Below are 57,671 nucleotides of genomic sequence, written 5' to 3' on the forward strand. Positions count from 1 at the left end.
ACTCCGAGCCGCTCAGCGAACTGCATTTAAGCGCAATTGGTGAGGCAATGAATCAGATGATGGGTTCTGCCGCAACATCAATGTCTTCAATGTTTAACAGAAAGATTGATATCAGTCCGCCAACAGCCAATGTGATTGAAACTTATTCTGACACAAGTATGGATACCATTCCGGACTTTTTGAAAAATAAGTTTGTATTAGTTGCATTCAGAATGCAGATTGGTGATTTGATCGATAGTGAAATTATGCAGCTCTATCCGATTGATTTTGCAAAGGAACTTTTAAAGATGTTTACAGCACCGGACGATGGTACGGTAGCACCACAGGTCGGCGGAGGAACAGCAAGTTCAGCTGCATCAGCAGAAGTACCGTCAGCAGCACAGCAGATGTCAGCACCACAGCCGGCACCTGTACCACAGCCGGCACCTGTACCACAGCAGGCACAGCCGATGGGATATGGACAGCCAATGCAGCAGATGCCGCCGATGGGATACGGACAGCCAATGGGCTATGCCCAGCCTGCCGGATACGCACCACAGCCGAATGTCAATGTACAGCCGGCAACATTCCAACCGTTCTCTGGCGATTTGAATGCAATTACACAGCAGGAAAACATTGATTTGATTAAGGATGTACCATTAGAGGTAACTGTTGAGTTGGGAAGAACGTCAAAATCAATCAAGGATATTCTTGAATTTGCACCGGGTACGATTGTAGAACTGAATAAGATTGCAGGCGAGCCGATAGACATTCTTGTGAATGGTAAAAATGTCGCAAAGGGTGAGGTTGTTGTTATCGAGGAAAGCTTCGGTGTACGTATTACGGAGATTATTAAAGACAGATAAAAACAGATGTTTATAAAATCGACATAAAATTTAAAAAAATAGTATGCAATTTTATGGTGATGATGTATAATAAACATGTTAAAAAGTAAATATCATTATAGTTAGATAGGAGATTATTTATGGCAAAGAATATTTTAATTTGCGATGATGCCGCATTTATGAGAATGATGATCAAAGATATTCTTACAAAGAATGGATATAATATTGTAGGGGAAGCAGAGAATGGTGCTAAAGCAGTGGAAAAGTATGCTGAATTGAAGCCGGATCTTGTTTTAATGGATATTACTATGCCGGAAATGGATGGTATTGAAGCTTTAAAGAAAATTAAAGCGGCAGATGCAAACGCTTCCATTATCATGTGTTCAGCAATGGGTCAGCAGGCAATGGTTATCGAATCCATTCAGTCAGGTGCTAAAGACTTTATTGTAAAGCCTTTCCAGGCAGACCGTGTTCTTGAAGCTGTTCAGAAAGTTGTAGGATAATGCAACAGTTATTGATTGGTAGCACGCTGGAATCATTGGCACAGCTGGTTACATTAATTGTAATTTTTGCTTTGGTGCTTGCTATTACATATTTTGCTACCAGATGGGTTGGGGGTATTCAGAAAGAAAAGATGATTGGCAGCAATGTCAAAGTTTTGGAAACAATGCGTATCTCTAACTCAAAGTATATTCAGATTCTGAAGATAGGTAATAAGTGTTTTGCAATTGCAGTTTGTAAAGACACTGTTACCTATTTATGTGAAGTAAATGAAGAAGAGCTGATATACAGGGAAAATTCAACGGGAGGAATTCACGTTGATAATTTCAAGGCAATATTAGATAAGTATAAAAAGGACAAGCCAGAGGATTAGGCAGGATAAGGCATTATGTTACGATTTTTAAAGAAACACGGGAAAAAATTTGTCAGAGCAGGACTGCTGATAGCAATTGTAGTTGCTGCCAGCACTATGATGACGAGTTCAGTTCCGGCGGCAGAGGACAACACTAATAAGCTGATTAGTGTGGGAATCTCGGCAGGTGATGGTTCAGATATGGCGAGTGTATTACAGATGTTACTGGTGTTGACAGTAATAGCACTGGCACCGTCAATTCTAATTATGCTGACATCATTTACAAGAATAGTTATCGTATTACATTTTACCAGAACTGCGTTAGGAACGCAGACAATCCCGCCAAATCAGATTATTGTGGGCTTGTCTTTATTTTTAACTCTTTTTGTAATGTCGCCGACATTTAACGAAGTTTATCAAAGTGCAGTTGTACCGCTTTCCAACAATGAAATTTCCATGCAGGAAGCCTATGAAACCGGAATTAAACCGCTTCGTACATTTATGCTAAAGCAGACCTCAAACAAGGATTTAGATACATTTTTGAAAATCAAAGGATTTGAGGCCGGTTCTATTGCTTCAGAGGATGATATTCCTACGGAAATACTGATTCCTGCGTTTATTATCAGTGAGTTGAGAATAGCATTTATCATAGGATTTTTGATATATCTTCCGTTCATTGTGATTGATATGGTTGTGTCTTCAACCCTGATGTCCATGGGTATGATGATGCTGCCACCAACGACAATATCAATGCCGTTTAAGATTTTATTATTTGTAATGGCAGATGGATGGAGTTTAATTATCGGCAATCTTATGACAACATTTAAGTAGCAATTCAGTTGGTTTTATGTAAGATTCCCCGCTTTTATAGTCTGGGGAATATCTTACTTTATAGGCAGATATTCTGCTTTGAAATCTAAAAATGGGAGGAAGACTTGTATGGATGCAGGCGATATTATTTCGATTGGAAGACAGACGGTCTGGATTATTATAAAGACATCGGTTCCAATTCTTCTGGTGTCAATGATTGTAGGTCTGATCATCAGTCTTTTGCAGACATTGACGTCAATACAGGAACAGACACTTACATTCGTCCCGAAACTGCTGGCAATTATGCTTGCACTGATGATTATGGGACCGTGGCTGCTGAATGAAATCGTTTCTTATATGAATATTTTATGGGGCAGTTTTGCCCAGTATATTAGCTGATTAAGGAGTTACAGATGATGGATTTCGAGGTTGCGTTAGATCAATTTGAAATTTTTATATTGATATTAATGCGGATGGCTTCTTTTGTCTATACGGCTCCTTTTTTTAATACATCGGGGACACCGCAGAAAACAAAAGTCGGCTTCTCGGTATTTTTATCTATTTTGGTTTACAGCTTACAGGGCAGTGATGTTTCTGTGTCATACAACGGGGTAATCGGATATGCGGCATTGGTGCTTGAAGAAGTGGCAGTAGGGCTTCTGCTGGGAGCGGTTACATCATTTTGCACACAGATTATTCTGTTTTCCGGTAAGATTATTGATATGGATACAGGTATTTCCATGGCACAGATTTATGATCCGACGACACGTATGCAGGTCGGTATCATGGGGAATTTTTATTACTACCTTGTCATGCTTCTGTTGATTGTAAGTGGACTGCATCGGTATCTGGTAGCGGCAATTGTGGAAACTTATAATGCAATTCCGGTAGGTGGCGTAAAGTTTTCCTCTACGATTTATACGGATATTTTGAAATTCGTCAGTGAATATTTCGTGATTGGATTTCGTATTGCGCTTCCGGTATTTGCGGTCATGCTGCTGGTAAACTGTATTCTTGCCATTATGGCGAAGGTTTCACCGCAAATGAATATGTTTGTAGTCGGTATCCAGTTAAAATTATTTGTAGGACTTTTGGTGATTTATTTTACAATTTCCATGCTGCCTGCGGTATCCGGCTACATATTGGAAGAAATAGAAACCATATTTGCAGCACTGGTAAGAGGAATGAGTTAGTGACATGATGGAATTGGAGAATTTGGTATTGGCATACAATCTCCAGTTTTTTGCAAAAGACGGTCCGGGTGGTGAAAAAACAGAACCGGCGACCAGCAAGAAACTGGATGATGTCAGAAAAGAAGGACAGGTAGCGAAAAGCAAGGAACTGATTTCAGCAGTATCTCTGCTTGCACTATTTGTATTGATTAAAGTTTACATTGGGATAGTAGGTGAAAAATTACTGAAAGTATTTCAGGATTTTTACAATACATTTGATAAAATTATATCAAGCAGTGCCACAGGGCTTCCGATGAATCTTTCACTGGAGGCAGTCAAACAGATGCTGATATCAATAGTGCTGATTGCGGCCCCGTTTTTGATTGTGGCAGTTATCATTGCATTTTTATTAAATGTTTTACAGCAGAAATGGATGGTAACGGCAAAGCCGTTACAGCCGAAAGCCAGTAAAATCAGTCCGTTAAGCGGATTTAAGCGGATTTTTTCGGTAAAACAGCTGGTGGAACTGCTAAAGGCTATTGCGATGATGGCGGTTATCGGCATAGTAGCTTATCAGACGATTAAAGATAAACTGCCGTTGATACTGACATTTTACAACATTCCGTTATATACGGCGATTGCGGCAGTCGGGAATATTCTGGTTGACATGGGAATTAGAGTAAGTGCCGTCTTTTTGATCATCGGCTTTGCTGATTTAATTTTCCAGCGGCATAAGTTTAAAACAGACAATATGATGACCAAACAGGAAGTTAAAGATGAATTTAAGAATTCCGAAGGTGATCCGCAGGTAAAAGGTCAGGTCAAGCGGCGTATGATGGAAATTTCAAGACGAAGAATGATGGAAGCACTGCCGGAGGCAGATGTTGTCATTACCAACCCGACACATTTTGCGGTTGCGCTAAAATATGAACCGAACTCGGGCAAAGCACCGGTGGTTATTGCAAAAGGTGCGGATTATCTGGCCTTCCAGATTAAGGATAAGGCAAAAGAATACCATATTGAAATTGTGGAAAATAAACCGCTTGCGAGAATCCTTTATCACAATGTCGATATTGGCATGGAGATTCCACCGGAATTATATCAGGTTGTAGCGGAAATTCTTGCGAGAGTCCTGCAGCCGGGTAAACAAAAAACGATGCTGTTATAAAATGGTATGGGGATCAGATAGAAAAAAAGACAAAATGTTACAAATATTTGAAATGTAAAAAGAAAAATGATAGAATAAATACATATGTGACATTTGAAAAAATATTAAAATAGACGAAAGGAGAATGGAATAATGAGCGTAAAGAAGAATGACTTATTCATGGGTTTGTATCTGCTTGCAGCAGTTATATTCTTCATTATTTCTATTCCTTCATGGTTGTTGGATATTATGCTTGCTATCAATATCGGAATAGCACTGATTATTTTATTTAATACATTATATGCAAAAGAGGTTCTGGATATGGCGGCATATCCGACCATGCTGCTCTTTACGACATTGTTTCGTATTTCGTTAAATGTATCTTCAACAAAACTGATTTTAAAAAATGGTGATGCCGGACATGTTGTTGAAACATTCGGAGAATTTGTGGGCGGCGGTAATTTGATTATTGGTGTTATTATCTTTGTCATCATCATTATTATCCAGTTTATTGTTATCAATAAAGGTACAGAACGAGTTTCAGAAGTAACGGCGCGATTCACACTGGATGCGATGGCAGGTAAACAGATGGCAATCGACTCCGATCTGAATACAGGTGCCATTACGGATAAGGAAGCGGCACTCAGAAGAAAGAAGTTACAGCAGGAAAACAGCTTCTTTGGTTCTATGGATGGTGCGACAAAGTTCGTAAAAGGTGATGCAACGGCAGGTTTAATTATTACCGGTATCAACATTATCGGTGGTATTGCCATGGGTATGCTCTATGGCGGAATGACAATTAATGAGGCATTGTCAAAGTATACCATTCTTACTATCGGTGATGGCCTGTCCAGCCAGATTCCGTCACTGCTCATTTCTCTTGCAACCGGTATTCTTGTAACGAAGGCTTCCAGCGAGGGTGAGCTTGGTGATGAGATGGTAGGACAGCTGTTCTCCATGGACAGGGTTTTGCTGATGGTTGGTGCGGCAATGGCATTTTTAGGAGCATTTACACCACTGCCGTGGTATGTCTTCATTCCGATTGGCGTGGCACTGATTATATACAGCCGTAAAGTGGGGGCAGATGCAGGTGCTGCCAAGATAGAAGAAGAGGTTGAACAGGAAGAAACAGAAGCACAGGAAATCCGTAAACCGGAAAATGTAGTATCACTGCTTAATGTAGACCCAATCGAACTGGAATTTGGTTATGGTATTATTCCGCTTGCAGATGTGAATCAGGGTGGTGACCTGCTTGACCGTGTCGTTATGATTCGTCGTCAGGTAGCCTTGGAGCTGGGTGCGGTTGTGCCGATTATCAGACTGCGTGATAATATCCAGTTAAATCCGAACCAGTATGTTATTAAGATTAAGGGAATCCAGGTCAGCGAAGGAGAAATTTTATTTGACCATTATATGGCGATGAATCCGGGATATGTCGAAGAAGAAATTACCGGTATTCCGACCTTTGAACCGTCTTTCCATCTTCCGGCAATCTGGATTACGGAAAGTCAGAGAGAACGTGCGGAATCCTTAGGCTATACGGTTGTTGATCCGCCGTCTATTATTGCAACGCATCTGACGGAAGTGATTAAGCAGCATCTTTCAGAACTGCTTACAAGACAGGATGTTCAGAATCTTATTAATAATATTAAAGACAATAATACAGCATTAATGGATGAACTTGTACCGAAGCTGATGAGTATCGGTGAAATCCAGAAAGTATTACAGAATCTTCTCTCAGAGGGAATTTCAATCCGCGACCTTGTTACAATTTTTGAAACCCTTGCTGATCATGCAGCAGTTACAAGAGATACGGATATTCTGACAGAATATGTCAGACAGAGTCTGAAACGTGCAATTTCAGGCAAATATTTCCCTGTTGATGAGGTAACAAGTGTTGTTACATTAGACCCGGCAGTGGAACAGGAGATTATGGGTGCTGTAAAGAATACAGAACAGGGGTCTTACCTGACGCTTGATCCGGAACGGACGAAAAAAATCATGCAGTCTTTGGGCGAACAGTTAAAGAAGCTTGAAGATATGGGAAAAAATCCAATTGTGATTACTTCGCCGATTGTCAGAATGTATTTTAAGAAGCTGGCAATGGATTATTATAAGGATATTATTGTAATTTCTTACAATGAAGTAGAATCAAATATTGAATTACAATCAGTTGGGATGGTGACAGCATAAATGATAGTAAAGAAATTTCAGGCACCGACGGAAACAGAAGCAGTATTAAAGGCTAGAGATGAACTGGGCAGTTCAGCCGTCGTATTAAATGTAAAAACATTGAAACAGCGTGGAATTTTCAGGCTGTTTCGGAAAGATATGGTAGAAATTACGGCTGCACAGGAAGAAAACGAAGGTGCAGGTGAAAAAAGCAGGACTTCTTTTGATGAAATTGCAGGGGATGTCCTTGCAGATACAGACATGCCGGCACAGGAAGGTCCGGCAGCGGCATATACACCGTCAGGTTACGCACCGCGCGTGTCAATGCCGGTAAGAAGCCCGCGCCCGGCAGGGGCCTATCAGCCGTCCTCACAGGTGTCGGCAGCAGATACTGCGGCAATTGAGCAGAAGTTAGATTCTCTCCAGCAGCTTTTAAAGAACCGCATGGATTATGACTATACGGTATCGAAAGAAAGAACGGCAGACCGGGCAGCGCAGGATGTTCAGAACAGCTATGAATTGAATGGTGCAGATGAAGGCAGACGTGTGGTGCAGGAACGTGAAAATACCAATTACAGATTTTTGCAGCTTATATATAAGAAGATGCTTGAAAATGATGTGAATGAAAAATGTGCAGACAGCATTATCGGTGATATTGAAAATTCTTTAAAAAAGGAATCCAATATTGACAGCATTCTGGCAGCAGTATATCAGAAAGTGATTTTAAAACTGGGTGAACCCCATATTATTACATTACAGGAAGATAAGCCAAAGGTTGCCTTTTTTATCGGTCCGACAGGTGTCGGAAAGACAACGACGATTGCAAAGATTGCTTCCAAATTTAAACTGGAAGAACATGCAAGGGTTGCATTTATTACATCAGATACTTATAGAATTGCAGCGGTTGAACAGCTCAATACCTATGCTTCTATTATATCCTGTCCGGTAAGTGTCGTTTATTCGGCAGACGAACTGGAACATTGTCTGGAAGAGTATAAGGATTATGACCTGATTCTGGTAGATACAGCAGGAAGATCCCATAAGGCTGAAGGGCAGATGGATGAGCTGATGGAACTGATTGAAAGAACCAGACAAAAAAGCGATGAATTTGATGTGGATATTTATCTGACATTAAGTGTTACAACCAAAAGTAAGGACCTTGTCAGCATTGTAGAGCGCTATCAGGATATTAAAGACTGGTCGGTTATTTTTACAAAACTGGATGAGACCTGTTCGCTTGGCAATATTCTCAATATCAGAATGATAACAGATGCACCGTTGTCATATACGACACTGGGACAAAATGTGCCGAATGATATTGAAGTGATTGATAAGCAGGCGTTGGCAAAACAACTTCTGGGAGGAGCTGAATAATGGATCAGGCAGAAAATTTAAGGAAAATCATGCAGCAAAAGGAAGAACAGGCAAAAGAAGCAGCACGTGTGATTGCAGTTACCAGTGGAAAGGGAGGCGTTGGAAAATCCAGTGTGTCCGTTAATCTGGCGATTCAGTTTGCACGAATGGGAAAAAGTGTTGTAATTTTAGATGCCGATTTTGGTCTTGCCAATGTAGAAGTTATGTTTGGTGTGATTCCGAAATATAATCTGAGTGATTTGCTGTATAACGGGCGGGAATTGAAAGAGATCATCTGTGAGGGACCGGAGGGAATCCAGTTTATTTCCGGCGGTTCGGGAATTGCCAATCTTGCAAATTTTGACAAAGAGCAGGTGAAACGGCTGATTAATAAAATGACGGAACTTGAAAAAATAGCAGATATTGTTATTATTGATACAGGCGCCGGTATTAACCCAAGCGTTATGGAATTCCTGATTTCCAGTCCTGAAACGATTCTGGTAACAACACCGGAACCGACTTCTGTAACAGACTCTTATGCGCTGCTAAAGGCTCTGAGCATGACAGAAGGGTTCCAGGGGAAAAATACAACCGTTAAAATGATTGCAAACAGGGTGTCTGATGCAGGTGAAGGAAAGAATCTGTATGAAAAGCTGAGTATGGTTGTTTCTAAATTTTTGAATATTAATATTGAATTTCTCGGTGTTATTCCGCAGGACAGTTACATTACAAAGGCAATTATGAAACAGAAGCCGGTTTCCATTATGTATCCGAATGCGGCGGCTTCAAAGCAGTTTGAAGCGATTGCAAAGAAATTGTCCGGCACACAGCAGGATGTTCCGGATTCAAGAAGAGGGATCAGGGGATATTTTAAGAACTTTTTTGCAAAAAAGAATGTGTAAAAGGAGTTGATAAATATGTCGAAAAAAATATTAATTATTGATGACTCTGCACTCATGAGAAGAGTAATATCTGATATAATTAAGTCAGGCAATGAGTACGAGGTTGCGGCAATTGCAAAAGACGGCCTGGAGGGATACGAATATATCCGCCAGAATCCGACACTTTACAGTGCAGTTATTCTTGATATTAATATGCCAAAGATGAATGGATTACAACTCCTGCAGAAGCTTCAGCGTGAGCATATTGAGCAGACCGTTATTGTTGTCAGTACGGTGGCGAAAGAGGGCGCACGGGAAACAATTCAGGCATTGGAATACGGGGCATTCGATTTCGTTACAAAACCGGAAAATTATCTGGAAACGAAAAGCGAAAGCTTTAGAAAACGTATTCATGAGATGCTTAATGTTGCGACCAGCACTAAAAAGACACTTGAAAGAGTCAGTGCTTCTTCCGTATCCAGAGCCGTACCGTCAGGAAGCAGCCGGTTTACACCGGGGAAAACGCAGGATGAAGCTGCAAGAGAACAGCGCCGCATGGCGGGCGCAGAAGCTTTAAAGGCAATCCGTGCCAGAACCGGGACAGCACAAAGTGCGGCACCGGCTAAAAAAGTAGATGGGAAGTTATATAAGGATGTGAAAACGAATTGTAAAAAGGTCGTGGCACTTGCCTGTTCAACAGGCGGACCAAAGTCCTTGCAACAGGTCATCCCGATGCTCCCTAGAAATCTGGATGCAGGTGTTGTGCTGGTACAGCATATGCCGGCAGGTTTTACAGCCTCGCTTGCACAACGGCTGGATGAGATGAGTGACATACAGGTAAAGGAGGCAGAAGACGGAGATATTATCCGCAGAGGGCATGTCTATATTGCGCCGGGCGGAAAACATTTAAGAATTGTAAAAAATGGTTCAGGACATAAGATACAGTTAAGTGATGAACCGGCAATTGAAGGATTAAGACCTTGTGCCAACATTATGTATGAATCATTAGAACGGTGTGATTACGATGAAATCACCTGTGTAGTGCTTACCGGTATGGGAGCAGATGGAACCAAAGGAATCAAGGGCCTTTCAGACAGACATAAAAAGATTTATGTCATCGCGCAGGATGAAGACACCAGTGTGGTGTATGGAATGCCAAAGGCCATCGCTCAGACGGGACTGGTTAATGAGGTAGTACCGCTTAACCGTGTCGCTGAAGTAATTACGAAGAACGTGGGGGTATCATAAGATGGATGTTAGCCAGTATTTAGAGATTTTTCTTGATGAATCAAATGAACATTTACAGACACTGAGTGACCAGTTAATTATTCTGGAAAAAGAACCGGATAATAGTGATACGATTAATGAAATATTCCGTGCAGCCCATTCTTTAAAAGGTATGGCCGGCACAATGGGATATAAGAGAATGCAGAATCTGACACATGATATGGAAAATGTATTTTCCGAAGTCAGAAACGGCAATATGGAAGTGAATTCAAATCTTGTGGATGTATTATTCCAGTGTCTGGATGCACTGGAAACCTATGTGGACAACATCAGGGAAACACAGGACGAAGGAACAGATGATAATGAACCGATTATCAAAGCCCTGAATGCGTTTATCGCATCAGAAGGTAAAGGAAATGCAGCACCGGCGGCAAAGAAGGAAGAAGCACCGGCAGCAACAGCCTCAGCTGCACCGGCAGATGATAAGGATATGCCGCTTGCAGATTTTGAAAAGAATGCAGTTAACGAAGCGTTAAAAAAGAATCTTCATGTATACAAGATTAAGGTCAGCGTAGATGAGAATTGTATTTTAAAGGCTGCCAGAGCGTTTCTTGTATTTAAAAATCTTGAAGGACATGGTGATATCATTAAATCAGAACCGTCTGTACAGGATATTGAAGATGAGAAGTTTGACTTTGATTTCAGCATTATTGTTGTAACAGAAGAAAAATATGATAATATCATTGCATTAATTAAGAATGTATCTGAAATCAAGGATGCGGCAGGTCAGGAAATTACGCAGCCTTTCCCTGAGGAACAGACAGAAGAAGCAAAAGAGGAAAAGAAGGAAACATCAGCAGTATCACAGACTGCAAAACCGGCAGCTGCAAAACCGGCTGCAAAGAAGCCTGCTTCTACAGGCAAGACATCCGGTTCAGTCAGCCATACAGTACGAGTAGATATTGAAAAGCTTGATGTTTTAATGAACCTTGTCAGTGAATTAATTATTGCAAAGAACGGTCTTGTATCTGCAAGTCATGTTGAAGGTGATGAAGCAGCTGCACTGAACCAGAGTTTCACAGAACAGATTGAATATCTTGAAAGAGTAACAACGAACCTTCATGAATCCGTTATGAAGGTGCGTATGATGCCAATTGAAAGTGTATTCAGCAGATTCCCACGAATGATTCGTGATCTGAACAAGAAGCTTGGCAAGAAGATGGAGTTATATATGTCAGGTGAAGATACAGAGCTTGACAGAACGGTTATCGATGAAATCGGTGACCCGATTATGCACTTATTAAGAAATTCTGCTGACCACGGTCTTGAAAGCGCTGAAATCAGAAAAGAACGCGGTAAGAGCGAGGTGGGCTCTATTTTCCTTGATGCGTTCCAGGAAGGTAACAATGTTGTTATCGAAGTCCGTGATGACGGTAATGGTATTGATACAGAAAAGGTAAAAGCAAAGGCAGTTGAAAAAGGTACAATTACACAGGAACAGGCTGATGTCATGACAGATAAAGAAGCAATCGATTTATTATTCAGACCAAGCTTTTCAACTGCTGAAAAGGTAACAGATGTATCCGGCCGTGGTGTTGGACTTGACGTTGTAAAATCAAAGATTGAAGCCCTGGGTGGTGATGTTGAAGTTAAGACAAAGTACGGTGAAGGAAGTACATTCAGTATCCGTCTTCCATTAACACTTGCCATTATTCAGGCATTGATGGTTAAGCTCGGAGATGAAAAGTATGCGATTTCACTTGGTTCTATTGAAACCATCGAAGATATTCCTGTAAGTGATATCAAGTATGTACATGCCAAAGAAGTGATTCATTTAAGAGGTAACGTTATTCCGTTAATCCGTTTAAGAGATTTACTGGATGTTCCGGGAGAACCGGAAGAATCAGAAAATATTACAGTCGTTGTCGTAAGAAAAGGCGATAAGCAGGCGGGACTTGTAGTAGACAGTCTGATTGGCCAGATGGAAATCGTTATTAAATCACTTGGTAAGTATATCCGTATCAATAAGATGATTAGTGGCGCAACAATCTTAGGAGATGGTTCTGTAGCCCTGATTATTGATGCAAATACGCTTGTATAGGGGAAGATGCTACAGAAAGGATGGGTATAAATATGGAACAGGTAAAAGCAATTACAACAGAGCAGGAAACAGAAACTGCCGTTCAGTATATCGTGGTAAGAATTGGCAACGAACAGTATGGTATCAATATTAAATATATTGATAATATTGTCAGAAACCAAAAGATTACCCGCGTGCCAAAGACACAGACATATTATAAAGGTGTCATCAATCTGCGCGGTGAAATTATTCCGGTTATGAGCATCCGCTTAAAACTGGGACTTGAAGACGATGAATTTACAGATAAGACCAGAATCATCATTGTAAAAATCGAAGGTGCTACCATTGGTGTTATTGTAGATCAGGTAAGAGAGGTTGTAACACTGGATGATGACAATACAGAAAAAATCACAAGAACCTCAAGAGATGATGCAGCATCAGGTTATATCAGCAGCATCGGAAAGAGCAAGGGTGAACTGATTTCTTTATTAGATATTGTCGGTCTGATCGTAGAGAACTAAAGAAAGCGGTGGGAATATGGCAAAAATAAGTCTTGACGGATTGGACGCCATGCAATATGACGTTTTAAAGGAAATAGGAAATATTGGTGCAGGAAATGCAACAACAGCATTATCAAAGATGTTAAGCATCAAGATGGATATGTCTGTTCCGAATGTTGCATTACTGCCTTTTCAGGATATTTCTTCCGTGATTGGATCAGAAGATCAGACAGTAGTTGGAATCTTACTGGGTATTGAGGGTGACATTGATGGGATGATGATGTTCTTATTTGATATGAAATCAGCACACCATCTTGTAAATTCATTAATGATGAGAGATGTTACAACCGATGAAGATTTAGGCGCGGAAAGCTTTACGGAAATAGAAATGTCAGCATTAAATGAAATTGGAAATATTGTTTCCGGTTCTTATTTAAATGCACTTTCCTCCCTGACAAATTTAAAGATGATATGTACAGTACCGTCACTGACCGTAGATATGGTAGGCGCACTGCTGAGTGTGCCGGCAGCCGAGTTTGGTAAATATGGCGATAAGCTGCTTATGATTCAGTCAGAATTTGGCGAGATGGATTTTGTTACAGGATACTTCCTGTTAATCCCTGAACTTGATTCTTATGACAAAATTTTGGCATCACTTGGTATGTAAGACTTAAAATTTTTTTCAGCTTGCGGGAGAAATTTGTCCCGCAGGCTGTGTTTCTTGAAACTGTAAAGATTAGAAAAAAGAATGGACAGTTGTATATGGGGAATATGATAAAAGTTGGCATGGCGGATCTGAAAGTCTGTAAATGTCCAGATGCGCTTACAACATTAGGTCTTGGTTCCTGTGTGGGCGTTGCATTATACGATCCGGTGACAAAGGTAAGTGGATTGCTGCATTGTATGCTTCCAGACAGTACACAGATTAGAAATAATTCAAATGTTGCAAAATTTGCAGATACAGGAATTGATGAATTAATTCGACAGATGGAAAACCTCGGGGCTTCAAAAAGCCGCCTGGTCGCAAAAATGGCGGGTGGTGCACAGATGTTTGCCATGGCATCGCAGAATGAATCACTGCGGGTAGGTGAACGGAATGCAGCAGCAGCCAGAGCTAAATTAAAAGAATATAGAATCCGTCTTCTCGCAGAAGACTGTGGTTTAAATTATGGACGAACTGTAGAGTTTTACTCAGAGACAGGGGATTATGTTATAAAGTCGGTAGGTAAGCCTCAAAAGACAATTTAATAACAAACAGCAAAAAAGAAAAATAGATTGGGAGGGAATATGCGTAAGTTTAGAAATATTCCTGCGTTGGTTACATTGCTTGCAGGTTTTGTCAGTAGTGTGGTTATGATTATACAAAAGTATTCGCTGGTACATTTTCTGTGGGTATTGGTCGCAGTTATGGCAGGGTTTTATATGGCAGGGCTTCTTTTGAGAGTAATATTAAATAAGGCATTTAAGGATTTAGAAACAGAAGAAGAAAAACCGTCAGAGGATGAAGGTACAGCAGGAGAAGGCGAAGGCACGCCGGAACAGACAGAAGAAGAACAGCAGGAAGAAAAGTAATTTTCCGAAGTAGTTTAATCAAATGATGGGCTGGGGGCGGCAGTAATGGACGAAGTAGGTAGAAATAAACTGTGGCAGGAATATATGCAGACAGGAAAGAGTGAAATCCGGGAACAGCTTATTGCAGAATATGCGCAATTGGTCAAGCTTGTCGCCGGACGACTCAGTATGTATCTGGGCTATAATGTAGAATATGATGATTTGGTAGGCTATGGCATTTTTGGATTAATCGATGCCATAGATAAATTTGATTACAGCAAAAATGTAAAGTTTGAAAGTTATGCTAGTCTTAGAATCCGTGGCGCAATACTGGACCAGATTCGTAAAATGGACTGGCTTCCGCGGTCAATCCGTCAGAAGCAGAAAAAAATAGATGCGGCGATGTCTAAAATTGAAACAGAAAAAGGGCATGTGGCAACCGATGAGGAAATCGCCGAAGAATTAGAAATAACAGTAGACGAATTAAACAGCTGGCAGGGGCAGACCAAAGCCTCTAACCTGATTTCATTGGATGAATATACGGAAACGGGCAGTGAGGCAAAGATAGAGTCAGTAACAAATACGCACTTTGACCAGCCGGAAGAAGTGCTGGAAAAAGAAGAATTGAAAATAAAATTAACAGAAGCAATCAATTCCTTAACAGAAAAAGAAAGAAATGTTATTACATTGTATTATTATGAGGAAATGACATTAAAAGAAATTAGTCTTGTATTAAATGTTTCAGAATCAAGGGTTTCCCAGCTGCATACCAAAGCACTTGGCAGAATGCGTAAAACACTGGGTGAGTATCTGGACATTATATTATAAAGGAACTGCATCAGCCCGGATTTATAATTTAGAAGTGTTGTGCAGGTGTAAATACATCAGATGGGAGAAAGCATATGGTAGAGTGTATTGGCGGGTATTTTCAATTTTCAGTAAAAGCGGACGGGTTGTATTTTACAGTATATCCTCCGAAAAGCGGCGAACAGCCGGCAACAGTGGCAGATGCATTATATTATCTGGATAAAAAGAAAATTATGGATTGTGACACCGTAAAGATGAAAGAAGCTTTTTCAAAAGCGAAAGAAGCACCGTTTACGGTAAAGGTTTCAGATGCAGGAGCGTTGGAGAGCCGGGAGTTCGGCATATATACCATGAGTTCGGATTTAATGGAGATGGAAGCTGTATTTTATCCGCCGTTTGAAGGTGCGGGAATGCTGGATGAAGATGAAATTATCAAAGATATCCAGCATCTGGGCGTGAAAAACGGAATTAAAACAGACGTTGTCAAAGATTTTCTGGCACACCGCCGTTACGGACACCGTTATGTGATTGCGGTGGGAACGGCAGCGACAGAGGGCAGTGACGGTTATATTGAATATAAATTCAATACAGAATTAAAACCGACACCAAAGATGAACGATGATGGTACAGTTGATTTCCATACACTTGAAAATGTGAATCACATCAGAAAGGGTGAGGTTGTTGCCGTGCTTCATCCGGAAGACCGCGGTACACCGGGAGAAGATCTGCTTGGAAGAAAGGTCATGCCGAAAAAGGTAAAACACGTGATTTTCCGCCATGGACGGGATCTGACGGTTTCGGAAGACGGATTACAGCTGATTAGCAGTGTCAGCGGTCATGTAACCCTGGAAAATGACAAAGTATTTGTATCCAATGTACTGGAAATCGTTGATGTAGATAATTCTACCGGTGATATTGATTACCAGGGGAATGTTAATATTAAAGGCAATGTCCTTGCGGGATTCAGTGTAAAAGCGACCGGCGATATTGCAGTAAGTGGTATCGTGGAAGGTGCAACAATTGTCGCAGGCGGCAATATCACCTTCAACCGTGGTGTGCAGGGGATGAACCGTGCAGTCATTAAAGCAGGCGGCAATATCGTTACGAAATTCCTTGAATCTGTAGAACAGGTAGAAGCAGGCGGCAGTATTGAAACAGATTCTATTTTACATAGTAAGGTCAATGCAAAAGGCAGCATTAAGGCGGCAGGCAAAAAAGGACTGATTATCGGTGGGGAAGTCCGTTCCATGACACTGGTTGAAGCAAAAGTGATTGGCAATGAACTTGGTACGGCAACGGTTATCGGTGTCGGTGTTGACCCGGCAGCCAAAAGACGTCTGGACGAATTGCAAAAGAGTCTTCAGACAATGGGTGCAAATAAAATACAGTTGAATCAGATTATAACAGCATTGCGTAAAAAGCAGGATTTAGAAGGTGAACTTTCACAGGATAAAAAAGAAATGCTGCAAAAAACTATGAAAAATATGCTGATAATTGATAAGGAACTGGCAGAACAGAAGAAAGAATTTGAAGATTTACAGTCGGTTGTTTCAGAAGACAGCAATGCCAGAATTAAAGTATACGGAACAGCGTATGCAGGAACGAAGCTTGTATTTGGTGATCAGTTTATGTTTATCAAAGAAAAGTATGACCATTGTCAGTTTATCAAAGAGCGGGCAGACATTAAGAGCGCTTTATTATAAAAGCAGAATGGGAGCGGAAAATGATTGTAAGGCCGGTAGATTTTGCAGTAGTACAGCAGATGAATGAAGTTTCACATATTAAACAGGAAGAAAACCAGAGGCCTGTTGTGGAACAGCAGACGATAACGACACAGGTTCAAAAAGAAACAGATACAAAAGCAGAACAGGTTCAGCATAAAGAGAATGCCGATAACCACCAGAAAAAGTATGATGCCAAGGATAAGAGCCAGAATGAATATCCGGATGGACACCATCAGGGTAAAAAGGGTTCTAAAGACGGAAAGTTCTTTATAAAGGGACAGGAAATCGTAGACATCGATATCAAAATTTGAAAAGACACGGAAAAGAGGAACATATGGTAATACTGGAAGTCATTTTGGCTGTCTGCGGAATTTTGTGTATTGCTGCAAGCTTTCTGCTTACAGAAGATGAACAAAAAACTTCAGAGCAGGCAAAACAACCGGAAAAGACAGTGTTGTCCGACGGACAGAAAGAGGAAATCCGCCGTCAGGTCAATGAACTGGTGACAGAAGAACTCAATGCAATTAATGAACGCACGGAAGCATCTCTTGATAAAATTTCCAATACAAAAATTTTGGAAATGAACGATTATGCAGATACGGTGATGGGTGAGATTAATAAAAGCCACAATGAGGCCGTATTTTTATATGATATGCTCAATGAAAAGGCAAAGGAAGTAAAGAATACAGTTAAAGACGTCAACATTGCAAAGCATGAAGTAAAAAAAATGCAGAACGATATAGCAGCTGAACCGGTATCGTCAGTGCAACAGGCAGCGCCGTCACAGCAGGAACAGACGGACAACGCGGCATATACCGCTACCGTGCGGGATGTTGCAAAAGAACGGTTGTCTGAACTGGTGAAGCAGAGCAACGAAAAGGCAAGAATTTCAGAAGAACAGGGCAAATCCAAAAATCAGGCAGGAAAGTTAAAGTCGATTGTCAGTGGTGAGCCGGAAATTGATGAAATACCGGAAAATCCACAGGACGGCAGTCCGGAAAGCATTGTATACCTTTACAGAAAGGGAATGACGGTGCGGGATATTGCAAAACAGCTTGGTATCGGCGTTGGCGAGGTCAGTCTGATTATCGGGCTGCATGAGAAAGAAAAGCAGAGTGCAGAATGAGGATGGCAATGAAATTAAAATATTATTTAAGAGGAGCCGGTATTGGAATAGTGGCAACAACACTTGTTTTTTCTATTGCCAATGCAGTTTCATCAGCAAATAAGAGGCTGGTAACAGGGACAGAGCAGACATCAACAGAAAGCTCAATACTTGCATATACCCAGAAAGATACACAGGCAGAAACCATAAAACAGGAAGAAGAGACTACAAAAGAACAGACAACTGCTGTACAGGAAGAAACCACTACACAGGAAGAAACGACAATCGGTCAGGAAACAACGGCAGCCACAGAAGCATCAGAACCGGAAACACAAGGCCAGCCGCAGACCCGGGCAGCACTTTATCTGCCGGGAGATGAGGTGCAGATTGAAATCGGAAGCGGATATACGGCGACACAGGTGGCAGATATGTTTCTGTCAGCAGGGATTATCAGTGACAGAGATGGTTTTATCGGTTATATGGCAGCGTCCGGCAACTCAACCAAAATGATTGCAGGAACGCATATTGTAAAGAAAAATGATTCTTTTGAAAATCTGGCGAATGTCATTACAAGCCGTTAGCAGAAGCATTAGCAAAAAAATGTAAAAAAACGCTTGCATTATTTTAAAAGAATTGTTATAATTCAATTCGTGTGAAAAAACATATAGGTGGATTTTATAGCTGGTGCCGGTATACGCGCCGGTGGTTATAAGAGCAGAAGCCTATAAAAGAATCAAAACCATGGAGGTATTAAAATGAGCGTAATTTCAATGAAGCAGTTACTTGAAGCAGGTGTTCACTTCGGACATCAGACAAGAAGATGGAATCCTAAGATGTCTGAGTACATCTACACAGAAAGAAACGGTATCCATATCATCGACTTACAGAAGTCTGTAGGTAAGGTTGATGAAGCTTATAAGGCGATTTCTGATATCGTAGCAGATGGCGGCACAATTCTTTTCGTAGGTACAAAGAAGCAGGCTCAGGATGCAATCGCAACAGAAGCAGAACGTTGTGGAATGTTCTATGTTAACGAAAGATGGTTAGGCGGTATGCTTACAAACTTCAAGACAATCCAGAGCAGAATCAACAGATTAAAAGAAATCGAAGCAATGCAGGAAGACGGCACATTTGATGTTCTTCCTAAGAAGGAAGTTATCAACTTAAAGAAGGAAATGGAAAAGCTTACAAAGAACCTTGGCGGTATCAAGGAAATGAAGAAGCTTCCGGATGCAATCTTTATCGTTGACCCTAAGAAGGAAAGAATCTGTGTACAGGAAGCACAGGCACTTGGCATCAAGTTAATCGGTATTGTAGATACAAACTGTGATCCGGATGAATTAGATTATGTAATTCCGGGTAATGATGATGCTATCAGAGCTGTTAAGTTAATCGTTTCTAAGATGGCTGATGCAGTAATCGAAGCAAATCAGGGTGTAGAAGAAGCTCCGGCTGAAGAAGCAGAAGCTGTAGAAGAAGCTTAATTTACACAAAACACAGATAGAAATGCTGATAAGTAGTTGAGAGATTATTTATGGCTCTAAAATGCTTCAGCCTGAAAGAAACAGGTTGAGGCATTTTTTAAAGTTTTTTAATAAATGAAAGTGGAGGAATTACAAATGGCAGCAGTTACAGCAGCAATGGTAAAAGAATTAAGAGAAATGACAGGCGCAGGTATGATGGATTGTAAGAAGGCTCTTGCAAACACAGACGGCGATATGGACAAGGCTGTAGAATATTTAAGAGAAAACGGTATGGCAAAGGCAGCAAAGAAAGCTGGCAGAATTGCAGCAGAAGGTATCGTTAAGACTGTAGTTGAAGGTACTAAGGCAGCAATCGTAGAGGTAAATTCAGAAACAGACTTCGTTGCAAAGAATGCAGATTTCAACGCATATGTTGAAGATGTTGCAGCACAGGCTTTAACAACAAAGGCAGCTGATATTGATGCATTTTTAGCAGAAAGCTGGAACAAGGATTCATCTAAGACTGTAGCAGATGCTTTAGCAGGACAGATTGCCGTAATCGGTGAAAACTTAAAGATTAGAAGATTCGCCCAGTTAGAAGAAGCAAATGGTTTCATTGCTTCTTACATTCACATGGGTGGTAAGATTGGTGTATTAGTAGATGTTGAGACAGATGTTGTAAATCCTGCAATTGAAGAAATGGCTAGAAACGTAGCTATGCAGGCAGCAGCTTTAAAGCCAATGTACACAAACAGAGATGAAGTTGATGCAGACTACATCGCTAAGGAAACAGAAATCATTACAGCAGCAGCTAAGAATGAAAAGCCGGATGCAAACGATAAGATTATCGAAGGTATGGTTAAGGGACGTATCAATAAGGAATTAAAGGAAATCTGCCTTCTTGACCAGGTATACGTTAAGGCTGAAGACGGAAAGCAGAGCGTATCTGCATACGTTGCTTCTGTAGCAAAAGAAAACAATGCTAACATCAAGATTAAGGGATTTGTTCGTTTTGAAACAGGCGAAGGTATCGAAAAGAAGAACGAAGACTTCGCAGCAGAAGTTGCAGCACAGTTAAAGTAATCTTTGATTCAAATCATGCACTGATAATACAGATAAATCATAATAGTCCTCAGATTGCCGGGAAGACTGGCAGTTTGGGGATTTTTGTATTATGCCGGATTCATATAAAGAATGTATTATCTGAATCAAAGGATAAAATAACATCTTCATTTATCAGACGTTTTATGATATACTTATATAAGTAGTGCAAAGTGGTTGGAGGTATACAATAATGGGATTATTTAAAGACAATAAAAATGAATCCAGACAATTTTTTGAACCGGACATTCAACCGGATATTTTGGAGGAGAAAAAGGAAATGTTATCTGAAGGTGAACAGATGGGTTCTGATATTGACAGAGTGATTAATGAAAGAAGTAATGATATAGAGCATATGGACATATTAGATGATGATTCAGTAGAAGAAACAGCGGTCATTACCGCGGGACTGACTGTTACAGGGAATCTTGACTCTACGGGTTCTATTGATATCTATGGTACGGTGGAAGGCGATGTCAGCTGTATGGGCAAATTAACCGTCAGTGGTGTAGTACGCGGTGCAATCGGCGCCAATGAAGTGTTTGCAAATGATGCACAGATAGAAGGTGACATTCACGCTACCGGTTCTGTAAAGATTGGCAAAGGCACTGTAATTATCGGTGATTTATACGGAACTTCTGCGGTAATTGCAGGTGCGGTCAAGGGAAATATTGACATCGAAGGTCCTGTTATTGTAGATTCTACAGCAATCGTCGTTGGCGATATGAAATTTAAGACGGTACAGATTAACAACGGTGCAACCATTGAGGGCAGATGCTCCCAGTGCTACGGTGATGTCAATACAGAGGCAGTGTTCCAGAAGAATCCTTTTGCAAAGGCAGAACAAAAAGCAGAACCGGCAGAGGTGGCAGAAGAAACGGATATGCAGTAAAAGCCAGAAGACATTTAACGGCAGAAGCTGACTTGCCGGAGCAGATATACATAAAGAACAGCATACCGGCAGTAACGAAGAAATAAAAAGCGCGAGAGCAGCAGAGAGGAAATCAAAACACATGAAAAGAGTTATTTTAAAATTAAGCGGAGAAGCATTAGCAGGTGAGCAGAAGTCAGGATATGATGATGCACTGATTGCAGATATTGCAAGACAGGTCAAGGCAATTATTGATAAAGGAATTGATGTCGGCGTAGTAATCGGTGGCGGCAACTACTGGAGAGGACGTTCAAACGATAACATCGATAGAACAAAAGCAGACCAGATTGGTATGCTTGCAACCATTATGAACTGCATTTATGTATCAGAAATTTTCCGTTCAGAAGGGGTAAAGACAAACATTTTAACACCATTTGAATGTGGCAGCATGACAAAGCTGTTCTCAAAGGACAGAGCCAACAAGTATTTTGAAAAAGGCATGGTAGTCTTTTTCGCAGGTGGTACAGGTCATCCGTACTTCTCTACAGATACAGGAATTGTGCTTCGTGCGATTGAACTGGATGCAGATGCCATTTTACTGGCAAAGGCGATTGACGGCATTTACGACAGTGACCCGAAGATTAATTCACAGGCAAAGAAGTATGACAAGATTTCCATTCAGGAAGTTGTTGACAAGCAGCTTGGTGTTATTGATATGACCGCATCCGTTATGTGCATGGAAAATAAGATGCCGTTAATGGTATTTGGCTTAAATGAGGACAACAGCATTTTAAATGCCATGACAGGAAAATTCAACGGAACAGTTGTAACAGTTGACTAATTGTCAAAGATATGATAAACAGATAGTAGAAAGAAAAATACAAAACACAGTGAGGTAATTATGAGCGAAATGAAAGAATTCGAAGAAAAAATGGGCAAATCCGTAGATGCGTTACAGGAAGATTACGCAACGATCCGTGCAGGAAGAGCCAATCCGCATATTTTAGATAAGATTAAGGTGGATTATTACGGAACACCGACATCCTTACAGCAGGTTGCCAACATTTCCGTACCGGAAGCCAGAATGATTCAGATCCAGCCTTGGGAAGCCAGCCTGATTAAAGACATTGAAAAGGCAATTCTCGTATCTGAATTAGGCATTACACCGAATAATGACGGTAAGGTTATCCGTCTGGTATTCCCGGAACTGACGGAAGACAGACGTAAGGAACTGGCAAAGGATATCAAGAAAAAGGGTGATAATGCCAAGGTTGCAATCCGTAACATCAGACGTGATGCCAATGATGCATTTAAGAAGATGAACAAGGGTGGAGAATTATCAGATGATGAACTCAAAGGCAAGGAAGATGAAGTTCAGAAGCTGACAGATAAATATGTAGATATGATTGACAAAGCAATTGACGAAAAGACAAAAGAAATTCTTACAGTATAATACAGGGAAAGCTGTCGCACTAAGGTAAATACATGAATTGTTCCGGTCATAGAAGAATGTATCGGATTCCTTAGTGCGGCAATTTCCATTTTTATTGAAGATGACGGAGTAAAAAAAGAATCTGTGGAATGCAGTTTCAGACTTTTGTTATCGGCAGATATGAATATTGCAGCAGGAAAATGCAGGAATGAGGCAGATATGGATACATTAAATGAAGCATTGGGATTAAAAATTCCGCAGCACGTTGCCGTTATTTTGGACGGAAACGGCAGGTGGGCAAAGCAAAGACACATGCCCCGCACATACGGACATAAGGTTGGCAGTAAGGTTGTTGAAGATATGCTGACGGTTGTAGACGATTTAGGCGTAAAATATTTTACAGTGTATGCATTTTCAACAGAAAACTGGAAGCGTTCTACGGAGGAGGTTTCAACACTGATGACCATTCTGCGTACATATTTAAAGGACTGTGTCAAAAAATCCATGAAAAATAATGTACGGTGCCGTGTGATTGGCAGACGTGAGGAATTAAGTGCAGATATTATCGAAAGCATTGAAAATCTGGAACAAAAGACGAAGAACAACACCGGCTTGCAGTTTACGATTGCGATTAATTACGGCGGCAGGGATGAGATTACAAGAGCGGTGAGAAAGCTTGCCACAAAGGTTTCAAACCACGAACTTGCCCCGGAGGATATTACAGAAGAAATGATTTCTAAGAATCTGGATACATGGGAACTTCCGGATCCGGATTTACTTATCCGCACCAGCGGTGAACAGCGTCTCTCCAATTATCTGCCGTGGCAGCTTGCCTATACGGAATTTTACTTTACAGATGTACACTGGCCGGATTTTAATAAAGAGGAATTGATTCGTGCGTTTGAGAAATATAATAAAAGAGAACGCAGATTTGGCGGTGTAACGGAGGAATAGGACAATGAAAACAAGAATTTTAAGCGGAATTGTTCTGGTAATTATTATGGCTTCGGCATTGGTATGCGGAAGCTGGTATTTATTCGGATTAAATCTGATGATTGCACTGATTGGAATGTTTGAACTGTACCGTGTCATTCATATGGAAAAGACAGTCATGGCATATGCAGGATACATAGCGTGTATACTGTATTATATCTGTATCGGGGCAGGACGGGATGAGTATCTTTTACTGGTACTGGCAGCAGCCGTTATGGCGGTTATGGCAGTCTATGTCTTTGCCTTTCCGAAGTACCGCACGGAAAATGTGTGCATTACCCTTTTAGGACTTGTCTATGTGGCAATGCTGCTTTCTTACATTTATAAGGTGCGTACCTATCATGACGGCATTTACACCGTATGGCTGATATTTGCGGCTTCATGGGTAAATGACACCTTTGCATATTTTACAGGGGTATTTTTCGGCAGACATAAAATGGCGCCGAAGCTTTCACCAAAAAAATCGGTTGAAGGCGGTATCGGCGGTGTTGTGGCATCGGCGGTGATTGGTGGTATTTACGGCTTTCTTGTAAGTCCGCATATGTCCGGCGTAATTGCTTACCCGGTTGTAACATTTGCGGCAGCAAGCTTTATCGGCGCATTTTTTGCGATTGTAGGCGATTTGGCGGCATCAGCGATTAAAAGAAACCACGATGTCAAGGATTACGGAACACTGATTCCGGGACACGGCGGTATTTTAGACCGTTTTGACAGTGTTATTTTTACGGCACCGGCGGTTTACTGGGCGGTGTATTTAATCAATCAGTTTTTATAGATTTTAACTGTCAGAAGATTTTATCGGACAGATAAGACAGAAGCGCTGTTTTGGGCGCAGAAAAGAGGAAAAAATGAAGACAATCTCGTTACTGGGTTCTACAGGTTCTATCGGGACACAGACACTGGATGTAATCAGAAGAAATAAAGATATTAAAGTTGCGGCGCTGGCAGCAGGAACAAGGGTCAAAGAACTGGCAGCACAGGCACGTGAATTTAAGCCGGAACTGGTCTGCATCGGCAGTGAAAAACTGGCAGGCGATTTAAAGACAGAGCTGGCGGATATGGACGTACGTATTGTTTCCGGCAGTGAAGGATTAATCGAAGCAGCGACAATCGCTTCAGCAGATATTGTGCTGACGGCAGTTGTCGGCATGATGGGCATTGTACCGACTATCCGCGCAATTGAAGCGGGAAAAGACATTGCACTGGCAAACAAGGAAACACTGGTAACGGCGGGACACATCATTATGCCGCTTGCCAAAGAAAAAAACGTGCATATCTATCCGGTAGACAGCGAACATTCCGCAATATTCCAGTCATTAAACGGTGAAAATAAAAAGCAGGCAGAAAAGATTCTGCTGACGGCTTCCGGCGGACCGTTCCGCGGAAAGACAATTGCGGATTTAAAAAATGTAACGGTAGAAGATGCACTCAATCACCCGAACTGGTCTATGGGTAAAAAAATCACGATAGATTCTTCCACTATGGTAAATAAAGGATTGGAAGTTATGGAGGCACAGTGGCTGTTTGACGTACCGGCAGAAAAGGTGCAGGTTGTTATCCAGCCGCAGAGCATTATTCATTCCATGGTGCAGTTTGTGGATGGCGGCATTATGGCACAGCTTGGCAGTCCCGATATGCGTCTGCCGATTCAGTATGCGCTGTATTATCCGGAGAGAAGACCGCTCAATACCGGGCGCGTAGATTTCTTTGAACTGGGTAAAATAACATTTGAAAAACCGGATTTTGAAAATTTCAGGGGCTTAAAGCTTGCTTACGGAGCGGCATCACAGGGCGGCAATATTCCGACGGCGTTCAATGCAGCAAATGAAGTGGCAGTCCGCAAGTTTTTAAATCGTGAAATTGCATATCTGGATATACCGGAAATGATTGCATATGCAATGGAGCAGACCGCGTTTAAAGAAAATCCGGACGTAGCACAGATTCTGGAAACGGAACGTGCCGTGACGGAACTGCTTGAGAGCCGTTGGTAAATAAAGGAGGCAGAGGTTGATAGTAAATGTAATACTTGCCATACTCGTTTTAAGTGTCATTATTATCGTACATGAGTTCGGGCATTTTATTGTGGCAAAAGCAAATGGCGTAACAGTTTTGGAATTTGCACTGGGATTTGGTCCGAAGCTGATTCATTTTAAAAAGGGAGAAACCGTATACAGTATCAAACTGCTTCCGTTTGGCGGTTCGTGTATGATGTTAGGCGATGAGTTTATGGAAGCCCAGACCGATGAAGATGAGGACGAACAGGCAGACGAAAAGGACGGCAAGGCAAAGACACTTGAAGAAGAATACGATGCGGACCGTGCATTTTCCAATAAATCTGTGTGGTCGAGAATTGCCATTATCGCGGCAGGTCCGCTGTTTAATTTCCTGCTGGCACTGATTTTATCTATTATTATGATCGGTGTGGACGGTTATGATTTATGTACCGTTGATAAGGTTTATGACAATTCACCGGCGCAGGAAGCAGGACTTGCAGAGGGCGATACCATTTTAAAAATTAACGGCGATAAGATGAGCTGTTCGAGAGAATATTCATTTTACCGTTATTATAATGCGGCAAAGACCATGAATATTACGTATGAGCGGGACGGACAGAAGTATACAACGCAGCTGACACCGCAGTATACGAAACTCAGCTCTTATAAAATGGGTGTTGTCATCGAACCGGACTGTACAATTCAGAGCGTGACAAAGGATTCCCCGGCAGAAGCGGGCGGCATGCAGGCAAAGGATATTATTCTTTCCGTAGACGGCATTGCCATGGAAAACAGTACACAGTTTACCGAATATTTAAATCAGTCTACAGGGGAAACGTTATCGGTTGTGGTAAGCCGCAACGGGAATCAGGTGACACTTGCGGTTACACCGCAGCTTGTCGAACAGGAAAGCTATTATACAGGACTGGCATCATACGGAGAGTATGTCAAATTATCTCCGGCACAGACGATTGTCTGCGCATTTAAGGAAGTCGGTTACTGGATTGAAATTGTTATTGAAAGTCTTGGCATGATGTTTACGGGACAGGTCGGCATTAACGATTTGACAGGACCGGTAGGAACGGTCAGTGTTATGAGCTCTGTTGTGGAAAGCAGTAAACCGGCAGGCACGGTAGCAGTTTTAATGACATTATTCAGTCTTGCCATTATGATTAGCGCCAACTTAGGTGTCATGAACCTTCTGCCGCTCCCGGCTTTGGACGGCGGACGGCTGGTATTTTTCATTTTAGAGGTGCTGCGCGGCAAACCGGTTAAAAAAGAGCATGAAGGCATGGTGCATTTTGTGGGCATGATACTTTTAATGCTGTTAATGGTCTATGTCATGTTTAAAGATATCAGAGGGTTGTTTTAGATTCGGCAGTAAAATGTCTGCAAAATAGGAGAGTAAGATGTTTAGAGAACATACGAAAACAGTAACAATCGGCAATAAAAAAATCGGCGGCGGAAATCCGGTGCTGATTCAGTCTATGACCAATACCCATACGGAAGATGTAGAAGCAACGGTCAGACAGATACTGGAACTGGAGGCGGCGGGCTGTGAAATTATCCGCTGTACCGTGCCGACCATTGAAGCGGCAAAGGCAGTTTCGGAAATCAAAAAATACATTCATATTCCACTGGTTGCGGATATTCATTTTGATTACCGCATGGCGATTGCGGCAATGGAAAACGGTGCGGATAAAATCCGTATCAATCCGGGCAATATCGGCGGTGCCGATAAGATTAAAGCTGTAGTGGACGTGGCAAAAGAACGCAATATTCCAATCCGTGTCGGTGTCAACAGCGGTTCGCTGGAAAAAGAACTGGTGGAAAAATACCATGGTGTGACGGCAGAAGGTATTGTGGAGAGTGCGATTGACAAGGTACATATGATTGAGGAGCAGGGATATGACAATCTGGTTGTCAGTATCAAATCTTCCGACGTCATGATGTGTGTCAAAGCCCATGAATTGATTGCACAAAAAATAGCATATCCATTGCATGTCGGCATTACAGAATCCGGTACGGCATTTTCAGGAAGCATTAAATCTGCACTCGGACTGGGACTGATTTTGAATCAGGGAATCGGCGATACCATCCGTGTTTCACTGACGGATAATCCGGTCAAAGAAGTGGAAGCGGCAAAGATTATTTTAAAGACACTGGGGCTTCGCAAAGGCGGTATTGAAGTCGTTTCCTGTCCGACCTGTGGCAGAACGCGCATTGACTTAATCGGACTGGCAAAGCAGGTAGAAGAAATGGTGTCTTCGTATGATTACGATTTAAAACTGGCAGTCATGGGCTGTGTTGTCAACGGACCGGGTGAAGCAAAGGAAGCGGATCTGGGCATTGCAGGCGGTGACGGCTGTGGTGTGTTAATCAAACACGGCGAAGTGGTGTGCAAAGTACCGGAAGACGAACTGCTTTCAACCTTAAAGTACGAATTAGACCATTGGGGTGGTACAGGTGTATAAATTTTTTGAAGTATTTAAAACACTCCGCCTGCCGGAGGAACTGGGCAGTTATCTGGCAGATACGGAAGTGACAAGAGTATCCAAAACATCGACCAATACGCTTGCGCGTGTATATTTAAAAAGTGACAGGCTGATAGGAAAGCCTGTCATTTATAAAACAGAGGATGCCTTAAAAAAGCAGGTTTTCCGTATGAAAAATATGGACGTGCGGATTATCGACCGGTATCATCTGTCCAAGCAGTACACGCCGGTAACGATTATGGAAGTATACTATGACAGTATTTTGTTTGAACTTGAAAAATACTGGACACTGGAATATAATCTGCTGAAAAACTCGTCCTGGGAATTTGAGGAAGAAGACCGTCTGGTTTTAGAACTGGAGGATGGCTTCCTTGCAAGAACCTATGCGGATTCTTTGGCAGATTATTTTCATAAGGTTTTCTTAAACCGCTTCGGTTTTGAGATTGATGTGGTATACCGCTATAAGACGAAAAACGGCAGCCATTACCAAAAAGAAAACGAGCATAAGTTAAACCTGCGTGTAAAGCAGATTCAGCAGAAAATGGAAGCGGCAACGGGCAGTCCTGCCGCGGCGGCAGCTGCGGTTCTGGAAAAAAAGTCCGGTGCGGAAAATAAGAAAAAAGCCGCAGGCAAAGAAGCGGCCATACAGACAGCTGCAAAGGTGGCAGGCCCTATACAGGGCAAAAGCTTTGGCGGACAGGAAAACAGAAGCTTTTCAAGAAATGATAAATTTTATAAAAAACCGTCCAACGATGACGTTTTATACGGCAGGGATTTTGATGAAGAACCGATGCCGATAGAACAGATTGATACGGCGCTTGGAGAAGTTGTTATTTCCGGCATGATCCGGAAGGTCGAGGAGCGGGAAATCCGCAATGAGCGGACAATTATGATGTTTGACATTACGGATTTTACGGATACCATTACGGTAAAAATCTTTGTCCGCAACGAACAGCTTCCGGAAATGCGGGAATTTATCAAAAAGAAAAATTTTATCAAAGTCAAAGGTATTGCGGCGCTTGACCGCTACGACCAGGAAATTTCCATTGCAAACGTGTCCGGTATCCGCAAGTCTTACGACAACCGTGAAGTGCGCAACGACCTTGCCCTCAACAAAAGAGTCGAGCTGCATTGCCATACCAAGATGAGTGATATGGATGGGGTATCAAGTGTCAGTGACATCATGCGGCAGGCAATCCGCTGGGGACACAAAGCCCTTGCGATTACAGACCACGGCGTTGTACAGGCATTTACAGAAGCCTATCATACATTAAAAGATATTCAGGGCGATTATAAGAAAAAAGGCGAGAAGCTGGATTTTAAATTGATTTACGGTGTGGAAGCCTATCTTGTAGACGATACCAAGCAGATTGTTACAAATCCAAAGGGGCAGCAGTTTACGGATACATATGTCGTATTTGACCTGGAAACCACCGGATTTTCGGCGGAAGCCGACCGCATTATTGAAATCGGTGCGGTAAAAATCACGGACGGAAAAATCGTGGACAAGTTCAGTACATTTGTTAATCCGCAGATACCGATTTCGTTCAGAATTGAGAAGCTGACCGGTATCACTGATGCCATGGTGCTTTCGGCACCAACCATAGAAACGGTCTTAAAAGAGTTTCTGGACTTCTGCGGCGATGCCGTACTGGTAGCACACAACGCGGAATTTGATACCAGCTTTATTGCCAACAAGGCGCAGAAACAGGGGATTACCGTAAACAATACAATTCTGGATACGGTACTTCTGGCACAGTTTGTCATACCGAACCTGCACAATTATAAGCTGGATACGCTCTGCAAGCATCTGGGTGTATCCCTGGAAAACCACCACAGGGCGGTCGATGATGCGGGCGCAACGGCAGATGCCTTTATCAAACTGATTGAAATGTTAAAGGAGCGGGACATTTTCGATTTGGAAATGCTCAATGAAAAGGGTAAGCTCGATGTGGATTCCATCCGTAAGCTGCATCAGTACCACTGTATTATTTTGGCGGCAAATGAAACGGGCAGAATCAATCTGTACCGTTTGATTTCAGCGTCCCACCTGACCTATTTCAGCCGTTTTCCGAAAATTCCGAAAAGTCTTGTCAACCAGTACCGTGACGGGCTGATTGTTGGAAGTGCGTGTGAAGCCGGAGAGTTATTCCGTGCGATGTTAAGTGGCCGTTCCGATGCGGAAATTGCAAGAATCGTAAACTTCTATGACTATCTGGAGGTTCAGCCGATTGGCAACAACCACTTTATGATAGAAAAAGAAGACTGCTATGTGCAGAATGAAGAAGATCTGCGTGATTTAAACCGCAGGGTCGTGGCACTCGGATCGAAATTTCACAAGCCGGTTGTGGCAACGTGTGACGTGCATTTTCTAAATCCCGAAGATGAAATCTACCGCCGTATCATTATGGCGGGAAAGGGCTTTGATGACGCGGACAATCAGGCACCGCTGTATCTGCATACCACGGAGGAAATGCTGCACGAGTTTGACTACTTAGGCAGCGAAAAAGCCTATGAGATTGTCGTGGAAAATACGAATAAAATCATGAACCTGTGCGAGGAAATTTCTCCGGTACGCCCGGATAAGTGTCCGCCGGTCATTGAAAATTCCGATGAAATGCTGCGTAAAATCTGTCATGACAGAGCGCATGAAATTTACGGTCCAGAGCTTCCGCAGATTGTAACGGAGCGTCTGGACAGGGAATTAAATTCCATTATTTCAAACGGCTATTCCGTAATGTACATCATTGCGCAGAAGCTGGTGTGGAAGTCCAATGATGACGGTTATCTGGTAGGTTCGCGGGGGTCGGTCGGTTCGTCCTTTGCGGCAACCATGGCGGGTATTACGGAGGTAAACCCCTTAAGTCCGCATTATCTGTGTCCGAAATGTTTTTACAATGAATTTTATTCGGAAGACGTTAAGAAATTTGCGGGCGGTGCGGGGTGTGACATGCCCGATAAAATCTGTCCAAACTGCGGACATAAGCTTAATAAACTCGGATTTGACATTCCGTTTGAAACATTCCTTGGATTTAAGGGAAATAAAGAGCCGGATATCGACTTAAACTTTTCCAATGAATATCAGAGTAAGGCACACGCATTTACCGAGGTTATCTTTGGAAAAGGACAGACATTTAAAGCGGGAACAATCGGTACGGTTGCCGAAAAGACGGCATACGGCTTTGTAATGAAATATTTTGCGGATAAATCCGAAAAAACAGGCCATCCGATTGTAAAGCGCCGGTGTGAAATTGAGCGTATTTCAGAGGGGTGTACGGATATCCGAAGAACCACCGGACAGCATCCGGGCGGTATCGTTGTACTGCCAATCGGTGAGGAAATTCATTCATTTACACCGGTACAGCATCCTGCCAACGATATGAAAACGTCGATTACAACGACCCATTTCGATTACCACAGCATTGACCACAACCTGTTAAAACTCGATATTTTAGGACATTTAGACCCGACGATGATTCGTATGCTGCAGGATTTAACAGGGCTTGACCCACTTGAAATTCCGCTGGATTCCAAAGAAGTCATGTCACTGTTTCAGAATACATCGGCACTTGGAATTACACCACAAGACATCGGCGGCTGTAAGCTGGGGGCGCTCGGTATCCCGGAATTCGGTACGGATTTTGCCATGCAGATGTTAATTGACACCAAACCACAGTATTTTTCGGATCTGGTCCGTATTGCCGGTCTGGCCCATGGTACTGATGTATGGCTTGGCAATGCACAGACTCTTATCAAAGAGGGAAAGGCAACCATTTCCACGGCGATTTGCACACGTGATGATATCATGGTCTATCTGATTCAGAAGGGACTGGAGAGTGAACAGGCGTTCACAATCATGGAAAAGGTGCGTAAGGGTAAAGGCCTGACACCGGAACAGGAAGAAGTCATGCGTGCGCATGATGTACCGGACTGGTATATCTGGTCGTGTAAAAAGATTAAGTACATGTTCCCGAAAGCCCATGCGGCGGCTTACGTTATGATGGCATGGCGCGTGGCTTACTGCAAGGTCTTTTATCCGCTTGCGTATTACTGCGCGTACTTTAGTATCCGTGCCAATGCGTTTGACTACGAAAAAATGGCAATGGGCAGGGATAAGCTGGAATATTTCCTTGCGGATTACAAGGCGAGAAAAGCCGAAAACCAGCTGACCAATGCCGAGGAAGACGAGTTAAAGGATATGCGTATCGTGCAGGAAATGTATGCACGTGGATTTGATTTTACACCGATTAATCTGTATCAGGCAAAGGCACGGTCATTCCAGATTATTGACGGAAAAATTATGCCGTCTTTTAAAGTCATCGACAAGGTTGGTGAAGTTGCCGGAGAATCCATAGAGATTGCGGCAAGGGGCGGCGAGTTCTTATCCAAAGATGACCTGCGCCAGCGTGCAAAGGTCGGACAGACGGTTATTGAAAAATTAAGCGATCTGGGGCTGTTACAGGGAATGGCAGACAGCAACCAGCTGTCGCTGTTTGATTTATAGGAAAAGGCAAGTATGAAGAATCCTTAAATCTAAGATTCTTCATACAGATATTTGTGCCGCAGGCAGCACAAATATCTTTTATCGCAGGACTGAATAAATTCAGTCCGCGGTTCCTCTGGCATTAAAATGCCTGCGGAAAAGAGGTACATATGAAACGTGTAGGAGCGGTAATTTGTAATTTTAATAAAAAAGAAGATGTACTGAACTGTATCCAGTCAGTGCTGGAATCGAAATACACAGACTATGATTTATACGTTGTAGATAATGCTTCGTCAGACGGTTCGGCAGAAGCAATCCGTGAAAAGTACGGCAGTCAGGTAAAGGTGCTTGTCAACGCAGAGAATCTCGGTGGTTCGGGTGGATTTAATACCGGACTGCGGAAAGCTTTGGAAAAAGGATACGAATATCTGTATTGTCTGGACAATGATGTGCTGGTTGATGAAAATGCAATGGGTGAGCTGGTGGAGTTTCTGGACACACACCCGGACAGCGGCATGGCAGGTTCGCGCGTGTATCACATGGAAAATCCGGGTGTTATCCAGCAGTTCGGACAGATTGTGGATTTTAAAGACTACTGTACCGAAGCCAAATTCCTTGGAAAAACCGATGAAGACGGAATTCCCGATGTCGAATATTCCGATGCGGTTGCCGCCTGCTCTCTGATGGTGCGGAAAAGTCTGATAGATGAAATCGGACTGATGCCGGAAGATAATTTTCTCTACTGGGACGATACCGAGTGGGGATACTGCTGTAACCTTGCAGGTTACAAAGTGGCATCAGTCGGCAGTTCCGTAGTGCTTCACCGCATGGGCGCAAAAAAAGAAGTTGTTAATACATTTCCAACATATTATGCGTGGCGCAACTGGATTTATTTCTTTATGAAATATACCCCGCAGGATGAATGGGAGAAAATGTGTGATACCTTTTTAAATTCTGTGTTTGAAGTGCAGTATGAAGGCATGTACCGCGGTGAGTATAACAAGGCAAAAACAGTCATGTTTGCCTATGATGATGCGATTCACGGTGTCCGCGGAAAAGCGGCAGACGGACGGATATTTGAAGTGGACTGCAAAGATACGGCACTGCGTGAAGTGCTGGCGGGAAAGCAGTGTATTTATTTAGAACGCGGTCAGGGAGAAGATTTTTCCTACGATCTTGCGGAGCGGATTTTAAAAATCAGTCCGCAGGCACAAATTACAGTCAATCCAGACGATACATACGACTGTAAGCTGGTATTGTGCGATTCCGTTTTTGCAGTCAGCGACATGAGCCTGCAAAACGTATATGTTGACAGTGCCATGAACGTCTTTGCGACGGAAGACGATGCCATGAAAATCATCAACTATCCATACGCAAGGGAACTGTTCCGCTTCGCCAACAAGCCGCTGTTCTTAGACAGCCTCCGTCATATGCACGAATAAAAAAATACTTGCTTTTATCAGTATACTTTTGTAACATAGATTGTGTGCACAGCGCATAAAATAAACCGTGTATGCGGAGAGAATGGAGAAAACTAAATTTATGTTAAAAAAATATCTTATGATTTTTCTGGTATCCATGGTGCCAATCGTAGAATTGCGAGGTGCGATTCCGATTTCGCAGGGCTTTCAGCTGCCGTTATTACAGTCCTACATCATCTGTGTTATCGGCAACATGCTTCCGGTTCCGATTATTTACCTTTTTGCAAGACGGGTGCTTGAGTGGGGCAAGGATAAAAAATACATTGGTAAGTTTTTTACCTTCTGTATTGAAAAAGGTCACAAGGGTGGACAGAAGCTGAAAGAAAAAGCAGGAAACGGGTTATTTATCGCACTGCTTTTATTTGTGGGTATTCCGGTTCCGGGTACAGGTGCATGGACAGGAACATTGGCAGCCAGTTTTCTGGATATGGGATTTAAAAAGAGTGTACTTGCCGTATTGGGCGGTGTGCTTCTGGCAGGTATTGTCATGGGCGCTGCCAGTGCAGGACTTTTCAGCGCACTTTTTGCAGTCTTTTAAAGTAAAATACAAAAACGGTTTTAAATTTATAAACAGAATGGGCAGCAGCCGGGCATGGGAATTCCTTATCCTGGAAGCTGCCTTTTTTTGCCTGAAATAAAAGAAAAAGCAAAAAAATGAAAAAAGTGCTTGCAATGTGCATAAAAAAAGTGTATTATATGAAAGTACTGTTAAACGCACGTTGTAAATACGGCATACAGTTACAGGAATATGGCTAATTGGTCAAGTGGTCAAGACGTCGCCCTCTCACGGCGAAGACAGGGGTTCGACTCCCCTATTAGCTATTCTGTATTATAGTGTTCTGGAAAGAGTGGGCAGAAATGTCCACTCTTTCGTTGTTAGGCATAATACAGGCGGACTGACAGGCGGGGATTCCTGCGATTTAAAATAATGGAAAGGCGATGAATAAATGGGTAGAAAGATAAGCTACGAAGAAAAAACAGAGCAGCTCATTCAACCGTTCATTGATGCGCATCATTTTGAGCTGGTTGATGTGGAATATGTGAAAGAGGGCAGTGACTGGTACTTGAGAGTTTACATCGATAAAGAAGGTGGCATTACCGTAGATGACTGTGAGGTAATCAGCAGAGAATTTAATGAAGTCCTTGACAAAGAAAACTATATTCCGGATCAGTATATTTTTGAAGTCAGTTCTCCGGGGTTGTTAAGACCGTTAAAGAAAGAAAAAGATTATCAAAGAAGCATTGGAAAATTAATTGATATTAAGCTTTACCGTGCCGAAGACAAACAGAAAGAATTTACAGGCGTGTTAAAAGCATACGATGAAAAAACAGTAACACTTGCATTTGAAAAGGATGAAGAAAAGACATTTGAAAGAGCGAATCTGGCAATGATTCGTCTTGCATTTTGTGATTAATAATAAAGAATAAACGATGCCGCAAGGCCAAATGGAGGAAATTATGAGTAAAGAATTAATAGCAGCACTTGATGCGCTTGAAAAAGAAAACGGAATCAGCAAGGAAGTGATGTTTGAGGCAATTGAAAAATCACTGATGGATGAATATAAGACACAGTTTAACACTGTAGAAAACGGCCGTGTTGTATTAGACAGAATCACAGGGGACTTCCACATTTATTCAGACAGACAGGTCGTTGAAGAAGTATCTGTTCCGGAACCGGCAGAAGGAAGCAATTCCAGAAAAAATACTGAAAAGTATATTTCTGCAACAGAGATTTCCCTTGCCGATGCAAGAAAGATTAAGCCAAACTGCCAGATTGGTGACATTGTTACCGTAGAGGTAAAATCAGAAGAATTTTCAAGACGTGCGGCAAAGAATGCAAAGGGTACAATTGTACAGAAGATTCGTGAAGAAGAAAAGGCAGCACTTTACAATGAATACCATTCAAAGGAAAAAGAAATCATCACAGGAATTGTACAAAGAATTGATGAAAAGGGTAATGTTTTGGTAGACATCGGAAGAACACAGACAACCTTAAAGGTCAGTGATCAGGTAAAGGGTGAAACCTTTGAACGCGGCGACAGAATTAAACTTTATGTTGTAAGCGTTTCCAACAAAGAAAAACCGGGGACACTGGTAAGAGTATCAAGAACATCACCACAGCTTGTAGAACGCCTTTTTGAAGAAGAAGTAACGGAAATCAAAGACGGCATTGTTGAAATTATGGGTATTGCAAGAGAAGCCGGTTCAAGAACTAAAATGGCAGTCCGTGCAAAAGTACCGAATGTTGATCCGGTTGGTGCATGTGTCGGTGTAAACGGTGCGAGAGTAAAGGCAATCGTTAATGAACTGGGCAACGAACAGATTGATATTATCGAATGGGATGAAAATCCGGCACAGTTAATTGTCAATGCGTTAAGTCCGGCAAAGGTTGTATCCGCAACAGCAGATGACGAAGAAAAGAAAGCGGAAATCATCGTTTCAGAACAGCAGCTTTCTCTTGCAATCGGCAAATCAGGACAAAACGTAAGACTTGCAGCGAAGCTTACAGGCTTTGGCATTGATATTAAGAGTGAAGCACAGGCAAATGAAGACATCGACGAAACAGCCGGTGACGAAGAAGACGTTGAACTTACATTGAGTGAAGAAGAATAAAAGATCAGGGAGTGATTTATTTGGCCGGAACAAAAAAGATTCCTCAAAGACAGTGCATAGGCTGTCGTGAAATGAAGAATAAAAAAGATTTAATCAGAATCTTAAAAACAGATACGGAAGGCATTATCATTGATGTGACAGGCAAGAAAAACGGCAGAGGTGCATATATATGTCCTAATGCGGATTGTTTTGCAAAGGCTGTGGCATCAAAGGGACTGGAACGTTCCTTTAAAATGCCGATAGAAAAGTCTGTGTATGACAAGTTGGCAAAGGAGCTGGAAAATATTGAAGCAGGATAAGGCATTAGCAATGATCGGACTTGCGCAGAAAGCAGGAAAAATCGTAAGCGGAGAATTTGCAACAGAAAAGGCAGTCAAGACCGGGAAAGCCGCACTGGTTATTGTTGCAGGAGATGCATCGGAAAATACAAAGAAGATGTTTACAAATATGTGTGCATTTTATGAGGTGCCTGTTTACATTTACAGTGACAAAGAAACACTTGGTCATGCAATCGGCAAACAGTTTCGGGCATCACTCGCAGTCGTAGATGAAGGCTTTAGAAATACAATCGAAAAGCATTTAAAAAATGGTTTGGAGCAGCAGATGTAAGCGGTTGTTCGGAAGAGAGGTTAAATGGCAAATATGAGAGTTCATGAATTGGCAAAAGAGTTAAATATATCATCAAAAGAAATTATAGAAACATTGAGTAACGACACAAAGAAGTATACCGCTTCCAACGGTCTGACAGACTCAGAAATCACGTCTATCCGCAGCAAGTTCGGTAAAAAGGCGGCACAGCCGGAAAAACCAAAGACAGAAGCAAAGCAGGAAGATAAAAAGTCCCATATTTCACAGGTGTATTTTCCACAGAATAGTACAAAAGCACCGGGAAATGATACAAGAAAGGGAAATCAGAATCAGACAAAGAACGATAATCAGATGAATAATAGAAATAACAATCAGAATAACAACAGAAAATCAGATACACCAAGAAACGAAAACGGTAGAAATAACTATGCCGGAAACCGTGACAACAACCGTAACGACCGTGACAGAAATGACCGTAGCGGAAACGGAGACAGACATAACGGTTACAGAAATGACCGTAACGGAAACAACGGCTACAGAAACGATCGGAATGACCGCAACGGAAACGGCGGCGGAAATAACGGCTACAGAAACGATAGAAATGACCGCAACGGAAACGGCGACAGAAATAACGGCTATAGAAACGATCGGAATGACCGCAATGGAAACGGTGGCGGAAATAACGGCTATAGAAATGACCGCAACGGAAACGGCGGCGGAAATAACGGCTATAGAAACGACCGTAACGGAAACGGCGGCGGAAACAACGGTTACAGAAACGACAGAAATGACCGCAACGGAAACGGTGGCGGAAATAACGGCTATAGAAATGACCGCAACGGAAACGGCGGTGGAAATAACGGCTATAGAAATGACCGCAATGGACAGGGGGGAAACAGCGGACGCAGAAATGACCGTGACAGAAAAGAAAGTCTGCCAAAGAATGATTTTCTGTTTGAAACCAAGCCGGATGCAAGAAAGCCGGAATCCAGAAGGGACAACAAGAAGAACGACAGAAGAAAAGATGAAGAAAAAGAAAATCTGAAGTTCGCAAACAGCCAGGCAAACAAGAAGGTAAACAAGCCGGTAGAAAAAGAAGAAGAAACCATTAAGCAGCTGGTTCTGCCGGACAGCTTAACCATCAAGGAACTGGCAGATAAGATGAAAGTCCAGCCGTCCGTTGTTGTAAAGAAGCTGTTTATGCAGGGAAAAATTGTAACAATCAATCAGGAAGTGGATTATGATACAGCAGAAGAAATCGCACTTGAATTTAACTGTATCTGTGAACACGAAGAAAAGGTTGATGTTATTGCAGAACTGTTAAAGGAAGATGATGAAGCAGAAGATACACAGGTTACAAGACCACCTGTAGTCTGCGTTATGGGTCACGTTGACCACGGTAAGACATCATTACTGGATGCCATCCGTGAAACACACGTAACGGCTAAAGAATCCGGCGGTATTACACAGAAAATCGGTGCGTATACGGTATCAATCAATGATCACCTGATTACATTCCTTGATACACCGGGTCATGAAGCGTTTACAGCCATGAGAATGCGTGGTGCACAGGCAACAGATATTGCCATTCTGGTTGTTGCGGCAGATGACGGTGTCATGCCTCAGACAATTGAAGCCATCAACCATGCAAAGGCAGCAGGTGTTGAAATTATCGTTGCTGTCAACAAGATTGATAAGCCGAGTGCCAATATCGAAAAGGTAAAGCAGGAACTGACAGAATACGAACTGATTCCGGAAGACTGGGGCGGTTCAACCATTTTCGTACCGGTATCCGCACATACAAAGGAAGGTATTGATGACTTACTGGAAATGATTCTTTTAACCGCAGAGGTACAGGAATTAAAGGCAAATCCGAACCGTAAGGCAAGAGGTATTGTAATTGAAGCTGAACTGGATAAGGGACGCGGTCCGGTTGCAACCGTACTTGTGCAGAAGGGTACATTAAAGGTTGGTGACCATGTGGCAGCCGGTGCATGCCATGGTAAAATCAGAGCGATGGTAGATGATAAGGGACACCGTGTAAGAGAAGCAGGACCTTCTATTCCTGTTGAAATTCTCGGTTTAAATGACGTGCCGAATGCCGGTGAAATTCTCGTTGCAATGGATTCTGATAAGGAAGCCAGAAACTTTGCAGAAACCTTTATCAGCGAAGGCAGAAAGAAGCTCTTAGACGATACAAAGCACAAGGTATCCTTAGATGCATTGTTCGAACAGATTCAGGCAGGTAATGTAAAGGAACTTGGTATTATTATCAAAGCCGATGTACAGGGTTCGGTAGAAGCTGTAAAGCAGAGCCTTGTAAAGCTTTCAAACGAAGAAGTTGTGGTTAAGATTATCCACGGCGGTGTTGGTAATATCAACGAATCCGATGTTGTTTTAGCTTCTGCTTCCAATGCAATTATCATTGGCTTTAATGTTAAGCCGGATAATCAGGCAAGAATCGTTGCAGAACGTGAAAAGGTTGATTTAAGATTATACAGCGTTATCTACAATGCAATTGAAGATGTAGAGTCCGCTTTAAAGGGTATGTTAGAGCCGATTTATGAAGAACAGGTTATCGGTCATGTTGAAATCCGCCAGATTTTCAAGGCATCCGGTGTCGGCAACATTGCTGGTTCATTTGTAACAGACGGTAAGATTACAAGAAATGCTTCTGTCCGCATTACAAGAGAAGGCGAAAAGACGTACGAAGGACCGATTGCTTCCTTAAAGAGATTTAAGGATGAAGTCAAGGAGGTAAAGGCCGGATATGAATGTGGTCTTGTATTTGAAAAATTTAACGACATTCAGGAAGGCGACATCATTGAAGCTTATGAAATGGTAGAAGTGCCTAGATAAGTTTTAGAAAGGGCATAAGGTTTTTAGAATGCGTAAAAACAGTGTAAAAAACACCAGAATTAATGGTGAAGTATTAAAGGAACTCAGTAACATTATCAGGGGAGAAATCAAAGACCCGCGGATAAACCCGATGACCTCGGTGGTATCCGTGGAGGTTGCCCCGGATTTAAAAACCTGTAAAGCATATATCAGTGTCCTTGGGGACAAAGAATCCCAGGAAGACACGATGAAAGGGTTGAAAAGTGCAGAAGGATATATCCGCAGGCAGCTTGCAAAGAATATCAATCTGCGCAACACACCGGAAATTACTTTTATTTTGGACCAGTCCATTGAATACGGTGTCAATATGTCAAAACTGATTGACGAAGTAACACAGTATGACAATGAACATCATGTTGAGGAACCTGTACAGGATTCAGAGGACTAAGTATGAATGTTTTAGAAGAATTAAAAGGTGCAGAAACGGTAGGTATTACCGGACATGTCAGACCGGACGGGGACTGTATCGGTTCCTGCATGGGATTGTATTCCTATTTAAAGGATAATTGTCCGCAGCTGGATGTAACAGTTTATCTGGAAACACCGGGCAGTGAATTTCATTATATCCGTGATATTGATAAAATTCAGACAATCCCGGATATCAAAAAAGAATATGATGTCTTTTTTGTACTCGATTGCAGCAGCTTAGACAGAATTGAGCCATTCCATAGCTGCTTTGAAAATGCAAAAAAGACTGTCTGCATTGATCATCATATCAGCAACGGAAGTTTTGCTGATGTCAATGTAGTAGACGCGCAGGCCAGCTCTGCCTGTGAAGTGCTTTACCGTACACTGGAAGATGATAAAATCAGTAAAGACACAGCAGCCTGCATTTACACAGGTATTGTGCATGATACGGGCGTGTTTAAGTACAGCTCGACGTCGGCACAGACGATGCTGATTGCCGGAAAGATGATGGAAAAAGGAATTGATTACTCAGATATTATCGATAACAGCTTTTATGCAAAGACATATATCCAGAATCAGATTCTTGGCAGGGCATTATTAGAGAGTGTTTTATTCTATGACGGCAAATGTATTTTCTCACTGGTTACACAGGATGAAATGAATTTCTATGGTGTTACCGGCAGGGAGCTGGGCGGCATTGTGGAACAGCTGCGTCTGACGGAGGGCGTGGAAGTTGCCATTTTCCTGTATCAGACCGGTGAGGAAGAATATAAAGTCAGCTTACGTTCCAAGAAAGTCATTGACGTGAGCAAAATTGCAATGCACTATGGCGGCGGTGGACATATCCGTGCGGCGGGCTTTACGGCAAACGGTGCAGTGCATGACATTATTAACAATATCGGTGCCAGAATTGAGGAGCAGTACAATGCACTTTCCGGCGCAGAAAATGTTGAATGAAAACTGTGAAAACAGTATATGAGGAATGTTATGAATGGTATCATAAATGTATATAAAGAAAAAGGATATACTTCGCATGATGTCGTTGCAAAACTCAGAGGAATTCTCCATATGAAAAAAATCGGACATACAGGTACGCTTGACCCGGAAGCGGAAGGCGTGCTGCCGGTATGTCTGGGCAAAGCAACAGGGCTTTGCAGCATGATTACAGACTGGGGAAAAACGTATGAAGCAGTGATGCTTTTGGGAACAACGACAGATACACAGGATACCACCGGTACCGTAACGGCAGAAAATGAAGTCCATGTCACCGAATTAGAGGTGATAGAGGCGTGCAGCAGCTTTGTAGGCGAATATTACCAGACACCGCCGATGTATTCGGCTTTAAAATATAAAGGCCATAAGCTGTATGAACTTGCAAGACAGGGCATTGAGATTGAACGTGCAGCCAGAAAAATTACAATTCATGCACTGCATATCAATGAAATGAATCTGGCAGACGACGAAAAAACCGTTACTTTTACCGTGGAGTGTTCCAAAGGAACTTATATCCGTACTTTATGTGAAGATATCGGAAAAAAACTGGGCTGTGGTGCCTGTATGAAAAAACTGGTGCGGACAAGGGTCGGCTGCTTTGGACTGGATGACAGTCTTACACTGGAACAGATTGAAGAAATGACACACAATCAGACGGTGGAAGAACATATCGTTCCGATTGATGAGATGTTTCCGGATTACAGGAAGCTCACCGTCTTAGAGGAGTACGAAAAACTGCTCTATAATGGCAATGCTTTTCCTGCGGCGGCAGTGTCCATGCAGGAAGCGGATCTGATGGAGCAGGAGTGTTTCAGAATTTATGACAGCCATGCGGCATTTATCGGGATATTCCGATGGAGTGCGTGTGTATTTAAACCGGTGAAAATGTTTTATTCGCATGAACAGCCGGGGAAATAGCATTTCGCAGCAAGATGCTCAGAAATGGAGATTAATATGAAAGGGGTGTGAACGTTTTGCAGTATATTCAGGGAATCCGTGATTTTAGTCTGGACAGGCCCTCTGCTGTTACGCTGGGAAAGTTTGACGGCGTTCACATGGGACATCAGAAACTGATAGAGATGATTCAGGAAAAAGCAAAACAGGAAAATCTTTTATCGGTTGTTTTTACATTTGATAAAATTCCACTCCGGCTCTGCCCGCAGAAAAACCAGCATTTTATTACAACCAATACAGAACGGCGGATGTTTCTGGAAAAACAGGGTGTCGATGTGGAAATTGAATATCCGTTCACAGAAGATTTTATGAATATGGAACCGGAAGCGTTTATTGAGGAAATTCTGATTGGCAGACTGCATGCAAAGTATGTGGTGGTCGGTACGGATTATCACTTTGGTAAAGGCAGAATGGGCAATGCGCAGATGCTTTTGGAACGCGGACCGGAATATGGGTTTGAAACCACGATTGTCGAAAAAGAGCGGTATCAGGAGCGGGAAATCAGTAGTACATATGTCCGTGAAGAACTGCGCCTCGGACACATGGAAACTGTCAATGTGCTGCTTGGCAGACCCTACAGCATCTATGGTATTGTATCAAAGGGAAAGCAGCTGGGCCGTCAGTTAAATCTTCCGACGTTAAATATTTATCCGCCGGACAGTAAGCTGCTTCCGCCAAACGGTGTGTATGCATCCATTACACGGCTGGACGGTAAAGAATATTTTGGCGTGACCAATTTAGGCGTCCGTCCGACACTTGATGACAGTCCGCTTTTAAGCGTGGAAACCAATCTGTTTGATTATAATGATGATGCCTACGGACATTATATAGAAGTACAGCTTATGCACTTTTTACGGCAGGAAATGAAATTTGATTCCATCGAAACTTTAAAAAAACAGATGGAAAGTGATGCTTCGTTTGCAAGAGAAATGTTTTTACTTAAAAATTAATGAAAATTAGTATGCAAAATCACATGAAAAGCTTGCATAGCAGATGAATTTATGTTATATTTTTAAAGTATGTTAGCCGTTATTCAGATTCAGGACACTCCGACCTGATTCTTAGTAGCAGGCGATTATTAAAAGGAGGAATATCAATCATGATATCTAAGGAAAAGAAAGCAGAAATTATTGCAGCATACGGAAGAAAGCCTGGCGATACAGGTTCACCGGAAGTTCAGATCGCAATCTTAACAGAAAGAATTGCAGAACTTACAGAACATTTAAAGGTTAACCAGAAAGACCATCATTCAAGAAGAGGACTTCTTAAAATGGTTGGTAAGAGAAGAGCTTTACTTGAGTATTTAAAGAAGAACGATATCGAAGGTTACAGAAACCTCATCGCTCGTCTTGGAATCAGAAAGTAATTTTAAGAAGGGCGGAGATTTCTCCGCCCTTTTGTATTGTGCGGAGCATCATGGAATAACCGCAGACCGTAAAACAAAGATAACAGAAGTTTCTACCGAGACTGCTGAAAAATGTACCGTAGGTTGTGAAATGCAATGAGAAAATGGTGGGTTTTTCAGTTGTTTCGGGCTTCTGTTTCTGATAAAAAAAGAGCCGGGCAGAAAAATCAAAAATCCGGCAGAATGGAGAATTTATGTTTAAACAGTTTACAATGGAGCTGGCTGGCAGAACACTGCGTGTTGATATCGGCAGAGTCTGCGCACAGGCAAACGGTGCAGCGTTAATGCACTATGGCGATACAGTTGTGCTTTCTACAGCAACTGCATCCAAAGAGCCAAGAGAAGGAATTGATTTCTTCCCGTTAAGTGTAGAATATGAAGAAAAGATGTATGCAGTCGGTAAGATTCCGGGTGGTTTTAACAAGAGAGAAGGAAAGGCATCTGAAAATGCCATCCTGACTTCCCGTGTAATCGACAGACCGATGCGTCCGCTGTTCCCAAAGGATTACAGAAATGATGTTACATTAAACAACATGGTGATGTCTGTTGATACAGAGTGCAGACCGGAACTGCTTGCAATGCTTGGTTCTGCGATTGCAACCTGCATTTCCGATATTCCGTTTGACGGTCCTTGTGCAACCACACAGATCGGACTGATTGACGGTGAATTTGTAGTCAATCCTTCACAGACACAGTGGCAGGAAGGTGATTTACAGCTGACAGTTGCTTCTACAAGACAGAAAGTTATCATGATTGAAGCCGGTGCCAATGAGATTCCGGAAGCAAAGATGATTGAGGCAATTTACATGGCACATGACATCAACCAGACAATCATTGAATTTATCGATAAGATTGTGGCAGAAGTCGGCAAGGAAAAGCATACATATGTAAGCTGTGCCGTTCCGGCTGAAATGTTTGAAGCCATGAAGCAGATTGTAACACCACAGGAAATGGAAGAAGCAGTCTTTACAGATGACAAGCAGACCAGAGAAAAGAACATTGATGCAGTAACAGAAAAGATGAAAGAAGCTTTTGCAGACAATGAAGAATGGCTTGCCGTACTGGGTGAAGCAGTTTACCAGTATCAGAAAAAGACAGTTCGTAAGATGATCTTAAAAGACCATAAAAGACCGGATGGACGTGCTATTAACCAGATTCGTCCGCTGGCAGCAGAAGTGGATATTATTCCGAGAGTGCATGGTTCTGCGATGTTTACAAGAGGACAGACACAGATTTGTGACATTGTAACGCTTGCACCGCTTTCAGAAGCGCAGAAGGTAGACGGATTAGATGATAACGTTACGGAAAAAAGATATATCCACCAGTACAATTTCCCGTCATACTCAGTAGGTGAAACAAAGCCGTCAAGAGGTCCGGGACGTCGTGAAATCGGTCATGGTGCATTAGCAGAAAGAGCATTGATTCCGGTTCTTCCTACACCGGAAGAATTCCCGTATGCAATCCGCGCCGTATCCGAAACATTTGAATCCAACGGATCAACATCCATGGCTTCAACCTGTGCTTCCTGCATGTCTTTAATGGCAGCAGGTGTACCGATTAAGAAGATGGTAGCCGGTATTTCATGTGGTCTTGTAACAGGTGATACAGATGACGATTATATCGTATTAACAGATATTCAGGGACTTGAAGATTTCTTCGGTGATATGGACTTTAAGGTAACCGGTACAACAGAAGGTATCACAGCCATTCAGATGGATATTAAGATTCACGGTCTGACAAGACCAATCGTAGAAGAAGCCATCGCAAGAACTAGAGAAGCAAGACTGTTCATTATGGATACCTGTATGAAGCCTGCAATCGCAGAGCCTAGAAAGACAGTTGGTGAATATGCACCGAAGATTATCCAGACAAAGATTGATCCGGCTAAGATCGGTGAAGTTGTCGGACAGCGTGGTAAGGTTATCAATGCAATTATTGATGAATGTGGTGTTAAGATTGATATTACAGATGACGGATTTGTATCTGTATGCGGCGTAGAGCAGGCAGGCATGGATCAGGCAATGAAGTATATCAATACCATTGTACAGGATTTTGAAGAAGGCCAGATTTACGAAGGTAAGGTTGTAAGCATCAAAGAATTCGGTGCATTTGTTGAATTTGCACCGGGTAAGGAAGGCATGGTTCATATTTCAAAGATTGCAAAAGAAAGAATCGAACATGTAGAGGACGTACTGACATTAGGTGATAAGGTACGCTGCAAGTGCATGGGCAAAGATAAGATGGGCAGATTAAGCTTTTCTATTAAAGACGCTGAATAATAAAGAATAAATTTTACGGGCGGCGGGCATCAGATATGCTTCCGCCTGTAACAATAGAATGGAGGATTATCATGGTAGATAACAATTGCGCATATTGTGTAGAAGGCGATTTAGTAGCAAAATTCGGTATTAAGATTTGCGAACTTGAAACGTCAAAGGTCTATTTATTTAAGGAGCAGAGCCATCCGGGCAGATGTATCGTAGCACATAAGAAGCATGTCGGCGATATGAATGAACTGACAGCAGAAGAACGTGCAGCTTACTTCGAAGATGTTGCAAAGGTTGCAAGAGCAATTATGGCAGCTTTCCATCCGGACAAGGTAAATTATGGTGCTTACGGTGATACGGGTCATCATCTTCATTTTCATCTCTGCCCGAAGTACAAGGACGAATTTGAATGGGGCGGTGTATTCTTAATGAATCCGGATAAGAAGTACTTATCTGATGCCGAATATGCGGAAATGATTGAAAAGATTAAGAGCCATTTATAAAATGAAAAATGGACTGCCGCACTGGGATGAATGTAGGTTCTCTTAGTCCGGCAGTTTTTCTTTTACCTGAAAAAGTATTTATTATATCGGCAAAGTATGATAAGATAAATAATAATTGTGCGGGAAGAAGTACATGAAGATATGGAAAGAAAGGGTGACACCGTATGAGCAGGCAGGAAGAAGATACGAAAACGGAAATTTCCCCAATGATGACAGAGCAGGGGCGCGAAGAACTATATTTATATTCACTACGGAAAATGGCGGAAGAAAGAGCAGACAGTGACAGAGCATCCCTTACGGGACTTTACGGTCCGAAATCATTCTTTTTTAAGGCCAATGAATGTATGCAGCAGCATGAAAAACTACAGTATGCACTGATTCGTATGGATATATACCGCTTTAAAACGGTCAATGAATTCTGCGGCAGGCAGCAGGGTGATAAACTGCTTCAGTACATAGCAGACTGCATACGGGAATACGAATCGGATATGTCGGTTGTCGGTCATCTGCGTGCGGACATTTTTACAATCTGTCTTCCATTTAAGAATAAAAAGCAGTTATCGGATATTGCAGTTGCACTCCATGAAAAAATCTGTGCGTATCCGCTGTTTTGTAAGGCATTGCCTGCATTTGGCATCTGCATTTCAAAGAATCACATGGACATCAGCCTGATGTGTGACTATGCTGATATGGCACTGCAGAAAATTAAGGGAAAAGCCTATGCAATTTATGAGTTTTATGATGATAAAATGCGTAAAGAAATGATGCGCGAAAAACGTATTGAGAATAATGTTGCAATGGCGCTGCGGGACGAAGAATTTAAAGTCTATATACAGCCCAAAGTTGATATGCGCAGTGGAGAAATAATTGGCGGAGAAGCACTGATACGGTGGCATAGTGTCAAAGAAGGCATTATTTATCCTGATGAATTTATTCCGGTGCTGGAAAAGAGTGGCTATATCGTGGATGTTGATGCATATGTATGGGAGAAGGTATTCGCAGCCATTCATATCTGGAAGACCGGTGGAATTACGCCGGTGCCGATTTCTGTAAATGTATCCAGAAGCCATGTATATCAGAAGTCTTTTGCAGGAGTGCTGGAAAAACTGGCACAGCAGTATGATGTAGAGCCGTATTATGTACCCCTTGAAGTTACGGAAAGTATGTTTACGGAATATGTAGACAAATTGTATAAGAATATTACAAGGCTTCAGAGTGCAGGCTTCCGCTTTTCCATGGATGACTTTGGTGCAGGCTATTCCTCTTTAAATATGTTAAAGGATGAGCCGGTGGACGAAGTCAAGATTGACCGTTTCTTCTTGAAGGATATTAAAAAAGAAAAAAGCCAGATTGTAATCCGCAATGTCATTCACATGATACAGGAATTGCAGTTAGATATGATTGTAGAAGGTATTGAAACAAAAGAACAGGCAGAATTACTGATGAATTATGGCAGCTATAAGGCACAGGGCTATTACTATTATAAGCCGATGCCGATGGCAGAATTCGAGCAGCTGCTGATAAAACAGCAAAAAGGCTTGTAATCAGTACATAAAATGTGGTAAAATGTCTGTCGGTGTTTTTTAATGAAAATAAAGATTGAGTTGAATAAAGGAGAATGAGAAATGTCAGGACATTCAAAGTTTGCAAATATTGCACATAAAAAAGCTGCAAATGATGCAGCAAAGGGAAAGATTTTTACCCGTCTTGGTAAGGAAATTATGGTTGCTGTAAAAGAGGGCGGTCCGGAAGTTAACAACAACAGTAAGTTAAGACAGGTTGTGACAAAGGCAAAGGCAGCAAACATGCCGAATGATACAATTGAAAGAGCAATCAAAAAAGCTGCCAGTACAGATATGAGCAGTTTTGAATCTGTTACATACGAAGGTTATGGTCCGAATGGGACGGCTATTATTGTTGAAGCCCTTACAGATAACAGAAACAGAGCAGCTTCCAACATCCGTAACGCATTTACAAAGGGCGGCGGAAATGTCGGAACACCGGGCTGTGTATCCTTTATGTTTGACAATAAGGGACAGATTATCATTGGGAAAGAAGACTGTGATAAAGATGCCGATGAATTGATGATGCTTGCTCTGGATGCAGGCGCGGATGACTTCAATGAAGAAGAAGACTGTTTTGAAGTTACAACAGCACCGGAAGATTTTGATGCAGTCAGTGAAGCTTTGACAAATGAAGGCATTACATTTGCTTCTGCTGAAGTAACAATGATTCCGCAGACAGTTGTTGAACTGACAACAGAGGATGACATCAAGAAGATGAGAAGAATTTTAAATCTTTTAGATGAAGAAGATGATGTACAGAATGTATATCACAACTGGGATGAACCGGAAGAAGACGAAGAGTAAGATAAAAATTACAATAACTGTAATGTAGTTCTTTCGGATATTGCACGGACCGCCAAAATCAAAAGTGCGGTTCGTGCATTTTTTGTGGAATTTTAATAAAATACTTCCCTTTTGTAAAATAAGATGATAAAATAAAAGATAAGAACGCTGGGGGATTGTGAACAATATAATAATAATACGGAAGAACTGCATTATGCAGCAGGGTGGAGAATGTTATGCGGTTAGCAGAATTGCCGGTTGGCACAGGTATTTTATTTGATGTGAGTATCCAGAAGCAGGAGCTGGAATTTCCGTCAGAGGTAGTTGAAGTTCATGATAATTTTATTTTAACAAAACCGGTTATGTCGAAAGGAAAAGTTGTCGGATTGGGCGGAGAAGGTGTTTCCGTAAGCCTGACCTATTCCAGAAATGACAAGGCACCGATTGTATGGAAGGGTGTCGGATGTTCGGTTGTAAAAACCAAAGGCAGGGTTTTGTATAAAGTAATCGCCAGTGGTGCGGGATTTGAAGTGAACCGGAGAGAGGCATTCAGACTGTTTGTTGGTCTGGAAGGTATTGCACGTGTTGGAACCAACCGGAGGGCAATGGATGTTATTTTAAAAGATTTAAGTGATACAGGCTTTGCATTTGTGGTTGATCATGAGATTGAAGATGCAACCGGTTTATCGGTGCGTCTGGTATTTAAGGATTTTGACAGAAATTATGATCTGACAGGATTTATTGTCCGGCTGGTAAAAGTGGAAGAAGAAAAATATGTGTACGGATGCCGCATGACAATGCGCAATCAGCTGATTAATCATTATATCAGCATGAAACAGCGTCAGATGCTTGCAAATCACAGTGGAGCCAATATACGGAATCGTGACAATTACGGACTGCTTAATGCATTGAAAGAAAAAGAAGAACCAGTAGTAAATGAAAGTGATTTGGACAGAAAGTATATTAGCGACGTGGACAAATCAGAGAGACGTAAGATATTTGACGGCAGAAATCCGGGAAAGATAATCTGATGGATTTGTAACCGTGGATTTTACGCCCCATAAAAGACAGACAATATGGAGGGACCGATATGAGGAGTAAAGAAGACACAGACAATAGCAGAAGAGTATTTCAGTCAGCTTCAACATCGGGGCGGTATAAATATGACATGATGCCAAGATGTCCGGACTGTGGTATTCATATGAAATATATTTACGGAGAAATGTTTGAGTGTCCGGTCTGCCACAGACAGGAGCAGACACAATTTGGTAAGGTGCGTTCTTATCTGGAAGAACATGGTCCGCAGCCGGCAATGGTTATTTCAAACGAAACAGGTGTGCCGGTCAATGTTATTGATAATTTTTTACGTCAGGGACGGATTGAAATACCGGATGGTTCGCCGGTGTATATCAAGTGCCAGTCCTGTGGCGCAGATATCCGTTACGGAAGATACTGTCCGGACTGCATGGTAAGAATGACAAAAGAACTTGGGAAAGCCATGCTGATGTCAGAAGTTGGTGAGAAACCGACGAATAAGCCGGATATGTCAGGAAAGATGCACATTTTAAATTCATCTTTGCGGACAAGAGATGGAAAATAGTAAAATATTATAAAAAGCCTTTTTGTTCGGACAGGACAGAAAGGCTTTTTTATCATGATAATTTGTTCATTAAAAAAGAGGGATATACACTTATAACCCGTAAGCGTATATCCCATCTCTCTTTAGACTGAATGAATTATTTTACATCGAAACCGAAGTATCTTACTGCATTGTTGTAAGAGATACCCTTTACGATCTTTTCGAGCGCTTTTTCGTCGTTTGGATATTCACCATTTTCAACCCAGCCACCGATTAATTCGCACATGATTCTTCTGAAGTATTCATGTCTTGTGTAAGATAAGAAACTTCTTGAGTCTGTAAGCATACCGATGAAGTTACCAAGTAAGCTTAAATTAGCAAGAGAGGTCATCTGGTTTGTCATGCCGACCTTATGGTCATTGAACCACCATGCTGAACCCTGCTGAATCTTGCCGACAGCCTTAGAATCCTGGAAACATCCAAGTACTGTACCGATAGCAGCGTTTACAGACGGATTTAATGAATAGATGATTGTCTTTGGCAGTTCATCTGTGATATTTAATGCATTTAAGAACTGTGCCATTTCAGCAGAGCAGTCATAAGTATTAATGCAGTCATATCCTGTATCCGGTCCTAACTGGTTGTATCTTAATGTGTTGTTATCACGGATTGTACCGTAATGTAACTGCATTACCCAGTTTAACTTGTTGTATTCTTTACCAACTGAAACCATGAATGCTGTCTTGAATTTGTTCATTTCATCAACAGTAATTGTTTCACCTGCAAATCTCTTTGCGAAAATCTTTTCGATTTCTTCTGTTGTGTATGGCTTGTACATAACATATTCAAGAGCGTGGTCAGATACACAGCATCCCATAGAAGCGAAGAATTCCATTCTGTTTCTTAAAGCATCCATTAAGGAAGCAAAAGAATTAACAGTGATACCGCTGACATCAGATAATGTCTTTAAGTAATCAAGGTATTCAGGCTTTTCAATGTTCATAGCCTTATCCGGTCTCCATGCAGGAAGTACCTTTACTTCAAAAGTATCATCTTCTGCCAGGACCTTATGCCATTCAAGTGAATCAACCGGATCATCTGTTGTACAGATTAATGTAACATTAGACTTGCGGATTAAGTTTCTGACTGACATAGAGTCTTCCTGAAGCTTTGCGTTGCAGAGATTCCATACTTCTTCAGCTGTATCCCCGTTTAACACGCCGTTATAGCCGAAGTATCTCTGTAATTCAAGGTGGCTCCAGTGATACAGCGGATTACCGATAGCCATTTCAAGTGTTTCAGCCCATTTCTGGAATTTTTCCCTGTCAGAAGCATCACCTGTGATGTACTTCTCGTCAACACCGTTTGTTCTCATCTGACGCCATTTATAATGGTCGCCGCCAAGCCATACCTGAGTGATGTTTTCAAATTTTCTGTCCTCAGCAATTTCTCTTGGATTGATGTGGCAGTGATAGTCAACAATTGGCATTTTGTCAGCATAATCGTGAAAAAGATGCTGAGCGGTTGGTGTGGAAAGTAAAAAGTCCTTGTCCATGAATTGTTTCATGTTAGTGTCCTCCTGTAACTTAAAAATTTGTTGTGTTGCGTTTAATTATATCAGCAGCAATGATATTCTCTGCGGGAACGTCATGACCGCTTAATACCTGCATTAAAATATTGACGGCTTTAACGGAAAGCTGTTCCACCTTGCTGTCAATCGAAGTTAATTCCGGTTCGGTGCAGTTGGCAAGAACGGAATTGTTGTAACCGATAATCTGAAGCTGTTCCGGAATGGCAATCCGGTGTTCATAGGCATATTTAACAGCGCCCACGGCTAAAGAATCATCGGAGGTGACTACGGCATCAAAAGAAATTCCTTTGTCATAAAGGGTATTCAGATAATCCTTTGCGCGCTGGATATTTTTGGTGCATAAATGTGTCCATTCCTCACGCAGGGGAATCCCCGCATCCGAAAGGGCGTTTTTATAGCCTTTTAATTTGTTCATTCCGCTGTAGGAGGTACTGGTGTAAAGATACACAATCTGACGTCTTCCTGCGGCAATCAGACGGCTGGTCGCATCGTATACGGCAGCAGTGTCGTTGCACATGACGGAATAAATGTTTTTGCCGGGTAAAAACCCGTTTGCCAGAACAATCGGAACTTCCTTTGCGGCATTTAAGATATAGCGGTTATCGCTTCCCGGCTGGTTTAACACAAACTGGGAACCGGCTAAGATAATGCCGTCCACACGCTTACTGATTAATAAATCCAGATACTTTTTCTTGGTTTCGGAATCCTGTCCGGTACAGCACAAAATGGAATCGTAATTGTGCCGGCGCAGTTCCTGTTCCAGATAATAAACCGCATTGGCAAGGTAGGTATCAGAAGAATCACTGCACATAATGCCGATGGTCTTCATTGTATTAAGTCCCAGACCGCGTGCAAAAATATTCGGTGTATAGTCAAGCTCCTTCATGGCGACAAGAACTTTGTTTTTAGTTTTATCGCTGACATTGGCATTGCCGTTTAACACTCTGGAAACGGTTGCAATGGAAACGCCGGCTTTTTTAGATACATCGTAAATATTCATAAAATTCTCCGGTAGTGTTCTAGCTGCTTCTGATTATTTATGATACCTGCTGATTGCTTCATGTTACACATTCCCGCAATCAGCATCAGGATATTCGCATATCGTATGCTCATATCGGGGCGGGTCGCAAGGTCTTTTACCCACTGATGAGCAAGCTCATGTGTGTGAAAGACTTTTTGACCCTGGTATCATAAAAAATATGTAAATGTAAGCACTTACATATTGATAAATGCATTATACAATGTTATGATAATAAAAACAAGTGTGATGTTCTAACATTTATGCAAAAGATTGAAAAAGTAGTTGACTAATTACGCGTTTCAGTTTATTTTAAATAATGTAAGCGCTTACATTGCACTTATGTTTGATTACCATAAACTGGTTTTACTAAAGGGCGGTGCCAAGAAGCGGACCCTGTAAAAAAAGGAGATTGAAAATGCAAAGATTAAACAAGAGTATTACACATGCAGTTGACAGACCGGTTAAGGTTATGCAGTTTGGTGAAGGTAACTTCCTTAGAGCATTCGTTGATTATATCTTTGATGTAACGAACGAAAAGACGGACTTCAACGGCGGCGTTGTAATTGTTAAGCCTATCGAATTCGGTACACTGGAAAGATTCCATGATCAGGAATGCCAGTACACACTTCAGTTAAGAGGTTTTGTTGACGGACAGCCAAAGGAAATCACCCGTCAGATTACATCTGTAGTAGATGCTGTTGCTGCAATCGAAGATTATGACAAGTACATCGAATACGGAACAAGTGAAACTCTTAGATTTATCGTTTCTAATACAACAGAAGCAGGTATTGTATTTGACGAAACAGATAATGACCCGAATGCACGTCCTCCTAAGACTTATCCGGGTAAGCTGACACAGCTTCTTTATAAGAGATATCAGAAGTTCAACGGAGCAGCAGACAAGGGTCTTATCCTGCTTCCATGTGAACTGATTGCCGACAACGGTATTGAATTAAAGAAATGCATCATGAAGTTCATTGAACTCTGGGGACTTGAAGACGGATTCAAGGACTGGGTAAACAACTACTGCTCATTCTGCCCGACACTGGTAGACAGAATTGTTCCGGGTTATCCAAGAGAAGATGCTGCTAAGCTTTGCGAAGAATGGGGTTATGAAGACCAGTTAATCGACAGAGCAGAAGTTTTCGGACTCTGGGTTGTTGAAAGTGATTCAAACCTTCCGCTTGAACAGTTAGAGAAGGAACTTCCATTCAAGGAAGCAGGCTTAAATGTTGTATTTACAAAGGATCATCATCCATACAAGGAAAGAAAGGTAAGAATCCTCAACGGTTCCCATACTTCTTTCGTATTGGCCTCATTCCTTGCAGGCAATGACAACGTTGAAAATTCAATGAAAGACCCTGTAATCAGAAAGTACATGGAAGAAACTCTTTACAACGAAGTTATTCCTACACTTTCACTTTCAAAGGAAGACTGCGAAGAATTTGCAAAGGCTGTTATCGACAGATTCTTAAACCCATTCGTAGACCACAGATTATTAAGCATTTCCTTAAACTCTGTATCTAAGTGGGAAGCAAGATGTCTGCCTTCATTCTTAGGCTATGTAAAGAAATTTGACAAGCTTCCGAAGTACCTTACATTCTCTATCGCAGCATTAATGAGCTTCTATACATCACAGACAGAAGCTGAATTCAACGGCGGTATTGTATTAAAGGGTGACAGAAACGGTGAAGAATATAACATCACAGACGATAAGGCTGTTCTTGATTTCTTCAGAGATAATTCAGGAAAGTCCGCAGAAGAATTTACACATGCTTACTTAAGCAATACAAAGTTCTTTGGTGGAGAAGATCTTACAAAGGTTGCAGGTCTTGAAGAAACAATTACTGAATATATCAAAGACATCAGAGAAAGAGGCATGAGAGCAGTTGTAAATGATTTAGCACTTGACTAATTCATATTGCAGTTTAGAATGCTTATCAGTGTATAAGAACAGGCTCTGAATACTTATAAGAGCGGGTGTGTCAGTATCATCCGCTCTTACTTTATAATAATCAAAAGATTTAAAGAGGTATATATGCAGGATTTTATTAAAATTAATAAAGATGATAATGTTGCTGTAGCATTAAAGCCGATTGCAAAAGGTACAACGGTCAACGTAGCAGGAACAGAAGTGACAACGGTTGAAGATATCCCACAGGGACACAAGTTTGTCATCAAAGAAATCAAGAACGGTGATCCGGTTATCAAATACGGTTTCAGAATCGGATTTGCACAGGCTGATATTCCGGTAGGTGCATGGGTTCATACACATAACTTAAAGACAGGTCTTGGCGAACTGTTAGAGTATACTTATGAACCGGAAGGACATAAGGATGTAGAACCGACAGAACCAGCTTACTTTGACGGTTACATGAGAGAAAACGGTAAAGTCGGTGTCCGTAACGAAGTATGGATTGTTCCGACAGTCGGCTGTGTAAACTCTATTGCAAGAGCAATCGAAGCAACAGCAAGAATGAATAAGCCGGAAGGCGTTGATGAAGTTGTTGCATTTACACATCCTTACGGATGTTCACAGACTACAGAGGATCAGGAAAATACAAGAAAGATTCTTGCAGACCTGATTAACCATCCAAATGCAGGTGCCGTACTGGTACTCGGACTTGGATGTGAAAACAGCCGTATTGAAGTATTAAAAGACTATATCGGCGAAGTAAGTTCCGACAGAGTAAAGTTCCTTCAGGTTCAGGACGTTGAAAATGAACAGGAAACAGCTGAAAAGATGATGGAAGAACTGATGGCTTATGCAGCGACCTTTAAGCGTGAAAAGGTCAATGCAAAGGAACTGATTATCGGTATGAAGTGCGGTGGTTCAGATGGTTTATCCGGTATCACAGCCAATCCGACAGTCGGTCTGTTCTCAGATATGCTCGTATCAAAGGGTGGTACAACCATTCTTACAGAAGTTCCGGAAATGTTCGGTGCAGAAACGATTCTTATGAACCGTTGTGCAAATAAGGAACTCTTTGAAAAGACAGTACACCTGATTAACGATTTCAAGGAATACTTCATCAAGAACGGTCAGGAAATTTATGAAAATCCTTCACCGGGAAATAAAGACGGTGGTATTACAACACTGGAAGATAAGTCTTTAGGATGTACACAGAAGTCAGGAAGCTCTTTAGTAAAGGGTGTTCTTGCATATGCTGAACCGGTTCATACAAAGGGACTCAACCTTTTAAGCGCACCGGGTAATGACCTTGTAGCAGCGACAGCCTGTGCAGCTTCCGGCGCACAGATGGTTCTGTTTACAACAGGCCGCGGTACACCGTTTGCTTCACCGGTACCGACCGTTAAGATTGCAACAAACTCAAGACTTGCAGGTAACAAGAGCAACTGGATTGACTTCAATGCAGGAAGAATCGTTACAGATGATCTTCCGCTTGAAGATGCAGCAAAAGAGCTGTTCCAGCTCGTATTAGACGTTGCTTCCGGCAAGAAGGTAAAGGCTGAAATCGCAGGATTCCACGATTTAGCAATCTTTAAGCAGGGTGTAACACTGTAAGATATGATATTATAAAAGGCAGACTGCCGTTTTCCTGTTTGGATAGTGAATGGGAAATGGCGGGGCTGTCTTTTTTGCTTTGCCTAAAAATAGAAAATCGTGTATAATAAATATATGATGTTGGGGACACAAGCCCCACCTATGAGCAAGCTCATGTGGGTTTAGACCTTTTGACCCTGATACAATATATTTGGATTTTTACATCGTGGAGGATTTGTGACCAATGACAGAGGGGGTTTCAGTGGGAATTTGTGATGATGTCCTGTTATGGAGAGAAGAAATTACAGATAAAGTGCTGGCATATCAGACAGAAAAACAAATTCAGATTACGATAAAGCAATATAGCTGTGCAGAAGATTATTTAAAGGCGCAGGATGATATAGATATTTTGTTTTTGGATATTGAGATGTCCGGAATGTCCGGAATTGCGTTAAAAGATATTTTGATTCAAAATAAGA

Annotated in this window: 55 protein-coding genes and 1 tRNA gene (2 of these 56 running past the window's edge); 54 read left to right on the top strand and 2 right to left on the bottom strand. The window is 41.9% G+C overall.

What is annotated here, in order from left to right:
• The 51 genes from fliY to LI288_RS02175 form a co-directional block, all read left to right on the top strand.
• Positions 1 to 845 carry the 3' portion of a flagellar motor switch phosphatase FliY gene (gene fliY / locus LI288_RS01925; RefSeq protein WP_227089254.1) on the top strand. It extends 412 nt beyond the left edge of the window, so only the last 845 of its 1,257 coding nucleotides appear in the window; its start codon lies beyond the left edge, outside the window; the stop codon is at positions 843 to 845.
• 119 nt (positions 846 to 964) lie between these two features.
• Positions 965 to 1,327 carry a response regulator gene (locus LI288_RS01930; protein ID WP_022433371.1) on the top strand — a complete coding sequence of 121 codons (363 nt, stop codon included), beginning with the start codon at positions 965 to 967 and terminating at the stop codon, positions 1,325 to 1,327.
• Between the two features lie 35 nt (positions 1,328 to 1,362).
• A complete protein-coding gene (locus tag LI288_RS01935) occupies positions 1,363 to 1,698 on the top strand; it encodes a flagellar biosynthetic protein FliO (RefSeq protein WP_227089255.1) in 336 nt (111 codons plus the stop codon).
• 15 nt (positions 1,699 to 1,713) lie between these two features.
• Complete coding sequence (gene fliP, locus LI288_RS01940; RefSeq protein ID WP_022433369.1) at positions 1,714 to 2,508, top strand: flagellar type III secretion system pore protein FliP; 795 nt, start codon at positions 1,714 to 1,716, stop codon at positions 2,506 to 2,508.
• Between the two features lie 108 nt (positions 2,509 to 2,616).
• On the top strand, positions 2,617 to 2,886 hold the full coding sequence (fliQ, locus tag LI288_RS01945; RefSeq protein ID WP_022433368.1) for a flagellar biosynthesis protein FliQ: 270 nt from the start codon (positions 2,617 to 2,619) through the stop codon (positions 2,884 to 2,886).
• A gap of 14 nt (positions 2,887 to 2,900) precedes the next feature.
• Positions 2,901 to 3,680: a flagellar biosynthetic protein FliR gene (gene fliR, locus LI288_RS01950; protein ID WP_022433367.1), complete on the top strand. Its 780-nt coding sequence runs from the start codon at positions 2,901 to 2,903 to the stop codon at positions 3,678 to 3,680.
• 4 nt (positions 3,681 to 3,684) lie between these two features.
• Positions 3,685 to 4,827 carry a flagellar biosynthesis protein FlhB gene (gene flhB, locus LI288_RS01955; RefSeq protein ID WP_022433366.1) on the top strand — a complete coding sequence of 381 codons (1,143 nt, stop codon included), beginning with the start codon at positions 3,685 to 3,687 and terminating at the stop codon, positions 4,825 to 4,827.
• Between the two features lie 132 nt (positions 4,828 to 4,959).
• Positions 4,960 to 6,999: a flagellar biosynthesis protein FlhA gene (gene flhA, locus LI288_RS01960; RefSeq protein ID WP_022433365.1), complete on the top strand. Its 2,040-nt coding sequence runs from the start codon at positions 4,960 to 4,962 to the stop codon at positions 6,997 to 6,999.
• Entirely contained in the window at positions 7,000 to 8,352 is a 1,353-nt protein-coding gene (flhF, locus tag LI288_RS01965; RefSeq protein WP_227089256.1) for a flagellar biosynthesis protein FlhF, read from the top strand. It abuts the gene before it with no gap.
• Entirely contained in the window at positions 8,352 to 9,233 is an 882-nt protein-coding gene (locus tag LI288_RS01970) for a MinD/ParA family protein (RefSeq protein ID WP_227089257.1), read from the top strand. The genes flhF and LI288_RS01970 overlap by 1 nt, the downstream gene beginning before the upstream one ends.
• Positions 9,234 to 9,248: 15 nt before the next feature.
• Positions 9,249 to 10,460: a chemotaxis-specific protein-glutamate methyltransferase CheB gene (gene cheB / locus LI288_RS01975; RefSeq protein WP_227089258.1), complete on the top strand. Its 1,212-nt coding sequence runs from the start codon at positions 9,249 to 9,251 to the stop codon at positions 10,458 to 10,460.
• A 1-nt stretch (position 10,461) separates the two neighbouring features.
• Positions 10,462 to 12,540, top strand: a complete 2,079-nt coding sequence (locus LI288_RS01980; RefSeq protein ID WP_022433361.1) for a chemotaxis protein CheA — start codon at positions 10,462 to 10,464, stop codon at positions 12,538 to 12,540.
• Positions 12,541 to 12,572: 32 nt separating this feature from the next.
• On the top strand, positions 12,573 to 13,040 hold the full coding sequence (locus LI288_RS01985; RefSeq protein ID WP_227089259.1) for a chemotaxis protein CheW: 468 nt from the start codon (positions 12,573 to 12,575) through the stop codon (positions 13,038 to 13,040).
• A gap of 16 nt (positions 13,041 to 13,056) precedes the next feature.
• Entirely contained in the window at positions 13,057 to 13,686 is a 630-nt protein-coding gene (locus tag LI288_RS01990; protein ID WP_227089260.1) for a chemotaxis protein CheC, read from the top strand.
• A gap of 95 nt (positions 13,687 to 13,781) precedes the next feature.
• The gene (locus LI288_RS01995) at positions 13,782 to 14,267 is read left to right on the top strand and encodes a chemotaxis protein CheD (RefSeq protein WP_022433358.1); all 486 of its coding nucleotides are present in this window, start codon (positions 13,782 to 13,784) and stop codon (positions 14,265 to 14,267) included.
• Positions 14,268 to 14,306: 39 nt separating this feature from the next.
• Complete coding sequence (locus LI288_RS02000; RefSeq protein WP_022433357.1) at positions 14,307 to 14,591, top strand: hypothetical protein; 285 nt, start codon at positions 14,307 to 14,309, stop codon at positions 14,589 to 14,591.
• A gap of 45 nt (positions 14,592 to 14,636) precedes the next feature.
• Positions 14,637 to 15,398, top strand: coding sequence for a sigma-70 family RNA polymerase sigma factor (locus LI288_RS02005; protein ID WP_022433356.1), 762 nt, complete (start codon positions 14,637 to 14,639; stop codon positions 15,396 to 15,398).
• Between the two features lie 74 nt (positions 15,399 to 15,472).
• Complete coding sequence (locus LI288_RS02010) at positions 15,473 to 17,080, top strand: DUF342 domain-containing protein (RefSeq protein ID WP_022433355.1); 1,608 nt, start codon at positions 15,473 to 15,475, stop codon at positions 17,078 to 17,080.
• A 20-nt stretch (positions 17,081 to 17,100) separates the two neighbouring features.
• Positions 17,101 to 17,412 (top strand): hypothetical protein, encoded by a 312-nt coding sequence (locus LI288_RS02015; protein ID WP_022433354.1) that lies wholly within the window; start codon positions 17,101 to 17,103, stop codon positions 17,410 to 17,412.
• 23 nt (positions 17,413 to 17,435) lie between these two features.
• Positions 17,436 to 18,227: a DUF6115 domain-containing protein gene (locus tag LI288_RS02020; protein WP_227089261.1), complete on the top strand. Its 792-nt coding sequence runs from the start codon at positions 17,436 to 17,438 to the stop codon at positions 18,225 to 18,227.
• A gap of 8 nt (positions 18,228 to 18,235) precedes the next feature.
• Positions 18,236 to 18,787 carry a hypothetical protein gene (locus LI288_RS02025; protein ID WP_227089262.1) on the top strand — a complete coding sequence of 184 codons (552 nt, stop codon included), beginning with the start codon at positions 18,236 to 18,238 and terminating at the stop codon, positions 18,785 to 18,787.
• Positions 18,788 to 18,961: 174 nt separating this feature from the next.
• On the top strand, positions 18,962 to 19,690 hold the full coding sequence (gene rpsB, locus LI288_RS02030; RefSeq protein ID WP_022433351.1) for a 30S ribosomal protein S2: 729 nt from the start codon (positions 18,962 to 18,964) through the stop codon (positions 19,688 to 19,690).
• 135 nt (positions 19,691 to 19,825) lie between these two features.
• Entirely contained in the window at positions 19,826 to 20,752 is a 927-nt protein-coding gene (tsf, locus tag LI288_RS02035) for a translation elongation factor Ts (protein ID WP_022433350.1), read from the top strand.
• Positions 20,753 to 20,963: 211 nt separating this feature from the next.
• Positions 20,964 to 21,662, top strand: coding sequence for a bactofilin family protein (locus LI288_RS02040; protein WP_227089263.1), 699 nt, complete (start codon positions 20,964 to 20,966; stop codon positions 21,660 to 21,662).
• Between the two features lie 121 nt (positions 21,663 to 21,783).
• Positions 21,784 to 22,482, top strand: coding sequence for a UMP kinase (gene pyrH / locus LI288_RS02045; RefSeq protein ID WP_227089264.1), 699 nt, complete (start codon positions 21,784 to 21,786; stop codon positions 22,480 to 22,482).
• Positions 22,483 to 22,542: 60 nt separating this feature from the next.
• Entirely contained in the window at positions 22,543 to 23,094 is a 552-nt protein-coding gene (gene frr / locus LI288_RS02050; RefSeq protein WP_022433347.1) for a ribosome recycling factor, read from the top strand.
• A 198-nt stretch (positions 23,095 to 23,292) separates the two neighbouring features.
• The gene (locus LI288_RS02055) at positions 23,293 to 24,027 is read left to right on the top strand and encodes an isoprenyl transferase (protein ID WP_022433346.1); all 735 of its coding nucleotides are present in this window, start codon (positions 23,293 to 23,295) and stop codon (positions 24,025 to 24,027) included.
• A gap of 4 nt (positions 24,028 to 24,031) precedes the next feature.
• Positions 24,032 to 24,841, top strand: coding sequence for a phosphatidate cytidylyltransferase (locus tag LI288_RS02060; RefSeq protein WP_227089265.1), 810 nt, complete (start codon positions 24,032 to 24,034; stop codon positions 24,839 to 24,841).
• Between the two features lie 73 nt (positions 24,842 to 24,914).
• On the top strand, positions 24,915 to 26,057 hold the full coding sequence (locus tag LI288_RS02065) for a 1-deoxy-D-xylulose-5-phosphate reductoisomerase (RefSeq protein WP_227089266.1): 1,143 nt from the start codon (positions 24,915 to 24,917) through the stop codon (positions 26,055 to 26,057).
• A 16-nt stretch (positions 26,058 to 26,073) separates the two neighbouring features.
• Positions 26,074 to 27,432, top strand: coding sequence for an RIP metalloprotease RseP (gene rseP, locus LI288_RS02070; protein ID WP_227089267.1), 1,359 nt, complete (start codon positions 26,074 to 26,076; stop codon positions 27,430 to 27,432).
• 37 nt (positions 27,433 to 27,469) lie between these two features.
• Positions 27,470 to 28,534 (top strand): flavodoxin-dependent (E)-4-hydroxy-3-methylbut-2-enyl-diphosphate synthase, encoded by a 1,065-nt coding sequence (gene ispG, locus LI288_RS02075; protein ID WP_227089268.1) that lies wholly within the window; start codon positions 27,470 to 27,472, stop codon positions 28,532 to 28,534.
• Entirely contained in the window at positions 28,527 to 33,059 is a 4,533-nt protein-coding gene (locus LI288_RS02080; protein WP_331464587.1) for a PolC-type DNA polymerase III, read from the top strand. Before ispG ends, LI288_RS02080 begins: the two co-directional genes overlap by 8 nt.
• 149 nt (positions 33,060 to 33,208) lie before the next feature.
• The gene (locus LI288_RS02085) at positions 33,209 to 34,480 is read left to right on the top strand and encodes a glycosyltransferase family 2 protein (RefSeq protein ID WP_227089270.1); all 1,272 of its coding nucleotides are present in this window, start codon (positions 33,209 to 33,211) and stop codon (positions 34,478 to 34,480) included.
• Between the two features lie 100 nt (positions 34,481 to 34,580).
• Complete coding sequence (locus tag LI288_RS02090) at positions 34,581 to 35,057, top strand: COG2426 family protein (protein ID WP_022433339.1); 477 nt, start codon at positions 34,581 to 34,583, stop codon at positions 35,055 to 35,057.
• A gap of 212 nt (positions 35,058 to 35,269) precedes the next feature.
• Positions 35,270 to 35,341: transfer RNA gene (locus LI288_RS02095), tRNA-Glu, on the top strand.
• Positions 35,342 to 35,466: 125 nt separating this feature from the next.
• Entirely contained in the window at positions 35,467 to 35,934 is a 468-nt protein-coding gene (gene rimP, locus LI288_RS02100) for a ribosome maturation factor RimP (protein ID WP_022433338.1), read from the top strand.
• A gap of 43 nt (positions 35,935 to 35,977) precedes the next feature.
• Positions 35,978 to 37,132, top strand: coding sequence for a transcription termination factor NusA (nusA, locus tag LI288_RS02105; protein ID WP_227089271.1), 1,155 nt, complete (start codon positions 35,978 to 35,980; stop codon positions 37,130 to 37,132).
• Positions 37,133 to 37,203: 71 nt separating this feature from the next.
• Complete coding sequence (gene rnpM, locus LI288_RS02110) at positions 37,204 to 37,431, top strand: RNase P modulator RnpM (RefSeq protein WP_264473879.1); 228 nt, start codon at positions 37,204 to 37,206, stop codon at positions 37,429 to 37,431.
• A complete protein-coding gene (locus tag LI288_RS02115; RefSeq protein WP_227089272.1) occupies positions 37,418 to 37,741 on the top strand; it encodes a L7Ae/L30e/S12e/Gadd45 family ribosomal protein in 324 nt (107 codons plus the stop codon). Before rnpM ends, LI288_RS02115 begins: the two co-directional genes overlap by 14 nt.
• Positions 37,742 to 37,765: 24 nt before the next feature.
• On the top strand, positions 37,766 to 40,579 hold the full coding sequence (gene infB / locus LI288_RS02120; RefSeq protein ID WP_227089273.1) for a translation initiation factor IF-2: 2,814 nt from the start codon (positions 37,766 to 37,768) through the stop codon (positions 40,577 to 40,579).
• 28 nt (positions 40,580 to 40,607) lie between these two features.
• Positions 40,608 to 41,006 (top strand): 30S ribosome-binding factor RbfA, encoded by a 399-nt coding sequence (gene rbfA / locus LI288_RS02125; protein WP_022432348.1) that lies wholly within the window; start codon positions 40,608 to 40,610, stop codon positions 41,004 to 41,006.
• Between the two features lie 2 nt (positions 41,007 to 41,008).
• Complete coding sequence (locus LI288_RS02130) at positions 41,009 to 41,983, top strand: DHH family phosphoesterase (protein ID WP_227089274.1); 975 nt, start codon at positions 41,009 to 41,011, stop codon at positions 41,981 to 41,983.
• 30 nt (positions 41,984 to 42,013) lie between these two features.
• The gene (truB, locus tag LI288_RS02135; protein WP_022432346.1) at positions 42,014 to 42,937 is read left to right on the top strand and encodes a tRNA pseudouridine(55) synthase TruB; all 924 of its coding nucleotides are present in this window, start codon (positions 42,014 to 42,016) and stop codon (positions 42,935 to 42,937) included.
• A gap of 56 nt (positions 42,938 to 42,993) precedes the next feature.
• Positions 42,994 to 43,923 (top strand): bifunctional riboflavin kinase/FAD synthetase, encoded by a 930-nt coding sequence (locus LI288_RS02140; protein WP_227089275.1) that lies wholly within the window; start codon positions 42,994 to 42,996, stop codon positions 43,921 to 43,923.
• A 149-nt stretch (positions 43,924 to 44,072) separates the two neighbouring features.
• A complete protein-coding gene (gene rpsO / locus LI288_RS02145) occupies positions 44,073 to 44,339 on the top strand; it encodes a 30S ribosomal protein S15 (protein WP_022432344.1) in 267 nt (88 codons plus the stop codon).
• 233 nt (positions 44,340 to 44,572) lie between these two features.
• Positions 44,573 to 46,657, top strand: coding sequence for a polyribonucleotide nucleotidyltransferase (locus tag LI288_RS02150; RefSeq protein WP_022432343.1), 2,085 nt, complete (start codon positions 44,573 to 44,575; stop codon positions 46,655 to 46,657).
• Between the two features lie 71 nt (positions 46,658 to 46,728).
• Positions 46,729 to 47,148, top strand: coding sequence for an HIT family protein (locus LI288_RS02155; RefSeq protein ID WP_022432342.1), 420 nt, complete (start codon positions 46,729 to 46,731; stop codon positions 47,146 to 47,148).
• A 164-nt stretch (positions 47,149 to 47,312) separates the two neighbouring features.
• Positions 47,313 to 48,692 (top strand): putative bifunctional diguanylate cyclase/phosphodiesterase, encoded by a 1,380-nt coding sequence (locus LI288_RS02160; protein ID WP_227089276.1) that lies wholly within the window; start codon positions 47,313 to 47,315, stop codon positions 48,690 to 48,692.
• A gap of 81 nt (positions 48,693 to 48,773) precedes the next feature.
• Positions 48,774 to 49,517: a YebC/PmpR family DNA-binding transcriptional regulator gene (locus LI288_RS02165; protein ID WP_022432340.1), complete on the top strand. Its 744-nt coding sequence runs from the start codon at positions 48,774 to 48,776 to the stop codon at positions 49,515 to 49,517.
• Positions 49,518 to 49,732: 215 nt separating this feature from the next.
• Positions 49,733 to 50,527: a PilZ domain-containing protein gene (locus LI288_RS02170; protein WP_022432339.1), complete on the top strand. Its 795-nt coding sequence runs from the start codon at positions 49,733 to 49,735 to the stop codon at positions 50,525 to 50,527.
• Between the two features lie 59 nt (positions 50,528 to 50,586).
• Complete coding sequence (locus LI288_RS02175) at positions 50,587 to 51,096, top strand: hypothetical protein (protein ID WP_022432338.1); 510 nt, start codon at positions 50,587 to 50,589, stop codon at positions 51,094 to 51,096.
• A gap of 136 nt (positions 51,097 to 51,232) precedes the next feature.
• On the opposite strand, the gene uxaC is transcribed toward LI288_RS02175, so the two are convergent.
• Together uxaC and LI288_RS02185 are read right to left on the bottom strand one after the other, a co-directional pair.
• Positions 51,233 to 52,642, bottom strand: coding sequence for a glucuronate isomerase (gene uxaC / locus LI288_RS02180; protein WP_227089277.1), 1,410 nt, complete (start codon positions 52,640 to 52,642; stop codon positions 51,233 to 51,235).
• Between the two features lie 19 nt (positions 52,643 to 52,661).
• On the bottom strand, positions 52,662 to 53,666 hold the full coding sequence (locus LI288_RS02185) for a LacI family DNA-binding transcriptional regulator (protein ID WP_022432336.1): 1,005 nt from the start codon (positions 53,664 to 53,666) through the stop codon (positions 52,662 to 52,664).
• A gap of 436 nt (positions 53,667 to 54,102) precedes the next feature.
• Between LI288_RS02185 and LI288_RS02190 the strand changes: the two genes are divergently transcribed.
• From LI288_RS02190 to LI288_RS02200, 3 genes are all read left to right on the top strand, one after another.
• Positions 54,103 to 55,602 (top strand): tagaturonate reductase, encoded by a 1,500-nt coding sequence (locus LI288_RS02190; protein WP_227089278.1) that lies wholly within the window; start codon positions 54,103 to 54,105, stop codon positions 55,600 to 55,602.
• Positions 55,603 to 55,725: 123 nt separating this feature from the next.
• The gene (locus tag LI288_RS02195) at positions 55,726 to 57,213 is read left to right on the top strand and encodes a UxaA family hydrolase (protein WP_227089279.1); all 1,488 of its coding nucleotides are present in this window, start codon (positions 55,726 to 55,728) and stop codon (positions 57,211 to 57,213) included.
• A gap of 223 nt (positions 57,214 to 57,436) precedes the next feature.
• Positions 57,437 to 57,671 carry the 5' end (the start) of a LytR/AlgR family response regulator transcription factor gene (locus LI288_RS02200; RefSeq protein WP_227089280.1) on the top strand. 476 nt of this gene lie beyond the right edge of the window, so only the first 235 of its 711 coding nucleotides appear in the window; its start codon is at positions 57,437 to 57,439; its stop codon lies off the right edge, out of view.

It is taken from the genome of Lachnospira pectinoschiza (assembly GCF_020564355.1).
GTDB lineage: Bacteria > Bacillota > Clostridia > Lachnospirales > Lachnospiraceae > Lachnospira > Lachnospira intestinalis.

Excerpts from the sequence above, each read along its gene's own strand:
- LI288_RS01930 (WP_022433371.1), top strand. The coding sequence starts at position 965 with ATGGCAAAGAATATTTTAATTTGCGATGATGCCGCATTTATGAGAATG.
- fliP (WP_022433369.1), top strand. The coding sequence starts at position 1,714 with ATGTTACGATTTTTAAAGAAACACGGGAAAAAATTTGTCAGAGCAGGA.
- fliQ (WP_022433368.1), top strand. The coding sequence starts at position 2,617 with ATGGATGCAGGCGATATTATTTCGATTGGAAGACAGACGGTCTGGATT.
- fliR (WP_022433367.1), top strand. The coding sequence starts at position 2,901 with ATGATGGATTTCGAGGTTGCGTTAGATCAATTTGAAATTTTTATATTG.
- flhB (WP_022433366.1), top strand. The coding sequence starts at position 3,685 with ATGATGGAATTGGAGAATTTGGTATTGGCATACAATCTCCAGTTTTTT.
- flhA (WP_022433365.1), top strand. The coding sequence starts at position 4,960 with ATGAGCGTAAAGAAGAATGACTTATTCATGGGTTTGTATCTGCTTGCA.
- flhF (WP_227089256.1), top strand. The coding sequence starts at position 7,000 with ATGATAGTAAAGAAATTTCAGGCACCGACGGAAACAGAAGCAGTATTA.
- LI288_RS01970 (WP_227089257.1), top strand. The coding sequence starts at position 8,352 with ATGGATCAGGCAGAAAATTTAAGGAAAATCATGCAGCAAAAGGAAGAA.
- cheB (WP_227089258.1), top strand. The coding sequence starts at position 9,249 with ATGTCGAAAAAAATATTAATTATTGATGACTCTGCACTCATGAGAAGA.
- LI288_RS01980 (WP_022433361.1), top strand. The coding sequence starts at position 10,462 with ATGGATGTTAGCCAGTATTTAGAGATTTTTCTTGATGAATCAAATGAA.
- LI288_RS01985 (WP_227089259.1), top strand. The coding sequence starts at position 12,573 with ATGGAACAGGTAAAAGCAATTACAACAGAGCAGGAAACAGAAACTGCC.
- LI288_RS01990 (WP_227089260.1), top strand. The coding sequence starts at position 13,057 with ATGGCAAAAATAAGTCTTGACGGATTGGACGCCATGCAATATGACGTT.
- LI288_RS01995 (WP_022433358.1), top strand. The coding sequence starts at position 13,782 with ATGGGGAATATGATAAAAGTTGGCATGGCGGATCTGAAAGTCTGTAAA.
- LI288_RS02000 (WP_022433357.1), top strand. The coding sequence starts at position 14,307 with ATGCGTAAGTTTAGAAATATTCCTGCGTTGGTTACATTGCTTGCAGGT.
- LI288_RS02005 (WP_022433356.1), top strand. The coding sequence starts at position 14,637 with ATGGACGAAGTAGGTAGAAATAAACTGTGGCAGGAATATATGCAGACA.
- LI288_RS02010 (WP_022433355.1), top strand. The coding sequence starts at position 15,473 with ATGGTAGAGTGTATTGGCGGGTATTTTCAATTTTCAGTAAAAGCGGAC.
- LI288_RS02015 (WP_022433354.1), top strand. The coding sequence starts at position 17,101 with ATGATTGTAAGGCCGGTAGATTTTGCAGTAGTACAGCAGATGAATGAA.
- LI288_RS02020 (WP_227089261.1), top strand. The coding sequence starts at position 17,436 with ATGGTAATACTGGAAGTCATTTTGGCTGTCTGCGGAATTTTGTGTATT.
- LI288_RS02025 (WP_227089262.1), top strand. The coding sequence starts at position 18,236 with ATGAAATTAAAATATTATTTAAGAGGAGCCGGTATTGGAATAGTGGCA.
- rpsB (WP_022433351.1), top strand. The coding sequence starts at position 18,962 with ATGAGCGTAATTTCAATGAAGCAGTTACTTGAAGCAGGTGTTCACTTC.
- tsf (WP_022433350.1), top strand. The coding sequence starts at position 19,826 with ATGGCAGCAGTTACAGCAGCAATGGTAAAAGAATTAAGAGAAATGACA.
- LI288_RS02040 (WP_227089263.1), top strand. The coding sequence starts at position 20,964 with ATGGGATTATTTAAAGACAATAAAAATGAATCCAGACAATTTTTTGAA.
- pyrH (WP_227089264.1), top strand. The coding sequence starts at position 21,784 with ATGAAAAGAGTTATTTTAAAATTAAGCGGAGAAGCATTAGCAGGTGAG.
- frr (WP_022433347.1), top strand. The coding sequence starts at position 22,543 with ATGAGCGAAATGAAAGAATTCGAAGAAAAAATGGGCAAATCCGTAGAT.
- LI288_RS02055 (WP_022433346.1), top strand. The coding sequence starts at position 23,293 with ATGGATACATTAAATGAAGCATTGGGATTAAAAATTCCGCAGCACGTT.
- LI288_RS02060 (WP_227089265.1), top strand. The coding sequence starts at position 24,032 with ATGAAAACAAGAATTTTAAGCGGAATTGTTCTGGTAATTATTATGGCT.
- LI288_RS02065 (WP_227089266.1), top strand. The coding sequence starts at position 24,915 with ATGAAGACAATCTCGTTACTGGGTTCTACAGGTTCTATCGGGACACAG.
- ispG (WP_227089268.1), top strand. The coding sequence starts at position 27,470 with ATGTTTAGAGAACATACGAAAACAGTAACAATCGGCAATAAAAAAATC.
- LI288_RS02085 (WP_227089270.1), top strand. The coding sequence starts at position 33,209 with ATGAAACGTGTAGGAGCGGTAATTTGTAATTTTAATAAAAAAGAAGAT.
- LI288_RS02090 (WP_022433339.1), top strand. The coding sequence starts at position 34,581 with ATGTTAAAAAAATATCTTATGATTTTTCTGGTATCCATGGTGCCAATC.
- rimP (WP_022433338.1), top strand. The coding sequence starts at position 35,467 with ATGGGTAGAAAGATAAGCTACGAAGAAAAAACAGAGCAGCTCATTCAA.
- nusA (WP_227089271.1), top strand. The coding sequence starts at position 35,978 with ATGAGTAAAGAATTAATAGCAGCACTTGATGCGCTTGAAAAAGAAAAC.
- rnpM (WP_264473879.1), top strand. The coding sequence starts at position 37,204 with ATGAAGAATAAAAAAGATTTAATCAGAATCTTAAAAACAGATACGGAA.
- infB (WP_227089273.1), top strand. The coding sequence starts at position 37,766 with ATGGCAAATATGAGAGTTCATGAATTGGCAAAAGAGTTAAATATATCA.
- rbfA (WP_022432348.1), top strand. The coding sequence starts at position 40,608 with ATGCGTAAAAACAGTGTAAAAAACACCAGAATTAATGGTGAAGTATTA.
- LI288_RS02130 (WP_227089274.1), top strand. The coding sequence starts at position 41,009 with ATGAATGTTTTAGAAGAATTAAAAGGTGCAGAAACGGTAGGTATTACC.
- truB (WP_022432346.1), top strand. The coding sequence starts at position 42,014 with ATGAATGGTATCATAAATGTATATAAAGAAAAAGGATATACTTCGCAT.
- rpsO (WP_022432344.1), top strand. The coding sequence starts at position 44,073 with ATGATATCTAAGGAAAAGAAAGCAGAAATTATTGCAGCATACGGAAGA.
- LI288_RS02150 (WP_022432343.1), top strand. The coding sequence starts at position 44,573 with ATGTTTAAACAGTTTACAATGGAGCTGGCTGGCAGAACACTGCGTGTT.
- LI288_RS02155 (WP_022432342.1), top strand. The coding sequence starts at position 46,729 with ATGGTAGATAACAATTGCGCATATTGTGTAGAAGGCGATTTAGTAGCA.
- LI288_RS02160 (WP_227089276.1), top strand. The coding sequence starts at position 47,313 with ATGAGCAGGCAGGAAGAAGATACGAAAACGGAAATTTCCCCAATGATG.
- LI288_RS02165 (WP_022432340.1), top strand. The coding sequence starts at position 48,774 with ATGTCAGGACATTCAAAGTTTGCAAATATTGCACATAAAAAAGCTGCA.
- LI288_RS02170 (WP_022432339.1), top strand. The coding sequence starts at position 49,733 with ATGCGGTTAGCAGAATTGCCGGTTGGCACAGGTATTTTATTTGATGTG.
- LI288_RS02175 (WP_022432338.1), top strand. The coding sequence starts at position 50,587 with ATGAGGAGTAAAGAAGACACAGACAATAGCAGAAGAGTATTTCAGTCA.
- uxaC (WP_227089277.1), bottom strand. The coding sequence starts at position 52,642 with ATGAAACAATTCATGGACAAGGACTTTTTACTTTCCACACCAACCGCT.
- LI288_RS02185 (WP_022432336.1), bottom strand. The coding sequence starts at position 53,666 with ATGAATATTTACGATGTATCTAAAAAAGCCGGCGTTTCCATTGCAACC.
- LI288_RS02190 (WP_227089278.1), top strand. The coding sequence starts at position 54,103 with ATGCAAAGATTAAACAAGAGTATTACACATGCAGTTGACAGACCGGTT.
- LI288_RS02195 (WP_227089279.1), top strand. The coding sequence starts at position 55,726 with ATGCAGGATTTTATTAAAATTAATAAAGATGATAATGTTGCTGTAGCA.